Raw genomic sequence first — 57,671 nt, forward strand, 5'->3', positions numbered from 1 at the left:
CCGATACAATACGGAGAGGCGCAGCGATGCGCTCGGCGGCCGCACGCCGGCCGAGTTCCGCGCCGCGCTGGGAAGGGCCGCGTAACGGTCCAAGAAATCGTCCGCAGTCCCATGTCTAGAACGAGATGCGCTTTCCCAATGGATGCTGATGCGGAAATTGCGTCCCGGAATTCACCTTCAGGGTGGGATGCAATTTCCGGTTGAGCCTCGATTGGGAAACGACGTCCCATTCGCATAAAGACGGGCGGCTCGGATGTTGGTCCGAACCGCCCGTTTGGCATGTTATGTCGAGGCATTTAGCCCGTTACGTAATACCAGACCACGCTGTCGCCATTGGAGAGAACGTAGTTGCTGCAAGCCGTGTTGGGCGTTACGCCGTTGACGGAATACATCCAACCGCTTGTACCACCGTGCTCCTTCTCGGCCAGGCCGCCGATAGCGGCGACATACGTGCCGTACGATGAGGCGTGCGCATTTACAGAGAGGCCCAGTGCGCACAGGGCATCGTAGGGGGTAGCGCCCTCGTTGAAGGTGAACGTACCGCCAGAAGACACCGGGTTACCCACGGCACTCGACGTCACAGAGACCGTCACAGTAATGTAGCCAGGCTGCTGCGGGTCGCCCTGATTACCCGCAGAAGCGTTGCCGCTGTTGGATGCAGACCCACCGCCGGTCGCCGAGCCGCCGCCCGAAGAGGAGCCGTTTGAAGAACTCGATCCACCAGCGGATTCGGAGCCCTGTCCGGCAGACGCGTTGTTGGACTTCTTGCCGCCCTTGCCTTCGGACTTCTTCTCTTTCGAATCCTTGTCTGACTTCTCGTCCGAAGACTCGGAAGCGTCCTTGGAATCCGATTCATTCGAGTCCTTGGACTCGGAGTCCACAGCGTCAGAAGACGAGGAGCCCGCTGTCTCCGTCTTGCGAGAGGCGATAGAGCCAGAGTCGGCAACGCTCCTCCCCGCCACGGCCCGAGCGATCCAATCGATGGACCAGGCACCGCTGGCGGAAGGGTGAACAAAGCCCAGCGAGACGACAATCAGCGCGATGCAGACGGCCGTCAGAGAGCCAAGCAGCGCCTTGCGCCGAGAGGCGGACGCCGCCGAGGCGGCGCCCTTTTGCTTTCCATCGTCGAGCTGGATGAACGACGAGTCGGGTTGCTTGGAGTCGGCATCCTGAGGTTTATTGGACACAGCTCTCACCTACCGGCGCTTGGTAAACACGAACACGCCAATGACCGCAAGCCCGATCACGCCGGCCGCTACGCCGACAATGGCGAGCGGGTTGAAGCCAGACTGCTGTGCCGGAGCCTCAGCGGACTTCTTAGCGGTAGTCGCGGCAGCCGAGCCCGTATCGGACTTGGAGCTGGACTTGCTGGACTTCTTGTCAGACTTCTTGCTGTCCTTCTTGTCGGACTTGTCGGAATCCTTCTTGGAATCCTTGCCGTCCTTGGTCTCGGTCGTGGTCGACGATACCGGCTTCTGCCCAGGCAAAACAGCGCCGCCGCTCTGCTGGCCGTTTGTGCCGTTACCGGAGCCAGAACCAGCACCGGCATTACCCGAGCCGCCATTGCCGCTATTGGAGCCAGAGTCACCGTTGCCGCCAGGGGTAACGGCATTCTTGGTCCACTTGGCGTAGAGCGTCATATCGGCCGTCACCGCAGCGCTAAAGTCATACGCCTTTGTGCAAGCCTCATCGGTATACCAGCCACCAAAGGTGTAGCCCTCACGCGTCGGATCGGCCGGTTTGGTGACGGTCGAGCCAGAAGCAGGCGTCTGATCGCCAGTCGCAGAGCCGCCCCGAGCATCAAACTTAACGCGATGGGCCTGGGACTTCACACAGAACAAGTGACCTGAGTCGTTCGTGTAGTAAAGGTTGCCGAACTCGTCGCAGACAACCGACGCCATGCAGTAGTTTGCATAACCAGAACCGGGAACAAACACTTCGGTCGCCTCGGCATCGCCCAGCTTGTACATATACACGCCGCCGCCCGAAGTGTAGTTAGGCCAGTTTCCCTTGGCGCCATTTAGGGTGAAGTACACATATGTTTCACCATCGCGCGTGGAGACGAGCGGCGTGCTCTTCGATTCAAAGCCGAGCTCTTCGCCATCGGCTTTCGTAATCTGCCTCACGCTCATATCAGAAAGATCGATGATCGACAGCAGGCCCTTAGCCTTCCAATTGTTCGCAGTCGCACCGCAAATAAAGGCATATTTGCCGCTAAACACGGGCGTTGAAGTCGAGTATGGGGCAAACTGCACCTTCCCGGCCTCGGTAATAGAGCCATCCGAACCAATAGTCAGCTTGTGCAACGTACCATCGTCGCGCGTGACCGCATATACAAAGCCGTCATGAAGGACAAGCGCCGAACGGATATTGCCACCAGATAGCTTAATCGAACCAACAAGCTTTGACAGATCGGCAGAATACACGCGCACCTGGCCGAAGTCGCTGCCGACAACGTAGTAGCCGTTGACCATCAGACCACCAGACCAGTAGAAGCCGCCATCGGTGACAGAAGCACTGCCGGCAACTGCACCCGTATGAATATTGATGCGCCTGACCGTACCGTTTTGCACGTCATTGCCGGACCAATAATCAAGGGTATTGATATAGACATAATCGCCGTCAACGGTCAGCGAAGACAGGTTCTGGTTCGTAAACGCATCGGAATACCAAAGCGTCTCAAACGTTTTCGCCGAAACAGCCTGCAGATAGCCACCGGAAAGCGGAATCAGGATGATACCCTGAGCAATAACGGGACGGCAGGTACTATCCATGGAAGAGCCAAGTTCAAGCGATCGCACGACGGAACCCGTCTCGGGATCAACCTCGTTGAGGACCGCATTCCACGTCTTTCCATTCCACACCGAAGCGCCCGTGACAAGGTACACCTTTCCATTCGCGACAATGGGGTCAGACGCAGAGGCGCTTGCGCCTGCCTTCTGCTGCTCTTCGGTTAAAAGGTTGAGCGCCCAGGAAGGCGTATCGGTCTTTGTCGTAGGCGTAAGGGCATCCGTTGCGGATCCCGAGCCACCGTTCGCAAAGCCATTCCATGCCGTATCGACATCGGGATGCTCAGCCCCAGGATTGGTGGCAGGCGCCGACGAAGGCTTCTGTATGCCATCACCCTTAACGTAACGGAACTCGACGCAATCGCCGTTCTTAAGGCAATAGCTCGAGGCGCCGAAGTTCGCAAACCCATTGTTTACGTAAAACGACCAGAAGCTGTAAGGCGCGGCGCTCGTTGTGCCCAGCACGCGGCCATCGGGCATCGTCGCACTCGTAAGACCCAAGGCGCTTGCCTCAAGGTTCGTACAACCGGCAGCCGTCATAAGCTGCTCGAGTACCGACTCGGCCGTCGTGTCATCGTCGGCGGGAAGCGTAAGCTCGGTCAAGGGCACCACCGATTGCTCGGTGTAGTTGCCGTCGGCATCACTTGCGGAGACGCCCGTGACCTTGGCCGTCACCGTAATGGTCTTGCCCTCGTTCGGGTTGTCGAGCCCCGTCGTTCCCTTGACGTTTACCGTCGCAGAAACATCCAAGCCGGCAAGCACCGCGTAGTCCGAATTGTCGGGATAGCGCTCGGCATAACGGGCAAAACGCTCACTCTTCAGACGGCCGCTAATCGTGACTTTCGTGTTGTATTCGGGCTGAGTGAGGATAAGGTTCTCATGTGCGATAACCCTCGGTTTGCTTGACTTGAGCAAACGATAGGTGTTCTCCGTGCCGCCGGGGAGGTCGCTGAACACGAAGCCGTAATGTCCCGCAGTCTCTTCGGTGGAATAGCACCAGTTAACGCCGAGTCCTTGGCCATACACCTTAAGCGGTGCATGCAGGCTTCTCGTTACATTGGAGGCATCCTGGCCGTCAAGAATACCCTGAGAGAATGTTGACTTTGCAAGGCTCAGGTGGAACAACTCGGCATTGAGCTCGTCCTGGTCCTGCGGGGCAATTGCAAAGTCGAGGGTCTTGCTGGCCGTAACTTCGGCGTTAGACTTATCGGTCACCGTAAGGGTAATCTTGGTCTTCGCTGCCTCGGTGCCAGGCAGCGGCTGATAGACCGTGCCCTTGTAACCATTAAACGTAATGTCATCGGTGCTGGCGGAGTACTCGACCTTGTAGTACTTGCCGTCCACGCCGAGCGTGCTCGTGCGCGGCATCTGCAGGTCGGCGGTCAGGCCGCCCTTATCGGCAACCGTGTCGGTGCCGGAATACTTGATATTGTCGTAGATAAAGGCCCCATCGACCTTCGCCTGCAGTGCCTTCTTGTCGGCGGCAACCTTCTCGGGATCGCCTTTGACGATCACCGTGAAGTCGTGCGATCCGGCAAGCTTGATGTCGCCATTCGTAACCGTAACCTTGGCGGTCAGCGTCACGTCTCGGTCGCTCGATGCGCGCGAGACCTTACCCGTCTTATCTTCCCAGCTAACACCAGAAACAGACAGGCGCTCGGTGTCGGAGCTTGTCCATTCAACAGAGAATTTCTTTGCGGAACCCGCCTTGTGCGGAAGCGTGACATTTTGGGTCACGCCATCGGCGGACTCACCCACCGCATAGCCAATCTGCAGGGATTCGGCAGCACTGTCAAGAAGGTCTTGCAGCTTAGCCTCGTCCCAAGCAACCTGTACCGACTTGTTGGGCTGGTAAGGCTCAGTCTTGCCATCGCGCGACAGCTCAAACACCACATCGGCGCTACGCAGACCGTCGATGTTGTAACCGGTGTAGTCGTTGGGGTCGATGTAGAAGAACGTCACATCGCCGTTGGTCTTATCCTGGGCGTCGGAGATGCCGACCGTGGCCTTAGCATCCTCGGCCTTAAAGAGCACGCCACCCTCGGAGACCTTAACGTCAACGTCGGTAAATCCCAGATCGGCAAGCTGCGCCTTCAGCGCGTCGTTAACGTTGCCGCCCTTAGCGCTGTAATCAACGGAGATCTGCTTATTGGAATCGTTGAGCTTTTGAACTGCGGCCTCAAGAGAGCCTGCGGCGATCACGGGGTTGGCAGAGACGAGCTTGACCGTCGAGCTGCCGCTCGTGGCGACAGCCTTCAGATACTTGCCCGCGGCAGAAGCCGAGACAGTCGCCTCGGCGCCCGACATATCAGACAGCAGCGTCCAGTCGGCCTCCGGAGCCTTCGCATCGTCCGCCGCATACCAGGCAACAGTCGCCTGACCGGTGACGTCGATACCGTTGGTGGCCGAACCGTCGGTGCGCTTAGCCTGCGCCGTCGCCTTAACGCTATCTCCCGAGACGAGATGGGTCGAATCGCTATTGATCTGCGGCGTAGTGGTCACGCGCAGCAGGTTATACTTCCCCGCCGCGGTAACGCTGTCCGACGAAACCCATTCAACCGTGTTGTCGAGAGCGTTCGCCGTGACCTTGATCCTCTTGCCGACAAGTGCATCCGTAAGAGTCAGGCTGCCGTCGGTCGTATCGATGCCGTCGGTGAGCTCTGTCCAATCGGCATCGCCCTCGCCCTTGGCATACCACGCCATGGTGAGATCGGCATCGTCGGGCACGTCCTTCGTCGAGCCCGACCAGCTGCCCGGAACCTGCACGCTCGGCGTGATCTTTGAACCCACGCTCAGCGTAACGTTCTTATCGGCAAGCTCAATGCCCGCCAGCTTGTACTGACCCTTAAGCGTCACGGGGCCGAGCGGGGCAACGGACTGCGTGCCGCCGTAGGAGCTCTTCTTCTGCGTGCTGGAGACGGTATTTTCGCTCGTAACCTTCACGCGCAGGTACTTGCCAGCATAGGCGGCGTCAACGGTATAGGTCGCCTCGGTAGCACCGGGGATATCGGTATAGGCGGAGTCGTAGCTCGAGCTGCTGTTTGCATACTGCCACTGGTAGGTCACATTATCGGTGCGGTCGATATAATGATAGTTGGAGCCGTCCTTTTTGCGCACCTTAGTCTTGAGCGTATCACCCACACGTACGCCGTTGGTGGCGGGAGAGCCCTCGAACTGCACGTCGTAAAGCTCAACTTGGCCAGCGACGGAGACAGGACCCGCCGCATAGTACGGCTTCTGCTCGCCATAGCCGCCGTTGGCCTTGGCCACGACGTACCAACCCTTAAGGGCGGCGGTCACCGTCAGGGTGTTACCGGTCTCACCCTCGATAGGCGTGTTACACGAGCTGGCGGTATTCGACTTGCCCTTGTACCACTGCCACGTGACATGCGAGTCGGAGGTAACGTCGGTGGAGCCCGCCTTGGCGGTCGCCGTAATCGTGGAACCGACCTCGACTTTGCCCGAAGTCGGGCTCATAGTCACGCTCGTGACATTAATTGAACCAGCAGCAGCGACGAGAGCGCCCGTCGAGTTGGTCAAGCTCGAAGAGCCGATCTTCGAGGACACCTTGCACTTGAGGTACTTACCACCCAAAGCGTCGGTAAGCTCGAGGGTCTCACCCGTGGCGCCCGCAATGTCGGTATACGTGCCACTCTTAGTGTCAGAGCTCTGCCACTGGAAGTTGAGCTTGCTCGCGTCGACGAACGCGCCGTACGCGCCGCCCTTCTCCTTGGCGCGGGCCTTAGCGGTATCCCCCACCGCAAAGACGCTCGTGTTGTCCTTGGTGTTAACGATGGACACGGCCGAAATCTCAACCGCACCGGCCTGCTTGACCTTGCTGGAAGTGGTCTTGTTCACCGTGTTGACGCCAGCGTTGGCCTCAACCCTGATGTACTTGCCCTCAAGGTCGTCGGTTACCGTGAGGGAAGCGCCCGTCTCGCCCTCGATCTTGGTAAAGCCCGAGTACTGCGAGGTAGAAGCGGACCACGTGTAGGCAACCTTGGCGTCGGCGGGGGCTTGCTGATAATAGCTTATGTACGGAGTCGCCGTCAGGGTATCGCCTATGCTCGGCGTGTCGCTATTCAGCTTGACGCTGTTAAGCTCCATCTGACCGGCGCCCAGCACGGGACCGGGGATGTTGTTGGCATTGATACCCGAGCCGTACGAAACCGAGGGGCCGAAGTAATCCTTGCCATCAACCGTTACCTTGCAGATGAAGTATTTGCCTTCCATCGCGGCGGTGACGGTGAGCGACTGCTCGTGGCCTACGACCTCGGTGTAGTCGGCGACATTGCTGCTGGCCCTGGTCGTGCCGGCGAGCCAGGTGTAAGTCCAGGTGCCGGGATTGGCAACGGACTCAGTCGAAGTGCCGTACCAGTCGTCCTCGACCTCATCGTACATATTTGCCCAGAGCGTATCGCCCGCGCTGAGCGCGCCCGACTTCGTGGAATACGAGTTGCCCTCATCCTTGGAATCCTGGATGAAGACCTTGGCCTCGCTGGAAAGCGTCGTGGCGGACGCAGCGGCAACGGCGTTCTTCTGATCCGAAGCAGCAGGCACCGCGGGAGAGCTCTCGGACTCAGTCGCGTTGTCTGCAGCGGTGTCATCGCCATTCGCGGCACTCGCAGTTGCACCCTGATCAGCGTCGGCGCCATCGGCAGCAGCGTTCGCCGCCGCGCTGTTCGCGCCGCCTTCGGCCGCCGCGCCCTCGCCGCCCGTCGCAGCCTGAGCCACAGACTCGGCAATGCCCTCGGCGCCCTCGGCCCAAAGTTGCGCCGGTGTGGTACCAAAAGCCATGGCAAAAGCCAGGAACGCCACCAGACCGCGCTTGGCCATGCCGCGGGCAATCGCTCCATGACGACGCCACGAGGCGCGCTGGCACTCGTCCTCAAACATATCCATTTGTCTCCTACTGTCTGCACTTGGAGCATTGCCCAGCGGCTGCCCCACGTCATCGCGCACATTGCGCTCGAGTACCCCCATCGGGGTCCCCCCTTCCCTCCAGAGCCCAACGCGTACCGGCGGCATGCGCCGCGGCCGCGTACAAGATGGGAGGCGATCCGACTTAACCTTACCGGCCCGGGCACGCCGTCCGATCTGCGACGCGACCATCCCGGGCCAAGAGGAATTACGGTTACTGGTACAGCCGGGGACTTGCACCCCGATTCTCCCAAACGCGCAGGAAAACCGCGCATTCGTGCGTCTCCGCACCACCATCTAGGCCATCGATTATTACTGTCAATATGGTAGCACGCAAAAGGGCCCCGCACGCAGGCGAAGCCCAAGGTAAAAGCTATTGTTTGCGATAGGAGAATGCGGTGACGGTCGCAGCCTCTACCGCTTGCCGCCGTGACTGTTGCGCCAGATCTCGCGGCCCAGCATCAGCGCCAGCACCAGCGCACTCACGTAGCCCATAAAGCCAATGACCGGGATACCGAACACAACCGGCTCGATGCGCGCGTAGTACACCACCGACGAGCCGATAAACAGGCCGGCGATCACAATTGCCATCGACATGCGGTCGACAATTCCACCCAGCTGTCGCAGCGCCTTATCGCTGCTCATGATCTGCGTGTTCACCTTAAGCTGGCCGCGCGTGAGCATGCGCGACGCCAAGCCCAGATACTCGGCCGCCTCGAGCGAGCCTTTTGCCGCGCGATAGCTGCTCGCGGCAAGATCGTGCCCCATTTCGCGGACGCGCGCATAGGTGCTCTTCTCGTTTTTGATGTGCGTCTGGATGATCTGGATCATGTTGACGTCGGGCATATACTCGGTCAGCAGACCCTCGAGTGTCACCATGCCACGGGCGAACATCGTCACCACGCTCGGCAGCTCAACGTCGTTTTTGCGCGCCAGATTTAACAGCGAGGTCAAAAACTCGCCGATATCCAGGTCCTTAAGATCGAGCCCTGCAAAGTCGGCGACGATAAAGTCCAAGTCGGACAAAAAGGCCGAATGGTCGAGCTCGGCAGAATCGCCGCGCGTCACGGCAAAGCGCATAAGCGAATCCTTGAGCTTGGGAACGTCACCTTCGGCCACGGCGAAAATCATGTCCTTGACGATACCGCGGTCGTGACTCGACATGCGCCCGACCATGCCCAGGTCGATAAAGTAGACGATCCCGTCTTTGAGGATGATGTTTCCCGCATGCGGGTCTGCATGGAAAAAGCCATCATCGAGCACCTGCGTCGAGTAGTCCTCGACGATCGCGGCGCCAATCTTTTCAAAGTCATAACCCTCGGCCTCAAGGCGTTTGGGGTCGGCAATGGAGATGCCGTCAATGTAGTCCATGACTACGACGTGTTCGGTGCAAAGGTCCAAGTAGGATTTGGGACACGAGACGCCATGCACGCTTTTGTGGAAGTCATAGAAATCGTTGAGGTTTTTGGCCTCGGCCAAAAAGTTGGTCTCCTCGCGAAACGAGGTCCACAACTCTTCGACCACACCATGCAGGTCCACAAACTGGTCGGTGTTGACGAACTTGGAAACGATGCGTACCACCGAGCGAATAATGTCGATGTCCTGAGCCATCACCTGCTGCGCACCGGGGCGCTGCACCTTAACGGCCACGTCCTCGCCGGTCACCAGACGGGCGCGGTGCACCTGCGCGAGCGACGCGCTACCGAGCGGATTGGGGTCGATCGCGTCGAACATCTGCCCCAGGCGCTGGCCATATTCCTCTTCCAAACAGCGGAGCACTACCTCATACGGCACCGGCTCTACGTCGGAGCGCAGACGGCGCAGCTCGTCGCAAAACCGCTGCGGCAAAATCTCGGAGCGGTTGGCCAGAATCTGCCCCATCTTAACGAACATGGGGCCGAGCTCTTCGAGCAGACGACGCAGGCGCACCGGCGTGAGGTTGTCCCATACGCGGTACTTTTTGATCAGGCGAACGATCTGCCCAATGCGCTCACGACGACCTGCCGGCGTGAGCTGGTATTCCTCGTCCGGCGCCATCGCGTCGGGCTCCTCAGGGACCATATCGACAGCGCGCGGCTTCTTGCGAGCGCCCGAGACGGCGGCCTCGACCTCGTCGACAACCGCCGCCTCGTCACCCAAGGGATCTTGATTGTTGTAATCGGTGGTGGAATCTGCCATCTGCGCTGCTACTCGGCCTCTTCGGCGTCCTCTGCATCGTCGGGCTCAACGGACTCGACGGGCACCGAGGTCACGTTGTCCTCGACCGAATCGACGATGTCGCGCACATGGGCCAAAAAGGCCGTGCGCTCGGGGGCGGTCATGACGCGCACGCGGGCGAGGATGAGCTCGTCGAGCACGCGCTGGGCCGCGGTCTCGCCCTGCATGCCCAGGCGCTCGGTCAGGTCGGAGATGGTACCGCCGGCCTGCTCGAACATGTCGGACACGCTGCGGGCGATATCGGGGGTGCCGGCGTCCTTGCGCACCTGCTCGCCCTTGGCATTGAGGTCGTCGAGGACCTTCTTGCCGCCCTCGACGGCAACGGCGGCGGCGCCGAAGCCCACGTTGATGGCACCGTTAACAAGCTGATCGAATTTCATAACCATGGTTGGCTCCAATCGTGAACAACTTCATTGGCCTACTTGTACCCAAGATTGGGCAAACGACACAAAATCGTTTGTCACCGGGATAGAAATCGAGCGAGGCAAAGCCTTTGACGGCGTTTGCCCCGCTCGCTCGTTGCAAGGTTATCTTTACCTAATGTTATCGTTCATCGCGAAAGAATTCTTCATGGCACAGCTCGTGGTGTAGAGCACCTTGCCCAACAGGGCATCGGTCTCCACGCGCACGAGCTCGGCAAAGGCCTCGTTGGCGCGGGCGAGCTCGGCAGACACCTCGGCCTCGGGCAGTACGGCGACAACGGCGTCAACGTCGTGAATCTGCTTGTGGCCCATGCCGCCGACCTTCTCCTGATAATCCTCGACCGCGCGACCGCACTCATGGAAGCGGACATCGGCCAAGGCGCCAATCAGGCGATTTGCCCAATAGAAATTCTCGGACGTCACGCGAGCCTGCGTGTCGGCATAGTACTCGGGCATGGTCTCGACGTTGGCGTACAGCGGCACGAGCGCGTTAAACGAGTTGGAGCCAAACGCCATCCACTGCACGGCGCGATACGCCGGCTGTGCATAGGGGCGCAGCTGCAGCACGGCAAGCTGGCTGTTGCGGTTGATGCCGATGGGACGATAGGCGCCGCGCGTGGCGGGCGTACCCTTGCTGCCGTAGCAGTCGTACTCCGTGCCCTGGTAGTGGCTCGAAAGCACGTACTTGATGTCCTCGAGGGTCACCTTGCGCTCGGGCACGCGACTCCAGGGAATGTCGTCGCTCTCGGGCGTGTAGTCGGCGTCGGGACCGTCCCACACATCGCTGGGGTTGAGGCAGCGCTGCATGTACCAGGCGCGCGGCGTGTTGTAGACGTGATCGCTGTCGCTGTGCGAGCCAAAGGCCTCGCGCGGGTTAAAGACCGTCGCCGGACCGTCGCCCTCGACACCCAACGTCAGGTCCAGATGCCACTCAGCCATCCAGGTGCGTAGGTCGGCCGAGCACATGTGGTCGACCTGCGCACCCTCGGCGTCGTCCAGGTCAAAGCTATCGATACCCAGCTGGTTGGGCATGGTCACATAGGCGTCGTCGGGTACGCGCTTGGCGATCCAGTGGTGGCCGCCGACGGTCTCGAGCCACCAGATCTCGTCAACGTCACTAAAGGCGATGCCGTTGTTCTCGTAGGTGCCGTAGCGCTCGAGCAGGTCGCCCAGAATGCGCACACCGTCGCGGGCGGATTTGGCGTATGGCAGCACCAGGGTCACCATATCCTCCTCGCCCAGACCGCCGGGCTGCGCCGGCGCATAGCCGTCCTCGCCCTCGTTACCCTTGGCGGGCACGAAATCCACGAGCGGATCGGCGCCGCGGACGCGCTCGTTGGTGGTGAGCGTCTCGGTTGCGGACATGCCAACATTGAGCTCGTTGAAACCGGCCTCGGCCCAAATGCCATGACCCGGGACAACGTCGGGGACGCTTGTGTAACGCATGGGATTGTCGGGCAGCTCAACGGTCAGGTGGCTCAGGACACTCGTGTAGACACGCGGCTGCTCGTCGGGATGCACTACGCGCATGCGCTTGGGCTCAAACACCCCATTGGACGAGTCCTCGTTGCGGGCAACCAGCGTCGACCCGTCGTAGCTCGCGTTCTTACCGACCAAAATCGTTGTGCACGGCATGCGCATCCTCCTTGAGCGAAGAAATCAAACGGCAACAGTGTATCGCTTCGGTGCAAAAAGGGCGAAACCACAGCCTCGGCAGCCCCCGTGGTCAAAAGCCTATTTCGATGTGCGCTCGGCCGCTTCGATCACGTGTTTGGCGAGAATCGCGGTAGTCACAGCCCCCACGCCGCCCGGCACGGGTGTGATGGCGTTAACGATTGGCTCCGCAGCATCAAAATCGACGTCGCCGACCAGCTTGCCGGCGGCCTCGTCCCAGTTAATGCCCACATCGATGATCGTCTGGCCCTCGCGAACCGCATCCGCGCCAATCGTGTGCGCGCGCCCAACGGCCGCAACCACAACATCAGCCGCACGACACTCGGCAGCAAGGTCGCGCGTATGCGTATGGCACGTCGTCACCGTGGCATTGCGAGCCGTAAGCATGGCGGCAACGGGACGGCCAATCACCAGAGACCGACCGACGACCGCGACTTTGGCTCCATCCAGCTCAACACCGTAATGGTCCAGCAACGCCAACACGGCCTCAGCCGTGCAAGGAGCAAAGCCCTCGCCTCGCCCCGAAAGCGTGGTAAGTAGCGAGGCCGGCGTCATGGAGTCGACATCCTTGGCGGGATCGAGTGCCGCGGCAACCGCATCCTCGTCAAGCCCAGCGGGCAGCGGGCGAAACACTAGGCAGCCATGAACGGCGGGGTCGGCATTGATGTCCTTAATAGCCGCCAGCAGCTCATCCTGCGAAGCATCGGCAGGAAGCAAAACGCGGCGAGCCTCGATGCCAACCTTCTCGCAGCGCTTGAGGGCGCCGCGCTCGTACGATAGATCGTCCTCGCGCTCGCCCACACGAACGATGGCCAGCGTCGGCACAACGCCGCGTTCGCGCAAAGCAACGCAGCGAGCGGCAAGTTCCTCGGTCAAAGTACGGGCAACGGGAGCGCCTTTCAGCAGCTCTGCCATGGCTATCCCCTCTTCCTGGCTGCGTCGGCGGCACGGCGCGCCAGCGCATCGGCACGCGGCAGCCACGTATCGAGCAGCTCATCGCACGCCGCCTCGAGCTCCTCGGCGCGCGCCCGGTCTTTCATAGACGTGGTATTGGCAAAGAGCGTCAGACTCGCGCCCTGCATGGCGGCGCGGCAGAACACGGCGCCACAAGCCACGTCGGACAGCAGCTGGCGCGACCCCTTATCCGCCATGTCCTCGAGCAGCGCCAGCGCGCGCCCGCAGGCATCCATAATGCGATACGGTGGCATAGCCGCCACGTGCAGCGCATCCTGAATCGCAGCCGGTCGAGCCGGATCCTCGCGCGAAATACCGTACGCCGCAGACACCTGCCCGTAGGCCCGAACATCCTCGGCGACCAGGTCCACAAGTTCCTGTGCCAACTCATCCGCCTGGGCAAACGCGTGCGTCAAATCGTCCGCTCGATCGGCAAGCGCGGGATTGGTCGACCCATAACGAGCGACCATTCCGCACAGCGAGGCGCCCAGCGCGCCCACAAAGGCGCTCGCGCTGCCACCGCCGGGAACCGGCTCGCGCGCGGCAAGCGCCTCGGCAAACCCTCGGCAGGTCTTATCCATCATCTCTTGGCTCATGTGCATGCACCCTCAATGCTTGCCAAGCTAATCGGACAGTCGGCGCCGCCCGAACGCATCGTGTATTTCGTGGTGCCTAGTCTAGCCCATAAGAGCATTCGCGTCAGTGCGCCCAGTTATCGCACTTTTCTATGGCGGGCGATAGGCGCAACATCGCTGCGCTTATCGCCAAGCAATCAATCGCGACCCCTATCAAGGTCAGTCTTGCGCCCAGCCCATTGAGCCATAGACACGCCAAGTGCCATCGCGCAAACCACACCGGCAAAACGAATGCGTCTTTGTTGCACAATCCGATGCAACAAAGACGCAGGTATGCGGAATAAATATGCAAGAAGTGCGAGAAAGATTGGCGTACCGATAAAGGCGCGAAATAGTGGTTTAGTAAAATGTCAGAAGTTCTATAATATTAACGCTGATTTTAGTTCTATTAGAGTCGAAGGAGTCTCAGCATGAAGTCGTTTTTGAAAACGGCCTCTCGTGCGGTCGCAGCGCTGTTTGCCGTTGCGCTCGTCACGATGGGCGTAGCATCGCCTGCTTTCGCAGACGGTGCCCCCGGCACGATTACTACCGGATCGATCACCATTGAACACGACGATAAACCCACCGGTGTGATCTACAATGATCTTAAGACCGCTACCGCCGCAGCGCAGAGCGGCGACACCATCTTGCTCGGCGAGGGCAACTACACCCTGTACGGAGTGGACTCCAAGGGCACAACCCAGGGCAAGGACCTCACGTTTGAGGGCCTGGGCACCGACAAGACCGCTTGGAACATCGGCGCGCTTGTGCCCAATCCTGCGAATTTCGGCACCGAGTATAACTGCGACTACTCCTTAAAGGGTGCTGGTACCGTTACGTTTAAGAACATGACGCTGCGCTCCGGCAGTGCCGACTACCTTGGTTTCAGCTATGCGAACAAGACCGTTGTCGATGGTTGCGTCATCAACGGCAAGACGTTCTACTGGGGCTATCAGGCCGCTGAGTTCAAAAACACCACGTTCAACGCTCCGAAGGAGAAGGTCGACTACGCCATCTGGACATACAGCTCGCCGTTCATGACGTTCGATGGCTGCACCTTCAATTGTGCCGGCAAGGCTATCAACGTCTACACCGATTTTGGCGCAGGAAAGAACGACATCACCGTCAACGTGAACAACTGCACGTTCAATTCGACCTCGCCCGACAAAACCGCTCTTAAGATCAACGATAAGAACATGGGCGATTACAAGTACAAGGTCAACATCACGGGCAAAACCACTGTCGAGGGCCTTGCGACTGACCCGGTCACGTGCTCTAAGGTGTTTGGCTTTGGCGGCGAGCAGTACGGCGAAAAGAGTCAGAATTCCGGCCGAACCGATGTAACCATCGACGGCAAGCTCGTTTGGTCCGGCGGCAAGATGCTCACCCACGACTACACCGACGGCGAGCACGAGCAGTTCTACGATGTCACCTACACCAAGTGGGCCTCTGACAATGCCGGTACTTGGACTCGCACGGGAACCCCTAAGTGCAAGTACTGCGGCTTCACCAAGCCTGAGTTCGAGGAGAAGGCCTACGATCTCTCCTACGACCTGAACGGTTCCGAGGACAAGCAGACCGGCGATTTCGCTAAAGTCGAGTACATTGCCAAGACTAAGGTCACGGCCGATAAGCCGGCACGCAAGGGCTATTCCTTCGCAGGCTGGAACACGGCCGCGGACGGCTCCGGCACGAGCTACGAAGCTGGCGCCGATATTGTGCTCGAAGCCCCGGTAACGCTCTACGCCCAGTGGAAGAAGGACGAGCCCGCGCCCAAGCCTTCCGACAACAAGCCTGCCGGCAAGCCTGCAAATAAGACCAAGGCAAACAAGCAGGATCTGCCCAACACGGGTGACGCCTCAGCCAACATCGTCGCTGCTATGGGCATCATGGCAATCGCCTGCTTTGTCGCCAGCGCTGTCGTGTCTAAGATTCGCAAGTAATTTCAACTTCGAAACACGCCGCAGCAACTTGTTGCAACGCAAAGGGGTCCGCACCGCAAAAGGTGCGGACCCCTTTTTGCACAAAAAGCTGTGGCGAGGCACCCACGATGACCACCCGGATGCGTCCATCGTCAAGAATCGCAGCCCCCGGCTACACTCCGCCCCACCGCGCCAAACATGGGACCAGTAGAAGGATGGCAGCACCGGCCCTCCCCTCTTTTGCGCCCGGACATATGCCACTTAACGGCGCAAATCCGGCCCTCAGAATGGGACACATGGCCCACCCTCACGAGTCACTCGCGCGTACAGTAAAGACAGGTAATCCATGGGCGATTACAGATCGAGGAGGACACGACCATGAAAAAGAAGGCCTTTGCGATTCTCACCCTCTGCATCAGTCTCTTTGCTGCAGTTGCCCTGGTGGGTTGCGGCGGAAGCGGTGGCGCTACCGGCAGTGGCGGTGGCGGCGGAGCAGAAAAACCAGCCGTGGATATGAGGACCGACTTCATCTGGTTTAAGGTCGAGGTCCCCGAGGGCGTCGAGATCACCGACGTCGCTGGCGACACCGCCGATAGGGCCCAGTTTAAGTTCACCGAGAGCGAGCACGCCAGCGATCGCTTCATCCCTGTCTTCGACTCTGACAAGAACGCCGACGAGCTGTTCGACTACGAGGCAAAGTGGAAGGCCAACTCCGGATGGACCGAGAGCGACCCCGTTAAGTACAACGGCAAGACCTGGCGCAGCGCCTACTTTACGCACTCGGGCGGTGTGACGACCGAGTACTTCACCGACGTTGACGGTGGTAGCGTGTATGTGCGCATCGACAACGTAGAAGAGCACAAGGACGCCGTCGAGACCATGATGAAGTCCCTGGAGTTTGCCGATGACATCGCCAAGGCCAAGACCGAGGCCATGGACGTCAAGCTCGACGATATCGAGATCAAGCGCTAAAGCTCCAACGGCATGCAGCAGCGCCGTTTTAGCTCAGCCGGGATGCAAGGTGTGACTCCTTGCATCCCGGTTTTTTGTGTTCGAAAGCGCCCGGTCACATCACCATATTGAGCACGTTGACGAATTCCTGTGCCTTCGCGTGGCCGCTGAGGCTGAAGGTGCAGGCGGTCAACAGCCTGTTGCGCAGGAAAACGCCGCGGCCTTTGATTTTGTTAACGCCCGTAATGTCCTTGAGGTAGACGATCTTGGTATGGGTACCGAGGAAGTTGTTCTTCACGACCGCCTCGATACGATTGGGATAGATGCTTATTCCCTTGAAAACGCCGGCACCCTTATCGTGAAACAGCACGTGTTGTTATCCACGCGCGCCACCCCTATGGAGTTCGATAAAAACATCTCTATGGCCACATTTTAACCACCGCAAACCCTTTTCGCGGTCGCGCGCAGAGCACCAAAATCGTGTCCGCATGAGGCCTTAAACTAGAGGCAATAAAGGTGTTCGATGCGGTTGGTGGGCTCTTAGGATGTTCCTCAAATCGCCAGCATCAGAGGAGGTCTTACATGGTTTACATATGGGAATTCGAGTTCTTTGATTCGGACGGCGTTGTCGACGCTGTGCCATGTGGCTCGCTGGGCGGAGGTGGAACGTTCGGATCCGACCTAAACGACGCTGTCGAAAGCGCCGCTGATTTTCTCGCATGCATGGTCGATGACCACCTAATGGGCGGCGTCGACCTGCCTGCGCCGGACTTTGGCCACGAGCCGCAGCACGGTGGCAAGATTATCGCCGTGGCCGTCAGTCGCGAACTCGGCGACATCCCCGCCGTCACCGCAGCGGATGCCGCGCGTATGCTCGGTGTTAGCTCAGCACGGGTATCGCAACTGATAAATGCTGGGCTGTTGGATTCTTGGAAGGATGGCACCAAGCGCATGGTGTCCAAAGCTTCCATCGAGGCACGACTCGCCGACACCCCAAAGGCAGGACGCCCAAAAGAAATGCCTGTTGCCGTGTAAAGAGACGTCTATGCATACCATTTTGACATATTGACCATTGTGTTCTCTCGATTCGCGAAGCGCTGCGTCGCGAATCGAGCTGGACATATTGCCGCTGATTGCCGCGCATCTCCAATCCGAAGTGTAAGAGGAGTTTTCCATGACAGACAGACCGAAACCAACACTGCGCGACTGCATCTATGGGCTTGCCGTCGGCGACGCGCTGGGCGTTCCCTACGAGTTCAGGCCCCGCGGCACGTTCAAATGCGCCGACATGATTGGCTATGGCACGCATGGGCAACCCGCCGGCACCTGGAGCGACGACACATCTATGACGCTTGCTACCTGTGACTCGATTAGGGAGCTCGGGCATATCGACACCGCGGACATGCGCGACAAGTTCGTAGGCTGGATTGCCCGTGGCGAGTATACGATTGACGGTGTTTTCGATTACGGCGGCACGACCGCTCGAGCCCTGCGCACCGGCAAAGGAGGCTCCGGCGAGCGCGACAACGGCAACGGATCGCTCATGCGCATCGCGCCCCTGGCGTTCACCGATGCGACAGGTGAAGAGATCCGTGAGGTCTCTGCAATAACGCACGCTCACAGAACGTCAACTGAGTCATGCATCATATTTGTTGAGCTGATGAGAGACGTGCTGAGCGGCGCACTCCCCTCGTGGGCGCTGCAGCTGAAAAGCGCACCCGAGCACGAAATCAGATCCGGCGGCTTTGTGCGCGACACGCTTAAGGCAACTACCTGGTGCTTCGTCAACACCAGCAGCTACGAAGACCGCGTGCTTGCCGCCGTCAACCTGGGCGACGACACCGACACCACCGCAGCCGTCGCAGGCGCCCTCGCCGGCACGGCCTACGGCATGGACGCAATTCCACAGGAGTGGGTCGACACCCTACGAGGGAAGGATCTGATTGAGAGCTGTCTGTTTTAGACCGCGCATCGCAGAATGGGTAGTGATAAATGGCTACGCTAATTATTCAAGGAAGAGAATATGACGTCACCCAGGAGCAAGCCGATGAATACAACGCGCTGTTCGACGAGATGTGCGAAAGGCTCGACGCCCTTCCGACTCCAAAACTGGGAACGCTCAACTTCAAATTGAGCCTCGATTTCAAGAGCATCACGGACGAGTACATGCCGAGGCTGCGCGAGATAATCGAGGACGCAAATCAGCCATGAGTCGCGGCAACAAAATCCTCTGACTAGAGGACGCCGCTTCGACGAAGCTCTTCCGCACTACATTGCCGCAATACGATCATTTCTCAACAGCGAAGCTTGATTACCGAACGGTCATCATCCTAAAAAAGGCCTCGATAAAAAGGAAACAGGATGATGCGTCGCCGTTATCGCTGCCGCGCACGAACACAAAAGGAGCCATGGCATCATATGGGAAAAGCTATAGATTATGACTCCTTTGGAGTCGATGACCGACCGGATAGACTCTCTAACGTTCCGGATGAGGCTCTCGAGGCCCTGCTCGAGGAAGAGCGAGAAAACCCGCCGAAAACGTGGAAGGAGGCATGGAAGCGCAGTATCGACTGGGAACTCGAGCACGGCGTCAGGACCGTCAATGGCTAAGAATATTGGCACCACTCCAAAACGATGAGATGATTGAAGGGGGCTGCGATGGCTATCGAAACGCACAAATGGGAACAGGTCGACGAGCTCGCGAGCCAGTTCGAGGAACGCTTCGGCTATGAACCGACATGGTTCGGCAGTGTCGACGAAGTCTACGCGAAACTCGAGGAGTCTCTTAAAACGGGGACCCCGACACTCATGAAACAGGACCCTGAAGTCTGGCTTTAGTCCATAGTTCCAACCGCACCCGCCACATATCGCCGGTTGATTACCAACCAAATCAACGCTGCTCCAAAACGGGTGGAAACGAAGAATCAACCCGAACGAGCTTGGTTGATACCACTCCATAACAATGATATTCCGAACCAGTTGAGAAGGAGCTGATATGTATATCTACCTCAGCAAGGAGGGCAGCGAGAAGCTGGACCGCCTCATGCGTGAGTACGAGCAGACCTTCCATGAGAGATGCCACGCCTACTGCATGCGCGACCCTATCGCCGAGATAGAGAAGTGTCTGAAAACCGGCAAGCCATCCAAGCTCAAGCCTGAGCCCGGAGCGGTCTACTAGAGCAGTTTCAGAGCCCCTCTATTTTTGATGCCGCCACAACGGGCAGACAATTTTAGAAGACATCGGCAAGCATGATATTGCTCAACGTTAACGTTCCAATCGAAGACTTTTAATGAAGTGCCCAGCACTTCCCCGCAACACAAAAACGGGGCGGCCCGCACCCCTGCGAGCCGCCCCGTAGCCCTAACCTTCAAGTTACAGCAACAACCGGTACTACTCCCCTACTTCCCAAATAGCGCACCCAGAAAACCGCGGCGTTTGGGCTTTTCCTCTCGGTAGGAGCCCTCGGCCACCGCTGCCACCTGACGCGGTTGCCCGCCGCCTCCACGGCGCACGATCTGGTACAGAAACGGCGATTTAACGTATTTGACCTCGATGGGTGTGGCGTGCACGGTACTTTCGTTCGATAGATGCAGGCTCGGGTTGAGCGGTGCCACCACATGCGTCTCGCGCTTGTCGCTAAACACCACCGCGGCCGCGCGGCCCGTCTGGCCGTTTACGGCAATGCGCACCTGCTCGCCTTCGCGGCTGTCCGTCGCCGGACGATCGACAAAGTAGACCGGCACCATCACCAGACCATCCTTGTGCTTGCGGGCCTTGCGCGCCCACGTGCGGATACTCTTTTTATTGAGCCCCAGCACCGCCTCGGCATCGTTGCCGGCAACGTCGAGCGCCAGCTTATCAATGACCACCTGGTCCTTGGTAGATGCATCGACGGAAACGACGCGGAAGTCGCCTTCCTGCATGGCGGGATCGAACGGCCCCACCTTGGCAAAGTCCCACGGCTCCAAAATGCCCATAAGACGAACGTCCAGGTAGTTTGCCCGCGGATATGCCCAGTCGAGCACCTCGTAGTACACCAAGGTCTCCTTGCTCAGCCCCTTGCCCGGGAAGGACGCCATCATGCGCAAATCCGCGAGCGCCATGGGAAAGTAGAAGAGCATCATATCGTTTTGGATCGCGTCTTCTACATCGTGACCGGCAAAGGCTTCCGCATACTGGTGCACCAGCTGCAGCGCGTTGGCACGTGCCTGCTGCGGCGAGATTTCGCATGGAATACCCTGCTCGGGTACATACTCCGCGCCAACGCCCATGGTCAGGCGCTTGCTAAAGGTACCGGGCTTGAGTAGGTCTGCAACGCCGATCTTATTGCCGCAGGACGGGCACTCAAACACGCGCTGGGTCGACTCGCCTTCAAAGGATGCGCCACAGAAGGGGCACGGGATGCTCACGTGCGTGGCCTCCTGGAACTCCTGCGCCGTGCCGCGGTCCTCCCACAGTAGATGCTCCAGAACCGACTGGTTGCGCCAGTGCGTATTAAAGAAATACCAGTCGGGGTCCACCGGGCGCTCGAGCTGCGACACATGGGTGAGCTTAAGCAGCCCATCGACAACCGTCAGCGGCGCATGGCGAATGCCCAGGGCGCTCTTGGGCTCCCCCGCATCGGCCTGCCACGGAACGACCGTGCCGCAATAGGCGCACTCAAAGCTGCGTTTAGCCTGGTGCGAGTACATGGGGCCGCCGCAGTTTTGGCATTTAATGGCAAACATCTCGTCCATGGATACGTCCTCCTTTACGCAGGGGCTGTCGACATTAAGTATGTCGAGCAGGCAGGCACATGCCCATACCCATGTGGCCCAAAATGGAGCACCCGGTCGGACAAAAAGCCCCGCTCGTTAGCTCCCGCAGACCATTACTGCATTTTCTGAGCATCGGCGCACGGCGCGCCCATGCGAGCTACACTATCCCCTTAAACGAGGATGCGAGGAGGTACGCCATGCTATTTGTAAATCGGCTGGTACATACACTTGTTCCTGGCAGCGAGGGCGAGCCGGTCGATGCATCTTGTCGCACCAACGCGGGCTTTGCCGCAAGCCTCATTTGCATTGGCCTCAACATTACCTTGTGCCTGGCCAAGGGCATCGCGGGTCTGCTCGCCGGCTCTGTCTCGCTTGTCGCCGACGCCTTTAACAACCTCTCCGACGCCTCGAGCAACATTGTGAGCTTGCTCGGGTTCCGCCTTGCCAGCCGCCCGGCAGACGAAGGCCACCCCTATGGCCACGGCCGTTACGAATACCTCGCCGGCTTGTTTGTCGCCGTCCTCGTTTGTGCCGTCGGCATCAACCTGGTGCTCGAATCGATCTCCAAGATCATCAAGCCCTCCCCCACCGCCTACACGCTGGTCTCCCTAGCAGCCCTCGTCTTATCCATGCTCGTCAAATTATGGATGGCCGCATTCAACCGCGCGCTGGGCGACCGCATCGACTCGGAGACGCTCATCGCCACAGCGCAGGACTCCAAAAACGACGTTATCACCTCGGGCTCGGTCTTGGCGGCGGCGCTTATTTCGCAGACGACCGGCTTTGACCTCGATGGCTGGGCAGGCCTGGGTGTGGGCATCTTCATTTGCATCAGCGGCATGGGCCTGGTGCGCGACGCCATCAGCCCGCTGTTGGGACAAGCGCCCGACCCCAAGCTCGTCCAGGAAATCCGCGACAGGATCATGTCGTACCCCCAGGTCTTGGGCACACACGACCTCATGGTGCACGACTACGGCCCCGGCCGTCAGTTTGCCAGCGCACACGTAGAAATGCCCGGCGAGGGCGATGCCTTTGAGCACCACGAGATCCTGGACGCCATCGAACACGACATCAAACGCCAGATGGGCATCGACATCACGCTGCACTGCGACCCCATCGCCACCACCGGCGACGACCTGCGCGGCTGGGTCAAGCGTGGCGTCATGCAAATCGATCCCGCGCTCTCCATCCACGACCTGCACGAACACGACGGGTTCGTTTCGTTTGACCTGGTGCGTCCCGACGGCTTTCGCATCTCCGACGACGAGCTGTTGGAGCGCGTAACGCATATCGTGCACGAGCGCAGGCCCGATGCATCATGCGTTGTCACGTTTGACTCGGGCTTTAGCTCGCCCGACCGTCCGGCCGAACAGCTGTAATCGACAGCAAAACGGGACGCAGGACCGCCGACCAACGCGCATATGCGCCCGGTCACGCGATCCTACGTCCCGTTTTTGTTTGCACCGCTAAGGCTCTAGCCGCTCGGCCGCTAGTTTCCCTGCGCGCCCGAAATGCCATTTTGCAGGGCATCCCAGGCGTTCGTTGCCATATCACCCAGATTCTGAGCAGTATCACCGAGGTTCTGGGCTGTGTCGCCCAGCTCTTGCGCCTTATCCCCAAGCTCCTGTGCCTTGTTGCTCAGGTCCTCCAGCGTGTTAGAGCTCGAGCTGTCCGTGGTGCCCTGGTCGCCGGACGCATTGCCCGACGAGCCGTCCTTGCGCGTAAGCTGGACCTCAAGGTTGCCGTCAGCGTTGTAGTAGGCAGATGTGACGACCCAGTTGGCATCGACGACGGGCGTCGAGCCGTCGTCGGTCAGAATCACGGCATTCGAAAGATCGGCCCCGCGCGACTTGAGAATCTTTTTGGCGTTAGACCAATATTGCCCCGGGATATCGCTCAGGTCGACGGTGCCGGACTGGGCAGTCTCGGTCTGCTCGGCCGTGGTATCAGTCGTGGCGCCCCGCTTGTTGAGCATGCCCGACACGATGGCAAACACAACCGACAAGGCAAAGAAGATCGCCAGCACGATGAGGATCTTCTTAATCACGCTCGACGAACGCGAAGGCTTCTTCTCCTCGTCCTCGCCATACTGGGGGATGGACTTGGGATACTCACGATACGGCTCGCGCGCGTATCGGTCGTGCGACTCGTAGCGCGGCTGTGCCGTGCGCGGCATATATGTCGTCTGCTGAGGTTGTGGAATGGGATTTTGCAACAGGTCATCATAAGGGTCTACCGCCGCGTTGCCGTAGGGGTTCTGCGATGAGACACCATGCGGGTCCTGCGCCGCGTTTCCGTAATTCACAACGCGCGTGGGATCGGCCGGCACCTGCGTCGTATCGGGGGCAGCGTAGCCGGGATTCGGCACGATACGGGTCGTGTCGGCGCTACCGCCGGCCTGTGCGGAGCCATATCCGCCCATCACGGTCGTCTTATCCTGGTCCATGCAACGATTCCTTTCCGTCGCCCGTAAGCATCAAGTTATCCATGCATTCTACCCGCGTACAAGCCTATGACAGGCTAAGCCCGTCGGTATCTACAAGACGTGTGCGGGCCTAAGGATCAAAAAAGCCCCGCCGGGCTTTAGGAGCACGGCGGGGCGGGCTAGCGGCTATGAGCAACAGGCTTAGAACAGACCGGTGATGTTGCCGTCGTTGTCGACGTCGATGTTCTCGGCCGCGGGAACCTTGGGTAGGCCCGGCATGGTCAGAACGCTGCCGGTCAGCGCGACCACAAAGTGGGCACCGGCGGAAACCTTGAGCTCGCGCACGGTGATGCGGAAGCCCTCGGGCGCGCCCAGAGCCTTGGCGTTATCGCTGAAGCTGTACTGGGTCTTGGCGACGCACACCGGCAGGTTACCAAAGCCGTTCTCGCGCAGCTCGGCGAGCTGGCGCTTGGCAGCCGGCGTAAAGTCGACGCCATCGGCGCGGTAGACCTTGGTGGCAACGGCCTCCAGGGCGTCGGCCACATCGGCACCGTCCTCGTAGGCAAACTTGAGCTCGCTCGGCTGCTCAATCAGGCGCATGACCTCATCGGCCAGGTCGAGCGCACCCTCGCCGCCCTTAGCCCAAACCTCGGACAGCTTAACGTTGACGCCGAGCTTCTGGCACTCGGACTCGATGAGCGCAAGTTCGGCCTCGGTGTCCGTCGGGAAGCGGTTGATGGCGACCACGCAGGGAAGACCATAGACGTTCTGGATGTTGTCGACGTGGCGCAGCAGGTTGGGCATGCCGGCCTTAAGGGCCTCGAGGTTCTCGTCGTTGAGGTCGGCCTTGGCGACACCGCCGTTGTACTTAAGCGCGCGGGCGGTGGCGACGACCACGACAGCACTGGGGCGAACGCCCGTCATGCGGCACTTGATGTCCAGGAACTTCTCGGCACCAAGGTCGGCGCCAAAGCCGGCCTCGGTAATCGCGACGTCACCAAAACGCATGGCCATGCGGGTGGCCATGATGGAGTTGCAGCCGTGGGCGATATTGGCGAAGGGACCGCCGTGGACAAACGCGGGCGTGCCCTCGAGCGTCTGCACCAGGTTGGGCTTGAGCGCGTCCTTAAGCAGCGCAGCCATGGCGCCCTGAGCCTTGAGGTCGCGGGCGCGGACGGGCTCGCCGGCATAGCTGTAGCCGACGACGATCTCGCCCAAGCGCTCTTTGAGGTCGTTGATGCTCGTGGACAGGCACAGGATTGCCATGACCTCGGAGGCAACGGTGATATCGAAGCCGTCCTCGCGCGGCACACCCTGGGCCTTGCCGCCAATGCCATCGATAACATGGCGCAGTTGACGGTCGTTCATGTCGACGACGCGCTTCCAGGTGATGCGCTTAACATCGATGCCGAGCTGGTTGCCCTGCTGAATATGGTTGTCGAGCATGGCGGCCAGCAGGTTGTTGGCGGCACCGATAGCGTGGAAGTCTCCGGTAAAGTGCAGGTTGATGTCCTCCATGGGGATGACCTGGGCCCAGCCGCCGCCGGCGGCACCGCCCTTGACGCCAAAGACGGGGCCGAGCGAAGGCTCGCGCAGGGCAACGGCGCTCTTGACGCCGCGACGACGCAGACCGTCGGCCAGACCGATGGTCGTGGTGGTCTTGCCCTCGCCTGCAGGCGTGGGATTGATAGCGGTCACGAGGACAAGCTTGGCCTGGTGATCGGTCGGCTCGTTGAGCAGTGAATAGTCGACCTTTGCCTTGTCGAAGCCGTACGGAATCAGGTGCTTAACGTCGACGCCGGCGTTCTTGGCCACCTCGGTAATAGGCAGCGGCGTGACGGAACGTGCGATTTCGATGTCAGTAGGCATGGGCGGTCCTTTCGTTACCGGATGAGAAAAAGACCAATTCAGCATAGCACGGGCGCGCAATAGTAAAACGCCCATAACCGATGAACGGCGATATGTTTATCCAATGCCCAGCGATAGCCTACAGATGCGCTAAAACAAGCCCATTCCTACAGGGTCGGCTCGATACCCAAATGCTCGAATGTGCGCAGGGTTGCCTGACGGCCCTGCGGCGTACGAATCATCAACCCGCACTGCAACAGGTAGGGTTCGTAGACATCTTCGAGCGTACCCGGGTCCTCGCCCACCGCGCTGGCAAGGGTCGTCAGGCCCACGGCACGGCCGGAGAACGTCTTGGCGAGCGTCTCCAAGATGCGAATGTCCATCCAGTCCAGACCAAGCTCATCGATCTCAAAGAACTCGAGCGCCTGACGGCAGATATCAAGCTCAATAGGACCGTTGCCGCGCACCTGGGCGTAATCGCGCACGCGCTTGAGCAAGCGGTTGGCAAGACGCGGCGTACCGCGCGAGCGCGAGCCGATCTCGAGCGCGCTCAGATGGTCTATTGTCACGCCCAAAATGGTTGCCGAGCGCGTCACAATCTGGGCAAGCTCCTCGACCGTGTAGTAGTCCAGGCGATACGAAATACCAAAACGGTCGCGCAGCGGGCCGGTCAGCATACCCGAGCGGGTCGTTGCCGCCACCAGCGTAAACTTGGGGATATCCAGGCGAATCGAGCGCGCCGCCGGACCTTTGCCAATCACGATATCGAGCGCAAAGTCCTCCATCGCGGGATACAGGACTTCCTCGACCGAACGGTTGAGGCGGTGGATCTCGTCGATAAACAGCACGTCACCCGGCTGTAAGTTGGTAAGGATGGCCGCCAGGTCGCCGGTGCGCGCGATGGCCGGGCCACTCGTCGTCTTAATCTGAGCGCCCAGCTCGTTGGCGATAACGGTAGCCAGCGTGGTCTTGCCCAGACCCGGAGGGCCCGAGAAGATCACGTGGTCGAGCGTCTCGCCACGGCTCTGCGCCGCCTCGATCAGCACGCGAAGGCTCTGCTTGATATGCTCCTGACCGCAGTAGTCGTCCAGACGCTGGGGGCGCAGGGTACGGTCGACATCGAGGTCCTCGGGCGTCAGCTCCGAGCCCACCATGCGCTCGCCATGCGCCATGGATGCCGCCGGCGAGCTGCCGGGCGTCGCCCACAGGTCCTGAGAGTCATCGGCTTCCCACATCACGCATCCATTCCGAGTCGCTTAAGCGCCGCGCCGAGCAGATCCTCGACACGCATATCCTGCCCATCATACCCGCTCAGAGCAACATCGGCCTCCTGCGGGCTAAAGCCCATGGAAAGGAGTGCCGCGCGGGCATCATCGATGGCCGAGGGAGCGGCAGTGGGCACGGGCATCGCAACCTGTCCGGGAATCACGTCGACCGGCACAAAGCCCTTATCCTTGGCAAAGGTACTCTTGAGCTCCAGGATGAGGCGCTGAGCTGTCTTTTTACCCACACCGGGTACCTTGGCCATGCCCTTGTCGTCCTCGGCCATCACCAGCGAATACAGCTGCCCCACGGTATAGGTGGAAAGCACGGCGAGCGCCAAGCGCGGGCCAACGCCCGAGACGGACACGAGCCGGTCGAACATCGTGCGCTCGTCCTTGGAGGCAAATCCAAAGAGCGTCATGGCGTCCTCGCGCACCTGCATACGCGTGTAGAGGCGAACCTCGCCGCCGGGCGTCGGCAACGTGGCCGCAGTGCTGCCCGAGATGCCGAGCTCAAAGCCCACGCCCGACACATCGACGACAGCAGAGCTCATCGTGGCCTCGACAAGCGTTCCGTGGAGCTGGGAGATCATCAGTATCCGGTTCCTCTCTGTTGATAGAACTCGCCGCCGGTAAGCGCTCGGGTGCGGCTGAGGTTAACGTGGCAGATGGCGCAGGCCAGGGCATCGGCGGCATGGTCGGGGTGCGGGTCGTGATCGAGCTGCGTAAGCGTACGCACCATGTAGGCGACCTGTCGCTTATCTGCGGCGCCGGTGCCCACAACAGCCTGCTTAATCTGCATGGGCGTGTATTCGCCAATCTCGAGCGCGCACTCCGAAAGCGCCACAAGCGCAGCGCCGCGGGCATGCGCCGTGGGGATGGCCGAACGAACGTTAGCGCCAAAGTAGATGCTCTCGATAGCAGCGGTATCGGGACGATAGCGTTCGACAACGCCCTTGAGGTCGCGGGCGATATGCGACAGGCGCACCGCGAGCGGACTTCCAGCACTGGTCTCGATGCAGCCATAGGCACGACAGCGAACCTCGCCACGTCGCTCCTCGATAATCCCCCACCCCGTATGGGCCAAACCAGGGTCGATACCCAAGATAACCAAGCCAACCTCCCCTCGTCACAAGCGCAGCGCAAGGCAAGGCCCCACGCACTATTCACGAACGTCTGTTCTAGAATAACACAACAGCGACCGTATCTGGCAAGCAAGGTCGAACCATAGGTTGAGCATAAGTCAGCGAGCGAGTCCCTGCCGTGGCAAGGTGTCGCGAAAGAGGAGCGCCGCGTACTTCTGTACGCAAGCGACGGTTTGAGCGGCAGATGGCCCGGCAGGGGCTCGCGTAGCGTCGACTCGTTACGCGGTTTGGCAAAACCGCGTAACCTTTGCCCCATCCCCAGTTTAGTTCTGCGAGAAAAAAGGAAACTGACGGGGATCCACCGGCGGATGTGGCATCGGCGTGCCCTGGGGCCCGCCCTGCGGTCCGCCCTGGCCGCCCATCATCCTTTCGATGGCGTCCTGGACCTCGCCCTCGAACTTTTTCATTCCCTCGTGCAAACGACGCTGACCGTCCTCAGAGCGCAGCTCCTCCATCTGCTCGGGCGAAATACCCAACAGCTCACCCAACAGACCCATCATCTCACCGCGCATGCGATCGCCCGTATCGCTATCGGCAAAGCGGCGCACTTCGGCGCGCGCCAGTGAATCAACCGTCATGCGCTCCTTGCCGTTGAGCCCCAAATCGGACCACGCAAGCATGTACGGCCAAGCGCGCTCGGCAAACGAACGGGCCGAAACGATCGGCGCCGTCGGCAACATGCGACGGGCAGCCTCACCCTGTCGAACGAGCATCAGCAGCAGCGAGCAGGCCTCAGGCTTGCCAGCGGCCATCGGGATGTCGTCGAAAGATCGATTGCGATCCACGTGCGCCTCGAGCGCGCCATCGACCTCACCCGGCTCAAGCCCGCCGAGCAGCTGTGCCGCGCGGTCGAGCATATCGACCGGACCGTCGAGCGTCGAGAGCGCCTGCGCCAGCACTCGCTCCATACAATCTTCCACCGCGTTGAGCGTCACGAGCTCTTGGGGCACCACGGCAGACGTGCGGTTGCGCACGCGCGCCACAAACTCAAGCGTCGACAGGTACACATCGCCAAAGGGCGCAAAGTCGCCCTGGTAGCCACCGGACAGTGCGGGCGCCGCCAGCGCGTACTCGGTCTTGGAGAGCGGGCTCAACGCCATGGCGCCCAGCTCGAGCGCCGTATCCTCGAGCATCAGCCCCAGCGCACGCGAGCGCAGACGCTCGGCATCGCCCGCCGACACGTCGCGATCGAGCACACGCGCCGCATCCGGTGCGTCGCGCTCGACGGTGCGAATGTGCAGGCGCTCGGCAATCGCGCGGACGGCGGCACAGCGGGCAGCCTCGGCCTCTTCCTGAGCCGGCGTAAAGATACGGTTGCGCCCCAGCACAAGGCCAATCACATTACGCGGGCCCAGAGCGTCAACGGCAAGTGCCGCCAGCAGGGACGACGGCAAGTCACCCTCGAGTGCCACCACAGCACGCGACGCGCCGCGAGCGCGGGCATTGTCGCGCACGGCGAGCACCAGCGCCTGCCACAGCCACGCCTCGGAACGAAACTCGGGCAGTTCGTGATCTTCCAGGGCATCGAGCATCACGCCGCGCTGAATCTCCTGAACCAGCAGGCTCTCCTCAAAACACGGCGCCTGGGCCACCACGCGACCGCAGTCGTCGAGCACAAACGAACCGCCGGTATACACCGACTCGTCGTACGCACCGACCGGCGCCATGCAGGCAAACCACACGCTGCGCTTAGATGCGATCTTGCGGTAGGCACCGCTGCGAACGGCGGCGATGGCGGCAGTCTCGCGGTCGGTCATGTCAAACGCGCTGAATTGGAAATACGCAATGAGGTCAACACCGGTCGGCAACATCTCGAGTTCGCGGTCCAAGTCAAAAATCACGGCGATGCGCACGCCGTCCACGTCGAACACCGGCGGCGCCCAACGCGTATCGTTGTTCTCGCCACGCTGCAGGGCAATGCTCGATCGAGCCGGCACCACATGACCGTCCTTGAGCATCATGTAGTCAAGCAGCGGCTGGCCCTCAAACGAAACCGCCGCGGGCACGATGCAGATCATATCGAGCTCTTGGATACGCTCGGCAACACCGGTCAGGCCTGTCAGCATGTCGTGCTCAAAGTCGGCAGTACCCATCAGGCCGCCGGGCAGAGCACCCATAAAGAGCGGAGCCGGGACGCACAGCACGCGCGCCCCGCGCTCGTGGGCCAGACGAGCCTGGTCCTCGATGCGACCGCAAATGCCCTCAATATCACCCAGGCGCATATCGATCTGTGCAAGTGCGAGCTTCATGGCCCAGCCCTTTCCGTCGTAAACCATCGAAACCGTAGTAAAAGCGCCGGCCGCATAATGCAGCCGGCGCTTGCATGTGCATATGCTAGCTATGATACCCCGAGCGGGGGCGCGCTCCTAGAACGTCGCGGACCACAGCCCATGCAGGTTGCAGTAGGCATAGACGGTACCGGTCTTGGAGCCGCCAGCGAAAAACGTCGCGGGCTTCATGCCGGGCTCAAGGTAATGGACCTCCAGGCGGCCCTCGGCCTCAAGCGCGATCCACTCGATGTAGTGCTCGGGCAGCATGGGGTGCTCCGTCGAGCCCACGCGCGCACGAATGACGTGGCCGTCGCGCTCGGTCTCGACAACAGGCACGTGCTTCTCGTGCGCCGCATCCTCGGTGTTTGCCGTCAGCTCCGTGCAGCCGGCAGGGGTCGCAACGTCGTCGCCAAGAGCGGCAACGAGCTTGCCGTCGGAGTCTTTAAAGAATTTCGCCATGATGTTCTCCTTTGCTGATGTGCCAATGTTCTCGTTAGTTCTTATGCCCAAAGAGCGCCGAACCATCCATGGCATTTCAAATGAACACATAACGGGTGGGATAAACGGTCGGGCTAAGACGAACCGGCGACCTGGCCCAGCCCGGCAGCCCCATCCCGCGCGCAGCTAGCGACCGTCGCCACCGAGCAGCGCCAGAACGTCCTCGCGCGTGAACAGCGCCGACGAAATGCCATCACCGCCGAGCACACTGTTGACCAGGTCGCGCTTGGACTCCTGCATCTGCATGATACGTTCCTCGATCGTGTCCTTGGCGATGAGCTTGTACACGGTCACGGTGTGCTGCTGGCCAATGCGGTGGGCGCGGTCGGTCGCCTGGTCTTGCGCCGCCACGTTCCACCACGGGTCGTAGTGGATGACCACGTCGGCAGCCGTCAAATTAAGGCCCACGCCGCCCGCCTTGAGCGAAATCAAGAACACCGGCACCTCGCCCGCTTGGAACTGCGTAACCATCTTGGCGCGGCTCTCTTTAGACGATGCGCCCGTAAGCTTAAGGAAGGTGATATCCTCCTTGGCCAGGCGCTTGCCGATGATATCGAGCATGCCCGTAAACTGGCTGAACAGCAAGATGCGATGACCGCCGTCGAGCGCGCCGTGGACGAGCTCCATACACGTATCGAGCTTGGCGCTTCCCGCCTTGTAGTCCGCGTAATGCAGATGAGGATCACAGCAGATCTGGCGCAGCTTGGTGAGCTCGGCAAGTACCTTGAGCTTATCTTTTTTGAACTCCCCGGCCTCGCGGTGCTGCACTTGCTGGGCAATGCGGTCCTGGTTGGCCAGGTAGAGCTTGCGCTGCTCGCCGGTGAGCTGCGCCATCACCGTATCCTCGATCTTCTCGGGCAGGTCGGCCACCACGTCTTCCTTGACGCGGCGCAGCACAAACGGCGACACGAGCGCCTGCAGGCGAGCGGCGCTGTCACCCTCGGCGTGCTCGACCGGGCTTTCGAAGCGCTTGGCAAACGACTCGCGCGTGCCGAGCAGGCCCGGCATCAAAAAGTCGAAGATGCTCCAGAGCTCGGACAGGCGGTTTTCGATGGGCGTGCCCGTCAAGGCAAAGCGCACACCGGCCGGCAGACGCTTGGCGGCACGTGCCACCTGCGTGAGTGGGTTTTTAATGTACTGGGCTTCATCCAGCACCACGCGGGCAAAGTCCTGCTCGACGTACTCGTCGATATCGCGGCGCATGAGGTCATACGACGTTACGACCACGTTGTGCTCGGCCACGCCGGCAATTTGCACGCGACGCTGGGCCTTGGTGCCCAAAATGGCGCACACATCAATCGACGGGGCAAAGCGCTCCAGCTCGGCAGTCCAGTTGTACACGAGCGACGCAGGGCACACCACAAGCGTGGGCTTAGCGTCCCCCGCCTCCACGCGCGCCAGGATATGCGCGATCATCTGGAGCGTTTTGCCCAGGCCCATGTCGTCGGCCAAGATGCCGCCAAGGCCCAGATGCTCGAGCGAACCGAGCCACTGGTAGCCGTCGACCTGGTAGCCACGCAGCGTGGCCTTGAGCGAGGCCGGCACCGTAAAGTCCATCTTGCCGAGCGTGTCCAGGCGCTCGACGGTGCGACGGAATGCAGCGTCGCGATCGGCTTCGAGCGCGGACGTGCGCGCAAGCATGCTGTCGACGAACAGGGTACTCGACGCGGGAAGCGACACGCCGTCGAGCAGGTCGACAGCATCGACCCCCAGATCCTCGGCAAGGCCAAACGCGGCGCGCGCTCCCTCGTCCAGGCGAATGATGTCGCCCGACGTGAGACGAGCAAACGTCTGGTGACGCTTGTAGGAATCGAGGTAGATGGCAAGGTCTGCCGCCGAAAGGCCGCTCGCGCCCAGTTCGACGTCGAGCAGGTTGCTCTTGACGGTGGCGCGCACCGAAAGCTTGGGCGCAGGGCGGACCGAGATCTGGCGCAGGCGGTCGCTGAGCATGACCTCGCCCAGCTCGGACAGGGCAGACAGGCCCTCAGTCAGCAAGTGGAACAGGCTCTCGTCATCGCGTTCCTCAAACGCCAGGCCACCCTCGTAAAAGTCGAAATACAGAGCCGCCGTATCCATAACGCGAAACTCTGCCACCTCGTCGCGCGGCGGCACGCCCGGGCGCTGCTCTTCGAAGGGACTGCCCGGAGCGCCCATGCTAAAGAGATCTGCCGACCAGTCGCCGTAGGTAACCGTAATTTTGCAGGTCACGAGGCCATCGTCGACGCCGATCGCCATGGCAAAGCTTGGCTCGGGCGCCACGGTATCGAGCACAGCGGGCGCGGTAAGGTCGGTGTAGTCGCGCAAGATAGGCAGCGCCATGCGGCAAAACTCACCCACCTGGTCGGCGGCGATATGGACCGGTGTGCGGCAGGGCAACAAGTGCGATAGGAACGGCGCGGCATGTTGGGCAAACGCCGTGTCGGTACGGCGCGCGCGGCGCGTATCGACCAGATAGGCGACGTCGCCCGAGGCAAAGCAGTACGTATCGGCCGGAAGGCGCAAGTCGTAGCTGCCCCCGGCTGCCGGCACAATCTTGGCAGCAATCAGCGGCGGGCGCTTAGCCGGGACTTCGCCCTCCCCTTCCGGCAACGACTCGACCGTCACCTCGTAGGCGCGGTGCGTCGTCGTCCCCCGCGACCAAGCAGGCTCAAAGGACATGGTCCTGCCACGCAGCAGGTCCAGCACGGACACGATGGAATACTCGGATATCGGCAACTGACGCTCGGCGACAAAACCGCTGCGGGCAAAGTCGTACGATGCCGAGCGCGAGCTCGTAATATCGCCTAGGTAGGCGACCGTCATTGCAACAAAGTCGAGCAGCTTTGCCGATACATCATCGAAAGCCTCGGGCACATGAAGGAACGTAAGCTTCTTGCCATAGGAGAACGTACCGCCGCGCGCATAGGCATCGGCCATGCCGTCGATATCCTTAACCACGTAGGACACCGAGCCGCAGCGGATGCGAAACTCAAGCGCCCAGCTAAAGCGATCGGCAAACAGCGGATTGTAGTACGGCACTAGCGAGGGCTCCAGCACTGCTTTGGGCGCATCGGGGTCAATGGTGCCGGCGAGCTTGCGGCGCATGGCCACGAGTTTATCCATGCGCGCGTCCGAAAGATCGGAAAGCGCTGCCACAAGGCTCGGGCTCGTGGGCGCGGGCGCCGGGAAGGGAAAGTTGGGGTTGACCGCAGATGCGCTGGGCGCGGGGCGTGTGGGCTGATTGGACTGTGCGGGCGACACCGTAAACGTGCGGACCGGCGTGCGCAAACCCTCGACGGGCTCGGCGCCGCTGGCATCCAGATACGCCAACGCCGTGGCGATGGCGTGCTTGCACATGCCGGAATAGCGGAAGGCGGCGGGGCAATCGCAGTCGTAGTCGACAACCTCGTGCTCGTCCATATCGAGCGCCACGTGCGTCTTATACAGGTCGCCGCGCGAACCACGCACCGTACCCTCGATATTCACATTTTTGGAGAAGCGCGAGCCGGAGTCCTCAAACGACAGCACGGCGCCGTTGAGCATGAGCGAACGCCCCTTCATAAAGGTACTGCTGAGCGCCGCCTCCTTACGAAGCGTCTGCACAAACGTCCCCTGCGCCATCGCTTCCTCCAATCTCACCCGGGGTAGCTAATTTGGGACGGGGCTATTTTAGCTACCCCCATATGTCGGTTGAGATGTGTTCCGACCCCGACTCATTCGCCGTCAGCCAAAGGGTGGCTAAAAAAGCCCCGTCCCAAATTAGCTACCCCGCCAACGGCGTCCTTAGATCACCGTCACTCTGCCTTGGTTACCCACGATGGCCTTGGCCTCGGCCAACAGCGGAATCGAGCGTGCGTTGACCTTAGCAGGTACCTCGGCACGCAGCACGCGCCCGTCCGCCTGCTCGATAAAGATCTCTACGCGGTCGCCGCCCGGGTTGGCGGTGAGCACCGTGGCAAGACGCGCCATGTTGCCCTGGCTAAAGCGGCTGTTGGGCACCATGACCTCAAACACCTTGGGCTTGTTGTTCTCCTCGTTGAGCTCAAGCGGCACAATCTCCTGCGCGATGATCTGGTCGCCGCGGTCCGAGCGCTCGAGCTTGCCCTTAATGCGCACAAACGCATCGGACAGCTGCGCGCCGGTCTCGGGATCGACCTCGCCGTACAGATACCCCTCTGCCTCCTTGAAGGTCTTGGGGAACACCACGACGGTGGCCTCGCCTTCCATGTCCTCGAGCTGCACGATGCCCATGGGGTCGCCGCTTTTGGTCACGCGCTTGGACACGCTCGAGACCATACCGGCCCACCACAGCGCCTTGCCCTCGGGAATTTCCTGGTTGATGGTGCCGCCCGTGGGGTTTTGCACCTCGTAGCCGGTGTCGATCTGCGAGAACGAGAAGTCGCGCGCTTTGCTGAGCGCATACTCAAACGGGCGCAGCGGGTGGTCCGAGACATAGATGCCCAGAACCTCCTTCTCCTGGCTCAGCTTAAGGTGGCGGTCCCATTCCTGGCCATCCGGATCGGGTACGCTCACCTCAAAGCCCGAGCCCTCAACGTCGCCAAACATGTCGAAGAACGACGTCTGGCCGCTCGCGCGATCCTTCTGGCGCTTTGCCGCGGCATCGATGATGTTCTCGGGGTTGTTCTTGTCCACAAAGTGCATCATCTGACGACGCGGATACCCCGTGGAGTCGAAGGCACCTGCCTTGATGAGCGATTCGATCACGCGACGGTTGGCCTGGCTCGAGTCCACGCGCTCGACAAAATCATGCAGCGTCTTAAACGGACCGCCCGCCTCGCGCTCGGCGATAATCGCCTGCGCCACGCCGGTGCCCACGCCGCGGATGCCGGCCAGACCAAAGCGCACACCTTCCTTGGTAGCCGTGAACTCGGTACCGGACTCGTTGACATCTGGCGAAAGCACGGGGATGCCGTCGTGACGGCATGCCGAGACGTAGTGCACGATCTTGTCGGTCTTGCCCGTATAGGACGTCAGGACGGCCGCCATGTACTCATGCGGATAGTGCGCCTTGAGCCACGCCGTCTGCATAACCAAGATGGCGTAGCCGGCGGAGTGCGACTTGTTGAAGGCGTAGGATGCGAACTCGAGAACATCGTCCCAAATCTTCTGGGCGACCTCGCGCGTGTAGTTGTTCTTGATGGCGCCGTTCATCCAGTGGTCGTAGGTGGTCTCGTCCGAGCCATCCTCCCAGTGGAGCACCGTCGACGTAAGCAGCTTGATCTTCTTCTTAGCCACGGGTTTACGGATACGCGAGTCCGATTCGCCCTTGGAGAAGCCGCACATCTCGACGGAGATGAGCATAACCTGCTCCTGGTAGACCATGGTGCCGTAGGTTTCGCCCAGGATGTCGTCCAGACGGTCGTCGTAGGAGACGGCCGGCTCCTTGCCGTTCATACGGTTGATGTAGGACGAAACCATGCCGGCGCCCAGCGGGCCCGGGCGGTACAGGGCGATCAATGCCACGACGTGCTTGTACTCGGTGGGCTTCATGTTCTTGATTGTGGCCGTCATGCCGGCGGACTCGACCTGGAAGACGCCGGCGGTGTGGCCGGAGCCCATGAGCTTAAAGATCTCGGGATCGTCAAAGGGAATCTCTTCCTCTTTGATGTCGATGCCGAAGTTCTTTTTGATGTTTGCCTTGGCCTTGGAGATAACCGTCAGCGTACGCAGGCCCAAGAAGTCCATCTTGAGCAGGCCCATGTCGGCAACGGTATGGCCCTCGTACTGGGTAATCTCGACGCCGCCCTTGGTGTCGAGCTTGGTGGGCACGTGCTCGTTGACGGGGTCGCGGCAGATCAGAACGGCGCACGCATGCACGCCCTCGCCACGGGTGAGGCCCTCGATCGAGAGCGCCGTGTCGATGATGCGGCGGGCGTCGTCGTCCTTTTTATAGGCCTCGGCAAAGTCGGGGTTAAACAGATCCTCTTTGCCGGGTTGTTTTTCGAGCACCTGCTTGAGCTTGACCTTGGGGTCGCTCGAGACCATCTTGGACAGGCGCTGGCCCATGTAGACCGGGTAGTCCAGGACGCGCGCGGCGTCGTTGATGGCCTGCTTGGCCTTAATGGTCGAGTAGGTGATGACGTGGGTGACCTTCTCGGGACCGTAGAGCTGGCGAACGTGCTCCACGACCTCGAGACGCCGCTCATCGTCGAAGTCCATATCGATATCGGGCATCTCGGTACGCTGCGGGGACAGGAACCTCTCGAACATCAGACCGTTCTCGAGCGGGTCGAACGCGGTGATGTTCATGGCGTAGGCGACGATAGCGCCGGCGGCCGAGCCACGGCCGGGGCCGACGCCGATGCCGTTGTCCTTGGCCCATTGCACGTACTCGGCGACGATCAAAAAGTAGGCGGCAAAGCCCTTGTCGCAAATGACCTTGTATTCGTACTCAAAGCGCTCTTTGATGTTGACGCCACCGATCTCGCGCGTGGCCCAGTCGTCACCGTAGTGCTGGCGCAGGCCTTTCTCGCACTCGCGGCGGAACTGGCTCTCGTGCGTCTCGCCGGGATCGAGCAGCGGAAAGCGCGGCAGGATGATGGAGTCCCAGTCCAGCTCAACGTAGCACTTGTCGGCGATCTCGAGCGTGTTGTCGCAGGCCTCGGGGCAATACGGGAACATCGCCCGCATCTCCTCCTCGGTCTTCATGTAAAACTCCGAGCCGGTCATGCGCATGCGGTTGGGGTCGTCGACCTTGGCGTTCATGCCGATGCACATGATGACGTCCTGCACGGGCGCGTCCTCGCGGCGCAGGTAATGGAAGTCGTTGGTGGCGATGACCTTGACGCCCACCTGTTTGGCGATATCAATGAGCGTGCGGTCCATCTGCTCGTCGGTCAGGCCGTTATCGGTGGTGATGCCGTGTTCCTGGATCTCGATGTAGAAGTCGCCGGGGTCAAAAGTATCACGGAAGGTCTCGGCCCACTTGATGGCGCCTTCCATGTCACCGCGGTCGATGTATTTGGGGATGATGCCCGCGATGCAGGCGCTGGTGCAGATCATGCCCTTGGCGTGGCGGCGCAGGTTGTCGAGCGTCACGCGCGGCTTGTAGTAAAAGCCCTGCACGGCGGCCTCGGAGACCGTTTGCATCAGGTTGACGTAGCCCTCCTGGTCCTTGGCCAGAAGGATCATGTGGTAGAGCTCGGGTTTGTGGTCGCGGGCGAGCGTCTCGTCCGGCGTAAAGTAGACCTCGCAGCCAAAGATGGGCTTGATGACCAGAGGCGGCTTGAGCTCGTCGATATTGCCCTTCTCGTCCCACATGGCCATGTCCTTCACATACTGGGCATGCTCGCGCGGGTTTGCCTCGGGATCGGGCTCCACCAGCTCGTCACGGCGGTCCTTTTCCAAGAAGGCCTTGTCGTGGCTCCAAGTTTTGTACTCGGGCGTATTGTGGTTGACGGCGTCGCAGGCCAGGGCCAGATCGGGCACGCCATACATGTAGCCGTGGTCGGTAATGGCCACGGCGGGCATGCCCAGCTCTACGGCACGGTTGACCATATCCTGGATACGGGTTGCGCCGTCGAGCATGGAGAAAACAGTGTGGTTGTGCAGATGGACGAATGCCATGTGATGAGCTCCGATGCGGGTTCGTGTTCTGACTGAACGATTTTACCCCACGGCACGGACAGCGCCCGAACCTAGCCAAACCCACACGGGTAGCTAATTTGGGACGGGGCTTTTTTAGCTACCCTTTGACTGACGGCGAACGAGTCGGGGTCGGAATACATCTCAACCGATGTATGGGGGTAGCTAAAAGAGCCCCGTCCCAAATTAGCTACCCCTGAGCTGCAGTGGAATCGAAAAGGATTCCACCGCAAGTTATCTGAGGGTTAGAGGTTGTAGGTGACCACCTGGGGCTCGGCGAGCTCGACTGAGACAGCTGGGGCCGTCTGCTCCACGCGGACGAACTTGACGGTCACCGTCTTAAAGCCCGCTTTATGCAGAACATCCGAATAGACGCGCGCCTGCAGGGCGTGCTTCTCGAGCAGCTGGTCGGGTGTCTCATCCGGCGTGCCACCCGTCTTGTAATCGATGACCAGTGCGCGTGACGGATCGGCCGGGTCGGTCGCCAGCGCATCGATGGCGCCCTCGGCATATGCACCGTAGCGGGCAATGTCCTTGTCCTCGCAGCCCAGCGAGAAGAACGGCACTTCGGCACGGACGCACGGCCAGGCAAGAAGCTCGGCACGGACCGACGACCTGAGCCAGCGATTCAGGGCAACGTCAAAACGCTCGCGCTGCTCCGGCGTCAGGCACCACAGGCGCGTCAGCGCATCGGCACGCTCAGCGGGCAGCGCATCGGCACCCATCTCGATGAGCCACTGGCAGGCGGCATGGAACGCCGAGCCCAGCGCCATGGGGTTGCCGGCGGGCTCGGCAGCAACCACGTCTGCATCGGCCATCTCCGAGCCATCCGACTCGGCATCGTCGCCCGCCTCATCCATGGGAACACGCGCCTCGGCGGCACGGTCTTCCGTCTCGGCATGGAGCGCCGCGGCGATCGACGAATAGCTGTACGAATCACGCGCCGGGAACGGACACGTGCCCATGCGCACGCCCGCCGCCTGGGGATATACGAGTTCAAACGAATCGGGCTTGGGGTCGGCAGGACCGGGCACGGTTGAGTGCGCAGCATTATCGGCGACATCGGTATCGCCACGAACGAGCCTGCCCTCGGCATCCAGCGAAGCGTTGGCCTCAAACGCCTGCTCGCCAAAGGTAAAGTCCGAAAGCGAAATGAGCTCGTAGTCGCCCGGCTGGGAGTTGTCGAATACCAGGCGGTCGGCATCGAGCTGCGGCATGTCCAGAGCGTCGGTCGGCAGAATGCGGCGCAACACGTCGTAGGTCAGATCGGTCTCGACATCGAAGGTCGGCACCGTCACCTTGCCACGGCTCACGCCCGCATCCATCGCCAAGATCACCAGCTCGCGCGCACGGGTCATGGCAACATAGAGCAAACGGGCCCGCTCCTCGAGCGAAAGCTGCAGGTCGTCGTTGCGCAGGCGGGCAAATGCCTCGGCGGGAGAACCCGTCGCACAGACGTCCTCCATGAGCTCCGGCGGTAGCCACAGCGACGTGCCCTTGCCCTTAAACGCATGCTCAAACTGCTTTTTGACGTCATCGCCCTTTACGAACGTGCCGTCCGCGAGTTTAACGCCGTCGAAGCGTGCCGGCAGCGCCACGACCCGCGCTCCGCCCTCGACGCGACCCATCTGTGCCGCACCCGAGGACTTACGCACGCCAAAGCACTCGGAGACCGCCACGACCGGATATTCCAGACCCTTGGAGGCATGAACCGTCATGATGCGCACCGCGCCGTCGCCCTCCTCGTTGAGGGCGCCCGGGGCCTCCTTGCCCGCCAGGAAGCGATCGAAGGCAAGCGCAATGGAGCGCGGCGAGTTACCGAACTCGGCCTCCGCCTCGGCCACGGCATCGAGCGCCTTGAGCACGTTGGCGGCGATGGCCTTGCCCTCGGGGCCGCGCTGCGCCAGGCGCACGAACCAGCCGGAGGCATTGACCGCGTCGCGCGCGATGGCGGCGAACGAATCACGCCCCACGCGACGCAGTGCGTAGCGCAGCACCTCGCGGGCACGCGTCACGAGCGGCAAGCCCTGCAAGCCCGGCACATCGGAATCGCTCATGATGCCCGCATCGATGTTGCGGCGCGACGTCTCGCCCGTCTGATCGTCGAGTTTGGTCGCCAGCGCCAGGAACTCCTGGGCGCCGAGTGCAAACATCGGCGAGGCCAGCAGTGGCATAAGGCCCTGCGCCGTATCGGCCGGATTGGCGAGGGCACAAACCAGGGCGCGCACCGTCTGCACCTCGGCAGCTTGGGCAAAGACTGAGCCGCCCGCGATGACGCAGTCGAGCCCCTGGTCACGGAAGGCCTGTGCGTAGACGTCTGCGTTGGTCATGCGGCCCAGCAGCAGCACCATGCCGCCCTGGGGCTGGCCGGCATCGGCAAGCGCGCGGAATCGCTCCGCGATCGCGCGGGCCTTGGCCTGTGTGCGCTCCTGCGTACTGCCGCCGGCAACAAAGAGGGCCTGGCGGCGCGAGGCATCCGCCACCAGCGTGTCCTTGCGGCCGTCGCTCGCCTCAAGATCCAAAAAGCCCTGCATCAGGCCGCCGTCATCGCCGTCGAAGACGCGGGCCACATAGCGCAGCACCTCGTCGTGGCTGCGGAAGTTGCGCACGAGCTTGACGAGCTCGCCGGCGGGGGTATCGGACGTGGCAACCATGTCCGACGCCGCCGCCGATCCCACCTTGCGCTCCTGGCGACGGAACACCTCGACCTCGGCGCCGCGGAAGCGATAGATCGACTGCTGCGCATCGCCCACGGTACACAGTGCGCGCTCCCCCGCACCCGTCAGGTAGCGGATTAGATCGACCTGCATCTGATCGGTATCCTGGAACTCGTCGATCATGACCATCTTAAAGCGGCCCTCGTACGCAGCACGAATGGCAGGGTAATCGCGCAGGGCCTCGTAGGCCATGCGCAGCAGGTCGTTATTATCGAGGGCGGACTGGGCAGCCTTCAGTGCGCGATACTCGGCCTCTACAGAGCGGGCCAAGCCCACCAGTGCATCGAGCGCGGGGCCACCGCAGGCAAGCACGATATTGATAAATGCATCGGCGGCCTCGGCCTTGAGCAGCTCGACCTGCTCCTTGGGGAATGCCTTGCTCGCGCGCGGCATGGCGCACGACATCATGAGTCGCGCCGCATCGGCCATGGTCTTGCCGCTCGCCTCGAACGCGTCGATGGCATCGAGCGCCGTCTGCGCCTTCTCGGTCGCGGCCTTGCTTGCGCCCAGCGCCGATCGATAGGCATCGGCGAGCGCCGAGGTATCGGCCTGGCCGCGCGCCACGCGCACGTCGTCCATGCCGCCCGGCAGCTGGCTCGAGAGCTCCAGCAGGTCGCGTACCAGGCCCTTGATGGTCGTGCCGGCGCCAAAGGGGCCGCCCTCGCCCGCCATGGGATACCAGGCGTAGAGGGCCTTGAGCGATGCCGCGAGCTCGGGGGCGGCATCGGGTGCCGTCGCGCGGGCCAGCACATGCTCAACAGCCTGATCCATGAGCTCGTCGGTATCGGTGAGCACCGTGAACTCGGGGTCGATGCCCAACTCCAGCGCGTGTGCGCGCAGGATACGCGAGCACATGCCGTGAATGGTCGAGATCCACGCGTCGTCGACGGTCAGCGCTTCCTCGTCCATGCCCTCGTCGATAAGCGCACGGCGCACGCGATCGCGAATCTCGGCCGCGGCATCCTTGGTAAAGGTAATGGCGAGCACCTGGTCCAGATGCTCGACGAACGGACCGGATTCGGGCGAGAGCGCGTAGACGATGCGGCGCGTGAGGGTAAAGGTCTTGCCCGAACCGGCGCCCGCCGAGACAAACAGCGGACGGTCGAGCGTCTTGACGATCTGCAGCTGTTGCGGCATCAAGGTCGAAAGATCCATGGTCTACACGTCCCTCCTTACAAACGTTCCTTCGTGGTTATACGAGCAGCGGGCATGCGCGGCCTGCGTCGACGCCGGGTCGACAGCAGTGACGTTGCCCGCCTCGAGTTCGCGCAAGCGCTCGGCGATGCCGGCCTCCACGCGATCGAGCAGGGCGTCGAAGTCCATGCTGCCACCCTCGCCGGGGAAACCTTTCTTAAGGCCCGGGATGCGACCGTCGCCACGCTCCTCCTCGAGCAGCTCGGCGCTCGCGGCACCGCGCAACGCGGGCTTGCCGCCCTTGGTCGAAAAATAGAGCGCCGCACGGGTATCCAAATCCAGCGCCCGGCGCATGGCCTGGGCGTAGATGAGCGTTTGGGTATGTGGCGGCAACCAGCGCGGATCGTCGATGGGCGCCGTGCCCGATTCCTCGTCGCGCACCGTAGGATCGGCGAGCTTAAACTCCTCAACGCCCGTGCGATGTTTGTAGTCAATCACCACAGCGCGATTCTCGGCATCCACATCCACGCGGTCAATGCGCCCGCCGAGCGGCCAACCGGCATACTCGACCTGGAGCTCGTTGAACGCAAACTCCAGGTAGCGCGGAGCGAAGGGGGCAAGCGCCTCGGACTCGTAAGCAAGCACGCCCTCCAGCTGCGGCAAGATCTCGGCCACCTGACGCTCCTCCACCGGCGAGAGCGGCACCAGCGGGCCCTCGTTGCCACGTTTGCCGGCGTGCTCGGCCAAGGTCTCGGCAAAGACCTCGTGCAGCAGCTCCTGCGCACGCGGCAGGTTTTCGGGCGTCACACGCTCCATGCCCTCTTGGGGCAAACGGGCATGCAGATGTTCCAGCACGTCGTGGACAAAGTTGCCCTTCTCCATGTTGCCAAAACCCGCGTCGATAGACTGGGGCTTAACGCGATACGAGACGAACCAGCACAGCGGGCAGGTGGAATAGGCCTCGATCTGCGAGGCAGACGTCAGACGCGGTACAAGCGGCGCGTCCTCGCCCTCGCCGTCCCGACGGCGCAAGACCAGATATGGCACGGCCGCCTCGCTCAAATGCTGAGGAGCCTCGCATGCCACGCGCTCGCGCTTGAGGCCCTTGCCGGCTGCAGGGTCAAAATCACCTACGATATCGCCCTCGCCCACGCATGTCACCTGAGCGGCACCGGTGGCCTCGGCATGCGCCCGCAACTCGGTCCACACGGCAGCCGGATAGCACTCGCGCGCCTGGCGATCGTGCGTCACGCGCGCAAGCGCAACCGGGCCACGTGCCGCCCGCATCGCGTGGCCAAAGCGCACGCGCAACAAGGCCGCAGGCTCAAGCGTCACGCCCTCGCGACCAAGGCTCGCAGCCAACGTGGCCAGCGGTCCTTCCTCGTGTGAGAGCGGATAGCTGTCCAGATCGACATCGGCAAACAGCACGGCATCGTAGCTGCCGGGGCGCAGAGCCGCCGCATCGGCAAGCGAGGCAAAGCGAACCTGGGCACGTGGCGCACCGTCAACCTCGTAGGTCTCGTAATCGTAGGCGGTGCTACGCTTGTCCACCTTGGTGCGAATGCCATCGAGCACGGGCACGGTCGCGGCCTGCGACACGTCGAGCGCGCGGGCGTCATTCATAAGGATGTCGATGGCGTGGCGCAGCAGGGCCGTCTCCGCTTGGCGACGAGCTTGGCCATCCAGGCTGCCCAGCGAGCGATCGGGCAACGCCTCGGCAACGGCAAGCATGGCCTTGACCGCCGTCACGGGCTTGTCGCGCCACAGTGCCTGGAACACGTCCGAGACCACACACGGTACGTTCTTAAACCAGTTTTCGTCGCTCGCCGCCTTGCGTGCGCCCCTCACCTGGCCTTGCACGCTCTGCAGCAGGCTCTTAGCGCCCGCGGTAGTCTTGCTACGCGAGAGACGCATATTCTTATCGAAGATACGGGCATTGGCTGCATCAGCGCCCGAAAGCGGGCTGTAGATCCAGTCGGTAAGCTCCGGCGCGGGCCACCACTCGGTCTTTGACGCCACACCCTCATCGGCCGCCTTCATGCGCTCGATCAAGCTGGCAAGCGCCGCAAACTGCCTGCCCGCAATGGATTGGGAAAACGCCGTGAATTCAGTTGTCTCGGCAGCGATATGACGAGCCGCCAGACGAGAGGCGAGCTCACCGAACAGCTGGGGTGCCCGGGCAGAAACAACGAGCACGCGTACGGGGTCGGCGGAGAGGCCGGCGGTATCGTCGGCCCCGAAACCCTGGCACGCTTTTACCAGATCATCAATTGCGTCCGCATAAGCATGAGCACGGGCGTGGGGGCCAGCGACCTCAATAAAGGCAGGCTGAGCGGTAGCTCCACAAGCGGCATCAGACGCGACGGCGTCCTCCCCCAGCGGCGCGACCTCAAACAGCACACCGCTGGCATCAAATGCCGCGGCAAGTTCCTCGCGCATCGCCGCCTGCTCGCGAGCAAGCAGCACGACGACCTCTCCCCCACTGTTCGCCACAGCAGACAGCAGCTCGAGCAGACCGTGCGTAAACGACGTGACGCCGCGTACACAGACGGCACGGGCGCACGCCGGCAGATTATCGGCCAGGGCGCTGGCCATAATGTCAGCCGCCTCGCAGGGCTCGACCATATCTCGACGGTCCAAACCGCCCGCGTAGGCACGCAAAAGCTCGAACACACGAGCCTCGGCATCGCTTTTTGGCTCAGGCCGGCAATTGTTGCCACGGCATCGCTCGGCAGCTGTCCCCGCCACACCTGGCAGCACATCGCGGGCCATGCGCGCAAGCATGCGCACCGCGCCCTGGCTGCGCGAAAGCGGCTGCAGGTCGACATCATCGAGACGCGTGACCATGTCCGAAAACAGCATCTGGCGCTGCAGGTTGTCGACGAAACCGCGCCCGTCGCCCAAAAGCTCCCAAAGCGAGCGAAGCCACGACGCGGGCGTCTTGTAATCGATGCCCAGCGAAACGCCGGCTTCCGCCGCATCATGACGGCACAGGTCGAGCTCGGCAAACGTTGGCGCCAGCAGCACGGCACGCCCGTGGCGGGCAATAAGGTCGGCAAGCAGCGCCGATTCGGCATCGCTCAAATCCGTGCCGGCATTAGTGGTATAGATTCGAACAGGCATGGCCCTCCACTCAAACTGTTCGCAATAATCAATGCATCCATCCTACCCGCCCAAGCGGACACATTGCCACCGCAGCTTCATCTTTTGGCGCTTTGGAGACAAGTCGCTTTGCACCACATTGGTGCCAAGGGGGCAGACTCGTCCGTCGGTGCAAGGGGGACAGGTTCGCTTGCGCCACATTGGTGCAAGCGAACCTGGCCCCTTTGCACCAATTATTCGACATATAAAAACCGCCCCCGGAGGAGCGGTTTTTCACAATTCGTTTTGCCGCGGCCTATTCGCCATCCTCCAGCTTAATGAGGATCTTGCGGTAGCCACCGTACTCGCCGTTGAGCGCCTTGGATACACGGCTCACCGTGGTGGACGAAGCGCCGGTACGGACCTGAACCTCGACATAGGGCTCGCCCTCGTCCAGGTAGCGCGCGACCTGCAGACGCTGCGATAGATCGCAAATCTCGCGCGGTGTGCAGATATCGGTCAAAAACGCTTGGATATCTTTCTCGTCGTCCAAAAGACTAAATGCGTGGACTAGCTGCTTGACATCAGGCTTGTCAAACATGTTCTCGATATTCATCGATCACCGCCAAACCCGCCAAAAGGCATCGAAGTTGATACTGGCACCGGGCATCGTTCGCCCATTCTATGCAATAGGGCAACGCATGTGGCTTTTGCCCGTAGCAGTTTAGCACACCACCAAACTAAAGTGACAAGACTCTCTGTCAGCGGCGCGTTTTTTAGGACGAACGCCGTTTTGAAACCGAATGCGCACGCAAGCTCCACGAATATCTGAGACAATGGGCGCCCAACGCAGAGGCGCACGCCAAGGCAACCGTCCGATTCGCCGCGGCAAACGAGCTTACGCGCCACCAACACGTCACGCGCACCGGAAAGGAACCCACCATGCGCTTCTTGCTCAACTGGCTTTTGACCTCAATCGCTATCGCGATCGCCACGTTCCTCGTCCCCGGCATTCAGCCCTTCGGCATGGCCGACGCCTGGGTCTGCTTTGCCTTTGTGGGACTGTTCCTCAACGTCGTCGACTCGCTCGTTAAGCCGCTCCTGACGGTCATCTCGCTGCCGCTCACCATTATCACGCTGGGTATTTTTCAGCTTGTAGTCAACAGCTTTATGCTCGAGCTTGCCAGCTACCTATCGGTAAATCTGCTGGGCGCGGGCATCTCCATTGCCAGCTTTGGGTCGGCCTTTATGGGTAGCATTTTGGTGTCCATCACTCGAAGCATCTTCGACAGCATCGCCAGGAACTAAAGCAACCGGATACGGACCGCCACAACACGCCAAAACGAAGGCCGTCCATCGCAACGATGGACGGCCTTCGCCTTTGTCAGGCCTCAGAGGACAAGAAAATCTACCATTTCTACCCCGTCCCCAAATGGCTGGTGGGGCTAGATGACGTAGTCGTAGCCCCCGTTGGGGGCGACGAGTGCATCGAGCGTCACACCGTCGAGGTAGTCGTTGATGAGCTTGTCCAGGTTCTTCCACACGTCGAGCGTGGGGCACTCATCAGATCGCGAGCAGCCCTTGCAGTCGCCATCCAGGCAGGCGACCGGCGCCAGGCTGCCCTCGGTCAGGCGCAAGATCTCTCCCACCGTGTACTGCTCGGGCGGGCGCGTGAGCACGTAGCCGCCGCCCTTGCCACGCATGCCCGAGAGCATGTTGGCGCGCACGAGCGTAGCCAAGATGTTCTCGAGATATTTCTCGGAAATCCCCTGTCGCGCCGCAATCTCTTTGAGCGGGATGCGACCGGCCGCCTGGTGCTCGGCCAGGTCGACCATAACGCGCAGGGCGTACCTGCCCTTAGTAGAAACCAACATATATAGTGCTGCCTTTCGGTCTTTTAATCCGTTGAAATTCTAGCCGAAAAATTGGCTTTGAAAATACCCATTCCAGTCAAGGTGGTTAATCGGCTCGTAATAATCTCCTATTTCCTATTGCATTACTAGGCTTTAGTGTCTACTATGCTTGCCAACAGGTAAATGAGCAACCTATAAGGTTTATGGGTTTATCTACTAGGCCACCGTAAAACCACACGGTATCCAGTCATTTGAACACTTTGGAGGTTCACCATGAGCAAGGTTTATACGTCCATCGATCAGCTTATCGGCCACACCCCGCTTTTGGAGCTCACTCACTTTGAGGCCGATGAGGACCTTAAGGCCCGCGTGCTCGTCAAATTGGAATACTTCAACCCCGCCGGATCCGTCAAAGACCGCGTCGCCAAGAACATGATTGACGAGGCCGAGAAGGCCGGCAAGCTCGTGCGCGGCGGCGACTATACCATCATCGAGCCCACGAGCGGCAACACCGGCGTCGGCATCGCCTCGGTGGCGGCGGCTCGCGGCTACAAGGTGATCATCACCATGCCCGAGACCATGTCCGTCGAGCGCCGCAAGCTTATGCAGGCATACGGCGCACAGCTCGTGCTCACCGACGGCTCCAAGGGCATGAAGGGCGCCATCGCCAGGGCCGAGGAGCTGCAGAAGGAGACCCCCAACAGCATCATCGCCGGCCAGTTCGTGAACCCCGCCAACCCCGCCATCCATAAGGCCACGACCGGCCCCGAGATCTGGAACGACACCGACGGCAAGGTCGACATCTTCGTCGCCGGCGTTGGCACCGGCGGCACCGTGACCGGTGTGGGCGAGTTCCTCAAGGAGCAGAACCCCGAGATTCAGGTTGTCGCCGTCGAGCCCGCCACCTCCCCGGTACTCTCCAAGGGCCAGGCCGGTCCGCACAAGATCCAGGGCATCGGTGCCGGCTTTGTGCCCGACGTCCTCGACACCCAGGTCTATGACGAGATCATCCCCGTCGAGAACGACGACGCCTTTGCCACCGGCCGCGCCGTGGGCCACAAGGAGGGCGTGCTCGTGGGCATTTCGTCCGGTGCCGCCGTGTGGGCCGCGCTGCAGCTGGCCAAGCGCCCCGAGAACGAGGGCAAGACCATCGTCGCACTGCTCGCCGATACCGGTGAGCGCTACCTGTCCACGGCACTGTTCCAGGACTAGAGCCTTTTTTCCCATAGGTTGAGCTCAGGGACGAACCTGCCTCCTCTCTCCCGGCGGTCTGAGCCCATCCCGTCAGGGTGTCCCACGAGACGTCCGAACTTGCTACAATGTCTGCGGCGCGGAACCAGCCTCCCGCGCCGCTTTTCTTTTTTGGCCACATGCCACCAAGGAGAACCTCCCCATGCACAACAAGCGCGTGCTCGTCGCCATGAGCGGCGGCGTCGATTCCAGCGTGACTGCCTATCTGCTCAAGTGCCAAGGCTACGAATGCGTCGGTGCCACTATGCGCCTCACCTGCCCTGCGCCCGATCCCGTCACGGGCATGAGCAAGGTCGACCGCGACATCGCCGATGCAAAGGCCGTCGCCGATCGCCTGGGGATACCTCACCATGTGCTCGACCTGCAGCAGGCCTTCGACCGCAACGTTATCGAGCGCTTCGTGACCGCCTACCAGGAGGGGCTGACGCCCAACCCGTGCATCATCTGCAACCGCCATATTAAGTTTGGCGCGCTGCTCGACGCGGCGCTCGATATGGGCTGCGACTACATTGCCACGGGTCACTACGCCAAAACGAGCCAAGCGCCCGATGGCACCTGGCAGCTGCACCGCGGCGAAGACTCCAAGAAGGACCAGAGTTACTTTTTGTATTCGCTCACGCAAGAGCGCCTGGCACGCACAATCTTTCCGCTGGCAGGGTTGGACAAAGAGCGCGACGTGCGCCGCATTGCCGCCGAGCAGGGCTTCATCAACGCCAAGAAGGCCGAGAGCGAGGATATCTGTTTTATCGCGGACGGCGACTACGCGGGCTATATCGAGCGCCGCTGTGGGCATGCCGCCGAGCCGGGCGATATTGTATGGCGCGACGGCAGCGTGGTCGGACGCCACAACGGCGCACTGCGCTATACCGTCGGCCAGCGCAAGGGCTTGGGCGTCGCGATGGCGCGCCCCGTGTATGTAACGGGCGTCGATGCCGCCAACAACATTGTGCATCTGGGCGAGGCTGAGGACCTGACGGCGACAGCACTCACGGCCAACGACTGGATCTGGAGCGCCCCTGCCGACCGCATGGAGGCAGAGCTCACGTCCGGCGACATTCGCGTGGGCACCAAGTACCGCTACCGTCAAAAGGACCAGGCAGCGACCCTTACACGTGGCGCCGACGGACAGATGCTTCTGACCTTTGACGAGCCGCAGCGCGCCGTCGCCCCCGGACAGGCCGTCGTTATCTATCGCGGCGACGTCGTCCTGGGCGGCGGCACGGTAACTGCCGCCATCAGGTAGCTGCAGGATTATCGCCGCACGTGTCGAAGCACTTCAACAGCAGCATTCACCTCGATAACGCGACGCTCGAGGCCGCGGCAAATGGACTCGAGCCGGCCCTCCGCTGTGGCCCATTCGCTCTGCGAAAGAATCTCGATCGCCTCATCAACAAATCCGTTGAGCCGCGATGAATCGAACCAATCGAGTGAGTCCGCAAGCGCCAGCTGGACGGAAGGGTCGGGCCCAAACGGCTTAGCAGAAAACCCAAACTCCCCAGCTGCGAGCACGGCAGTTGGTACGTTGTACCACAGGCAGTTGCCGCTATCGAACAGCGGAGCAGGCCTTATCTCCAGGGTGTCGACATTGCGGATGATGCCGAAGTTTCGCCAATGGCGATCGCTGTTGGCCAAAAGGGCATCGCAGACAATCATCTGCGACATAGACCTTCTCACGGCAGCCTCGTCTGCTCCATGCTTACCAAGGAAGCGGCAGTACCGGTCGTATGTCGAGTTTCCCCGCTGGTTACCAAGTGCGCCCTTAACGTAAACAGCCGGAACGTATTCCTCGCGGCCGTCAAGAAAGTCGTCGCACAGACACACAGGGCCATCGAACATCCGCTCAACCGTATAAGGAACAAACTCGCCCTCCGACAACAAGCGACGATGTAGAGCCGTTGCAACCGCCTCGTTAAAGGGACGCTGATCGTCCATGCCGCAACCTTTAGCCAAGACGCGAATGCCGTTTCGGATCATCCACGATTTAGGGAGCTCGCCCTCGGACGTGTTATCCGGATTTTTAAGACCGATGCCCTCCAGCCAACCCGAACGTCCCTCGGGCGCCGATCGCTCAAAATCATTCTCGAAGTAATTGAGGTTTCGCCATTTGAGCCCGTCGCATTCTGCCGGCCGCAGCCAATAGCAATCCGAAAGCGAGAGGCCCAGGCACTGAACCGGGACCTCGATGCCACTGGCAATTCCCAGTTCACGATAGCGCGAGACGAGTCCGGGGCGAACATCGGGCACCGACCGATGGCTCCACCACACGTTGAGCTCCCGTTTATTCACCGTAGGAGAAGAGCTCGAGCACGTGCCAAACGGCATTCGTTGTGCATCGAGGACCTCCGCGATTTCGAAGGGAAATTCGCGCGACGGATCAAATGAGACATGCGCGGCCTCATGGTCGGCCGACATCAGCGTAAACTTGCGCCCCACATCGGCCGCAGGACGGCGTCCACGTTTGCGGACCTTTTGATAAGCGACCGCGGAATTGTACTCGACCATCTTCCGTCCGCCCACAATATCGCACGCGAGCGTTCCCGATGCGGCAAGTTGAGATATGCGGGCTTTCGTAACGCCCAGCAGGCGGGCAGCATCACCCATAGACAAGTACTCAGACGTATCCATACACCGCATCACCTCGTTAAGTAATTTAAACGTTTAGTTAATAGATTACATATATCATAATACTAAACGACCCAAAGCGAAAAAAAGCCCGAGAAATCGGGCCTTAGCGATTGGTCAGCCGAGTCGCAAGCTGCTCCCCTAGCGCTGAACGTAGGCGCGAACCAGCTCGTAGGTGTTGCGAACGCCGTCCATGTGGCTGCGCTCGTAGTTGTGGCTCGCGTACACGCCGGGGCCGATCAGGCCGTGACGGATGTCGTAGCCGGCAGAAAGCGTGGCCTCAACGTCCGAGCCGTAATGCGGGTACACGTCGATGGCGTAATCGAGCTCGAGCTCGCGCGCGATATTGGACAGCGTGGTCACCAGATCGTAGTTGTAGGGGCCGCCCGAATCCTTGGCGCAAATCGACACCATGCGCTCGGTGCAGCCCAGATCGTCGCCCACGCAGCCCATGTCCACGCTGATCATCTCGCGCGTGTCGGCCGGCACAAAGGCACCGCCGTGGCCGACCTCCTCGTACACCGTAAAGAGCAGTGAAACCTTGCGCGAAAGCGTCACCTCGCCAGCGGCGACGGCACGCGCCAAGCCCAGCAAAATGGAGGCCGACAGCTTGTCATCCAGGAAGCGGCTCTTAATGTAGCCGCTCTCCGTCACCGTGGTACGCGGGTCCATAGCGATGATGTCGCCCGTCTGAATGCCCAGCTCAAGCACGTCATCCTTGCTGTCGACATTCTCATCGAGCAGGATTTCCATGTTCTTCTCGATGGTCTTGACCGGCTCGTCGGCCACGTGCGCCGAAGGCTCGGTATTGAGGACCACACCCGTGTACACATTGCCATCGCGCGTGTAGACGGTGCAGTTCTCGCCATCGGCCGTAGACCACTGATGCCCGCCGAGCGTCGTGGGACGCAGGCGACCATTGTCCTTAATGGAGCGCACCATGGCGCCCAGGGTATCGACATGGCTCGCCAACACAAGCGGCTCGCCCTCGCCGCCAAGCTCAACCAGCACGTTGCCCTTATTGGAACGCTCGGGGCCAAAGCCCATATCGCGCAACGTTTCCATTAGATAATCAGTCGCCGCACGGGTATAGCCCGTAGGCGAAGCAATCGAGGTAAGCGCCTTCAACTGGTCAGTAATATAGGAGAGCGTAGAATCCATCTTGGACACCAAAGTCACCCTTTCATATCGATTTAAACCCACAGCAACAATACCACCGCGAACCATCTTTTTACCTAGCGAGACAACCCATTGGGCTTCTCAGAGCGGCGCCCACCACGATAACGAGCCGGCGGGCCCCTGCCCGTTAGCCCCACAATCTTTCCGCAGGACAGAAGGAGGCCCCGCCGCACGTAGTGCGCAGCGGGGCCTCCGACATGTCCGAGGACGATTGTGGGGCTAACGGGCAGGGGCCCGCCGAACCATGTTAGGCAGCCGGGCAGATCTTCTTGAAGAGCTCGATGACGTCGTCGAGCGTCGCCTCGCGCGGGTTGCCCGGGAAGCAGGCATCGGCCATGGCGTCCTTGGCCAGGACCTCGATCTCGTCAGCCTTCATGGCCTCGCAGACGTGCGGGATGTTCACGTCAGCGGAGAGCTGCTTAACGGCGGCGATAGCGGCGTCGGCAGCCTCATCGGTGCTCATGCCCGTGGTGTCAACGCCCATGGCGACGGCTACCTTGGCCAGGCGCTCGGCGCAAACCGGCTTGTTGAACTCCATGGCAATCGGCAGCAGCATGGCGCAAGCGACGCCGTGCGGGGTGTCGTAGTGAGCGGACAGGGTGTGAGCCATGGCGTGATCGATGCCCAGGCCAACGTTAGAGAAGCCCATGCCGGCAACATACTGACCAAGAGCCATGCCCTCGCGGCCGGAGCCGGGCTGGCCGGACTTGGCCTCGGCAACGGAGTCGCGCAGGTTCTCGCTGATCAGCTTGATGGCCTCAAAGTGGAACATGTCGGAGAGCTCCCAAGCGCCCTTGGTGGTGTAGCCCTCGATGGCGTGGGTCAGAGCGTCCATGCCGGTGGAAGCGGTCAGGCCGGCGGGCATGGAAGCCATCATGTCGGGGTCGACGACGGCGACCTCGGGGGCGTCGTTGGTGTCGACGCACACGAACTTGCGAACCTTCTCGGGGTCGGTGATGACGTAGTTGATGGTCACCTCAGCAGCGGTACCGGCGGTCGTCGGCACGGCGATGGTGAACACGGCGTGGTTCTTAGTGGGAGCAACGCCCTCGAGGCTGCGGACATCGGCGAACTCGGGGTTGTTGATGATGATGCCGATGGCCTTGGCAGTGTCCATAGAGGAGCCGCCACCGACGGTCACGATAGCATCAGCCTCGGCGGCCTTGAAGGCCTCGACGCCGTCCTTGACGTTCTGGATAGTGGGGTTGGGCTTGATCTCGGAGTAGAGGCTCCAAGCGATGCCGGCGGCATCGAGCTCGTCGGTCACCTTAGCGGTAACGCCAAACTTGACCAGATCGGGGTCGGAGCAGACGAAAATCTTCTTGTAGCCGCGACGCTGGAGCTCGCCGGGGATCTCCTTGATGGCGCCGGAACCATGATAAGAGATGGTGTTGAGAACGAAACGATTAGCCATTGATAGCCTCCCATCGTGTGCGGGGCACCCATTACGCCCCACGCTATGGCTCCCATCCTAACGCTTTTGAAGCGAAAAACGCGTGAGAACGTCAGATTATTTAAAGCGTTTCAACAACTGGTATCGTCACCGCCTGACCACTAAACAAAAAAGGGGCGGCCGAGATGACCGCCCCCTCCCCATTATTGATCAGTGTGGCAAGGGGTCAGCCCCTTGCCACACCCTGCCGCTATTTTTGGCAGGCCTCTTTCCAATCTTCGCAGGCCCGCTTCCAGCGAAAACGCAGGTCGCGCTCGCGGTCGATAAACATGATGGCAAACGCCACGAACAGCAGCACGCTCGCCACCGCAATAGCGTGCAGCCCCATGCGCTCAATACACCAGTTTCCCAGCACAGCGCCAAACACAAAGGTAAAGATCACGCCAAAGTACAGCAGGCCGTTTTCCAAAAAGCCGCGCTTGTGGGTGATGATGTAGTCGTCCACGTTTTGCAGCGCATTGCGCAGGTTACCGATGCACATGGTCGTGGCAATGCCGTGACCGTGGATCTTGCGAAAGCTCTCGACCTGCATACCGCAGGCAAACGAGATGAGGCAGTTGGCGAGCAAGTTGTAGCCGCCACCGGGGATAAAGCTCACGCCCAGCAAGATGACGGCTTCAAAAAACACCGTCACCTGGCGCCAGTGAATCACGCTTCCAAACCGTTCGTGTACCAGGTCGGCAAGCATAATGCCCACGGCAAACGACACCACAGGGAAGAAATAGCGCCCCGCGAGCGCCCAATTGCCCTCCGAGATGCTCACGCCCACCAGCAAGATGTTGCCCGTCTGCGCGTTGGCGAAAACATGGTCGCGCCCAATGTACGAATAAACGTCCATAAAGCCACCGGCGAGCGCCAAGATGATGCCCAGCTCAATAGACTCCGATATCTGTTTGGCACGCTGCATCGTCGTGCGCCCTCCTTGTTGACGACCCTCTCGTGCGTTGGCGGAAACATAGCCGCCGTTCATACTGTAACCCATTGACAACATGGCGCGCCCGCGAGACGGACTCCCCAACGCGCAGATACACCGTCTGGAAACAAACTGCGGGCGCGGCATCGACACCCGACACCTCGTGTACTCCACCAGTCTTTTTAGCCCCGTCCCAAAAAGACTGGTTACAATTACGTGCAGTATACAAACACCGGGAGGAATCGTGGCAAAAAAGCCCCAGGACGCTCAGCACAACCAGCACGGCAAGCATGCCCAACGCGGCCAGCAGCAAAAGCGTGGAAGCAAAGCCCAGGGCTCGCGCCCCGCGCATGTCCCGGCAGCGCCTGTCCGCCCCTGGCGCCCGGGCCGCGATAAGTTCCTCCCCGTCAGCCGCGCCGACATGGATGCGCGCGGCTGGGACCAGTGCGACTTTGTCTACATCTGCGGCGACGCCTACGTGGACCATCCCAGCTTTGGCATGGCCATCATCAGCCGCGTCCTCGACGCGCACGGCTACAAGGTGGGCATCATCTGCCAACCCGACTGGACCGACCCCGCCAGCATCACCGTGCTCGGCGAGCCGCGCTTGGGCTTTCTCGTCAGCGCCGGCAACATGGACTCCATGGTCAACCACTATTCGGTGACCAAGCACCGCCGCCACACCGACGCCTATACCCCCGGTGGCGAGGAGGGACACCGCCCCAACCGTGCCGTCACGGTCTACGGCAACCTCATCCGCCAGACATTCAAGGACGCCCCCATCATCATCGGCGGCATCGAGGCAAGCCTGCGTCGCTTGGCCCACTACGACTACTGGCAGGACAAGCTCAAGCGCTCGGTACTGCTCGACTCGGGCGCCGACATCCTCATCTACGGCATGGGCGAGCACGCGATTGTCGAGATCGCCGACGCGCTCGACGCGGGACTGCCCGTCGATCAGATTACCTATATCAATGGCACCGTCTACCGCACGGGTTCGCTCGACGAGGTCTACGACTATGACCTGCTGCCCAGTTGGGACGACCTTACCGCCGACAAGCTCAACTACGCGCGCAGCTTTAACGTGCAGCAGCAGAATATGGACCCCATCACCGGACATCGCCTGGTAGAGCCCTACCCCAACAGCGTCTATGTGGTGCAGAACCCGCCGTCGGCGACGCTCACCACCGACGAGATGGACGAGGTGGCCGAGCTCCCCTACGCACGCGATTGGCATCCCGATTACGACGCAGCGGGCGGCGTGCCGGCCTTTGCCGAGATCAAGTTTTCGATCAGCTCCAACCGCGGCTGTTTTGGCGAATGCTCGTTTTGCGCGCTCACCTTCCACCAGGGCCGCGTGCTGCAGATGCGCAGCCACGACTCGATCATGCGCGAGGCCGAGCTGCTCACGCGCGATCCCGAGTTTAAGGGCTATATCAACGACGTGGGCGGGCCGACGGCCAACTTTAGCCGTCCCGCCTGCGACAAGCAGCTCAAGCACGGCGTATGCAAGAACAAGCGATGCCTGTGGCCGAGCGTGTGCAAGAACATGGTGGTCGACGAGAGCGGCTACACCCAGCTGCTGCGCGACCTGCGCCAGCTGCCGGGCGTCAAGAAGGTCTTTGTCCGCAGCGGCATCCGCTTCGACTACACCATGGCCGATGCCTCGGACGAGTTTTTGCGCGAGCTGCTGGAGCACCATGTCTCGGGCCAGCTACGCGTAGCACCCGAGCACGTGAGCGACGCGGTGCTTTCCGTGATGGGCAAACCGAGCCGAGCCGTCTACGACGCATTCTGCCGTAAATTTGAACGCTTGAACCGCGAGTACGGACTCAAGCAGTACGTGGTGCCGTATCTGATCTCGAGCCACCCCGGATCGACGATGAAGGAAGCCGTGGACCTTGCCGAAGCCGTGCGAGACATGGGCTACATGCCCGAGCAGGTGCAGGACTTCTACCCCACGCCGTCCACCATGTCGACGTGCATGTACTACACCGGCGTGGACCCGCGCACCATGGAGCCGATCTATGTGGCGCGCGACCCGCACGAGAAGGCCATGCAGCGCGCGCTCATCCAGTATCGCAAGCCCGAGAACTACAAGCTCGTGCGCGAGGCGCTAGAGAAAGCCGGCCGTCGCGACCTGATCGGCTACACCAAGCATTGCCTGATCCGTCCCGTGCCGCCACGCCCGGGCGAGACATCTGCCGGCGGCGGACATGGCACCGGCAAGAAGGGCGGCAAGGGCCACGGTGGCGCTGGCGGCGCTGGAGCCAAGGGGCCCAAGGGCGGCAAGGGCCACGGCGGCATGTCGCGCGCGCAGAACACCGCCGGACGCAACCGCGCAGCTCAGGGGCGTCAGGGTGCCAACGGAGGCGGTCGCCGCAACTAAGGCAGCAATGCGCTCGCTGCGTCCATCCCACACGCGTGGCGCAACGAGCGCATTGCCTCAACGAGGATGACGCCGGCGATAGCGACCGTGACCACCACGTCGACCGGCGTGTTCACAAACCACAGCATGCCCATGAGATACGACCCGGCATTAAAGGCAAAGTGCAGCAGGATCGTGTAGCGGAGCTTTCCGGTCGTTACGAGCACCCAACCAAAGATGAGGCCGGCGGCACCCGCGTAGCAACCCTGCACCCAATTCATGTGCATAAAACCGAAGATTGCCGCCTGCAGCATAATCGCCGCGGCGACACCCCACGTGCTTGGGGCCGCCCAGGGCACTATGGCGCCGTCTTGCGCACTCGCACGACGCCGGCGCTTCCAGAGCGGACGGCACTGGGGATTAAACGCACGCAGCGAAAACTCAAAGATGACACCGCGCACCAGGAGCTCTTCGCAAAACGGCGCGCCGAGCACCGTGGTCAGGACGGCAAGAGGACTGGTATCGCCCATGCCCGTTTCCTCGACAAGCTCGCTGTAGTCGGCTGCGGCATCGGGCAACAGCGACAGCACGGCGTCGGTCACGTAGCTAACGACCACCTGCAGGGCCAGACCGATCACGATAACGCAGGCGATGCGTTTCCACGCCCCACGCGCTCCCCCGCCGAGCGGATGCTCGCTTTGCGAACGCGTCATAAACGAGCGCGGCCACAGATAACGCCACCACAGCAGCGCCATCAAAAACGACGCCGTCTGAGCGGCGGCCTGAAGCAATTGAATGTCGAGGTCATCGATCGAAAAACCCATGAACACCGATGCGACGCCAAGGG

At 61.2% G+C, this 57,671-nt stretch carries 40 protein-coding genes (1 of these 40 running past the window's edge); 13 read left to right on the top strand and 27 right to left on the bottom strand.

Annotated features, from left to right (window positions below; translation table 11 throughout):
* Window positions 1–296 precede the first annotated feature (296 nt).
* The 7 genes from ACTQXO_RS04610 to ACTQXO_RS04640 all read right to left on the bottom strand — a co-directional run bounded on the left by ACTQXO_RS04610 (window position 297) and on the right by ACTQXO_RS04640 (window position 13,572).
* Window positions 297–1,187, bottom strand: coding sequence for a DUF4430 domain-containing protein (locus ACTQXO_RS04610; protein WP_441545499.1), 891 nt, complete (start codon window positions 1,185–1,187; stop codon window positions 297–299).
* A 9-nt stretch (window positions 1,188–1,196) separates the two neighbouring features.
* Window positions 1,197–7,772, bottom strand: coding sequence for an InlB B-repeat-containing protein (locus ACTQXO_RS04615; RefSeq protein ID WP_441545500.1), 6,576 nt, complete (start codon window positions 7,770–7,772; stop codon window positions 1,197–1,199).
* Between the two features lie 351 nt (window positions 7,773–8,123).
* The gene (locus ACTQXO_RS04620; RefSeq protein ID WP_441041927.1) at window positions 8,124–9,887 is read right to left on the bottom strand and encodes an ABC1 kinase family protein; all 1,764 of its coding nucleotides are present in this window, start codon (window positions 9,885–9,887) and stop codon (window positions 8,124–8,126) included.
* 8 nt (window positions 9,888–9,895) lie between these two features.
* Window positions 9,896–10,312, bottom strand: a complete 417-nt coding sequence (locus tag ACTQXO_RS04625) for a hypothetical protein (RefSeq protein ID WP_154515830.1) — start codon at window positions 10,310–10,312, stop codon at window positions 9,896–9,898.
* A gap of 147 nt (window positions 10,313–10,459) precedes the next feature.
* Window positions 10,460–11,983 (bottom strand): C69 family dipeptidase, encoded by a 1,524-nt coding sequence (locus ACTQXO_RS04630; protein WP_441041926.1) that lies wholly within the window; start codon window positions 11,981–11,983, stop codon window positions 10,460–10,462.
* A gap of 99 nt (window positions 11,984–12,082) precedes the next feature.
* Window positions 12,083–12,937, bottom strand: a complete 855-nt coding sequence (locus ACTQXO_RS04635) for a bifunctional 5,10-methylenetetrahydrofolate dehydrogenase/5,10-methenyltetrahydrofolate cyclohydrolase (protein ID WP_441041924.1) — start codon at window positions 12,935–12,937, stop codon at window positions 12,083–12,085.
* Between the two features lie 2 nt (window positions 12,938–12,939).
* The gene (locus ACTQXO_RS04640) at window positions 12,940–13,572 is read right to left on the bottom strand and encodes a cyclodeaminase/cyclohydrolase family protein (protein ID WP_441041922.1); all 633 of its coding nucleotides are present in this window, start codon (window positions 13,570–13,572) and stop codon (window positions 12,940–12,942) included.
* Window positions 13,573–14,021: 449 nt separating this feature from the next.
* Here ACTQXO_RS04640 and ACTQXO_RS04645 point away from each other — a divergent pair, with 449 nt between their 5' ends.
* Together ACTQXO_RS04645 and ACTQXO_RS04650 are read left to right on the top strand one after the other, a co-directional pair.
* A complete protein-coding gene (locus tag ACTQXO_RS04645) occupies window positions 14,022–15,533 on the top strand; it encodes an InlB B-repeat-containing protein (protein ID WP_441545501.1) in 1,512 nt (503 codons plus the stop codon).
* 357 nt (window positions 15,534–15,890) lie between these two features.
* Window positions 15,891–16,484, top strand: coding sequence for a hypothetical protein (locus ACTQXO_RS04650; RefSeq protein WP_441042047.1), 594 nt, complete (start codon window positions 15,891–15,893; stop codon window positions 16,482–16,484).
* A 94-nt stretch (window positions 16,485–16,578) separates the two neighbouring features.
* Here the strand turns inward: ACTQXO_RS04650 and ACTQXO_RS04655 are convergent, their stop codons facing one another.
* A complete protein-coding gene (locus ACTQXO_RS04655) occupies window positions 16,579–16,833 on the bottom strand; it encodes a hypothetical protein (RefSeq protein WP_441042049.1) in 255 nt (84 codons plus the stop codon).
* Window positions 16,834–17,045: 212 nt separating this feature from the next.
* Between ACTQXO_RS04655 and ACTQXO_RS04660 the strand changes: the two genes are divergently transcribed.
* From ACTQXO_RS04660 to ACTQXO_RS04685, 6 genes are all read left to right on the top strand, one after another.
* The gene (locus ACTQXO_RS04660) at window positions 17,046–17,498 is read left to right on the top strand and encodes a helix-turn-helix domain-containing protein (protein ID WP_441042050.1); all 453 of its coding nucleotides are present in this window, start codon (window positions 17,046–17,048) and stop codon (window positions 17,496–17,498) included.
* A 139-nt stretch (window positions 17,499–17,637) separates the two neighbouring features.
* Window positions 17,638–18,426 (top strand): ADP-ribosylglycohydrolase family protein, encoded by a 789-nt coding sequence (locus tag ACTQXO_RS04665; protein WP_441042052.1) that lies wholly within the window; start codon window positions 17,638–17,640, stop codon window positions 18,424–18,426.
* A 29-nt stretch (window positions 18,427–18,455) separates the two neighbouring features.
* Complete coding sequence (locus tag ACTQXO_RS04670; RefSeq protein ID WP_441042054.1) at window positions 18,456–18,674, top strand: hypothetical protein; 219 nt, start codon at window positions 18,456–18,458, stop codon at window positions 18,672–18,674.
* 207 nt (window positions 18,675–18,881) lie between these two features.
* Window positions 18,882–19,073, top strand: a complete 192-nt coding sequence (locus ACTQXO_RS04675; RefSeq protein WP_427793306.1) for a hypothetical protein — start codon at window positions 18,882–18,884, stop codon at window positions 19,071–19,073.
* Between the two features lie 48 nt (window positions 19,074–19,121).
* Window positions 19,122–19,301 carry a hypothetical protein gene (locus ACTQXO_RS04680; RefSeq protein ID WP_441042056.1) on the top strand — a complete coding sequence of 60 codons (180 nt, stop codon included), beginning with the start codon at window positions 19,122–19,124 and terminating at the stop codon, window positions 19,299–19,301.
* 157 nt (window positions 19,302–19,458) lie between these two features.
* Complete coding sequence (locus ACTQXO_RS04685; RefSeq protein WP_441042057.1) at window positions 19,459–19,641, top strand: hypothetical protein; 183 nt, start codon at window positions 19,459–19,461, stop codon at window positions 19,639–19,641.
* Between the two features lie 221 nt (window positions 19,642–19,862).
* Here the strand turns inward: ACTQXO_RS04685 and ACTQXO_RS04690 are convergent, their stop codons facing one another.
* The gene (locus ACTQXO_RS04690) at window positions 19,863–21,200 is read right to left on the bottom strand and encodes a hypothetical protein (RefSeq protein WP_441042059.1); all 1,338 of its coding nucleotides are present in this window, start codon (window positions 21,198–21,200) and stop codon (window positions 19,863–19,865) included.
* 218 nt (window positions 21,201–21,418) lie between these two features.
* On the opposite strand from ACTQXO_RS04690, the gene ACTQXO_RS04695 reads away from it, so the two are divergent.
* Window positions 21,419–22,600 carry a cation diffusion facilitator family transporter gene (locus ACTQXO_RS04695; RefSeq protein WP_441042061.1) on the top strand — a complete coding sequence of 394 codons (1,182 nt, stop codon included), beginning with the start codon at window positions 21,419–21,421 and terminating at the stop codon, window positions 22,598–22,600.
* Window positions 22,601–22,710: 110 nt separating this feature from the next.
* Here the strand turns inward: ACTQXO_RS04695 and ACTQXO_RS04700 are convergent, their stop codons facing one another.
* The 12 genes from ACTQXO_RS04700 to ACTQXO_RS04755 all read right to left on the bottom strand — a co-directional run bounded on the left by ACTQXO_RS04700 (window position 22,711) and on the right by ACTQXO_RS04755 (window position 45,801).
* A complete protein-coding gene (locus ACTQXO_RS04700) occupies window positions 22,711–23,667 on the bottom strand; it encodes a hypothetical protein (RefSeq protein WP_441042063.1) in 957 nt (318 codons plus the stop codon).
* 180 nt (window positions 23,668–23,847) lie between these two features.
* Entirely contained in the window at window positions 23,848–25,515 is a 1,668-nt protein-coding gene (locus ACTQXO_RS04705) for a formate--tetrahydrofolate ligase (RefSeq protein WP_427794639.1), read from the bottom strand.
* Between the two features lie 146 nt (window positions 25,516–25,661).
* On the bottom strand, window positions 25,662–26,729 hold the full coding sequence (ruvB, locus tag ACTQXO_RS04710; protein WP_441042065.1) for a Holliday junction branch migration DNA helicase RuvB: 1,068 nt from the start codon (window positions 26,727–26,729) through the stop codon (window positions 25,662–25,664).
* Window positions 26,729–27,349 carry a Holliday junction branch migration protein RuvA gene (gene ruvA, locus ACTQXO_RS04715; RefSeq protein ID WP_427747730.1) on the bottom strand — a complete coding sequence of 207 codons (621 nt, stop codon included), beginning with the start codon at window positions 27,347–27,349 and terminating at the stop codon, window positions 26,729–26,731. The genes ruvB and ruvA overlap by 1 nt, the downstream gene beginning before the upstream one ends.
* Window positions 27,349–27,870: a crossover junction endodeoxyribonuclease RuvC gene (gene ruvC, locus ACTQXO_RS04720; protein WP_035137351.1), complete on the bottom strand. Its 522-nt coding sequence runs from the start codon at window positions 27,868–27,870 to the stop codon at window positions 27,349–27,351. The genes ruvA and ruvC overlap by 1 nt, the downstream gene beginning before the upstream one ends.
* Window positions 27,871–28,164: 294 nt before the next feature.
* A complete protein-coding gene (locus ACTQXO_RS04725) occupies window positions 28,165–30,150 on the bottom strand; it encodes a hypothetical protein (protein WP_441042067.1) in 1,986 nt (661 codons plus the stop codon).
* A 117-nt stretch (window positions 30,151–30,267) separates the two neighbouring features.
* On the bottom strand, window positions 30,268–30,630 hold the full coding sequence (locus ACTQXO_RS04730; protein ID WP_427747728.1) for a desulfoferrodoxin family protein: 363 nt from the start codon (window positions 30,628–30,630) through the stop codon (window positions 30,268–30,270).
* A 165-nt stretch (window positions 30,631–30,795) separates the two neighbouring features.
* The gene (locus tag ACTQXO_RS04735; RefSeq protein WP_441042069.1) at window positions 30,796–34,269 is read right to left on the bottom strand and encodes a DEAD/DEAH box helicase; all 3,474 of its coding nucleotides are present in this window, start codon (window positions 34,267–34,269) and stop codon (window positions 30,796–30,798) included.
* A gap of 162 nt (window positions 34,270–34,431) precedes the next feature.
* Entirely contained in the window at window positions 34,432–38,235 is a 3,804-nt protein-coding gene (gene dnaE / locus ACTQXO_RS04740; protein WP_441545502.1) for a DNA polymerase III subunit alpha, read from the bottom strand.
* A gap of 263 nt (window positions 38,236–38,498) precedes the next feature.
* Window positions 38,499–42,125 carry a UvrD-helicase domain-containing protein gene (locus ACTQXO_RS04745; RefSeq protein ID WP_441545503.1) on the bottom strand — a complete coding sequence of 1,209 codons (3,627 nt, stop codon included), beginning with the start codon at window positions 42,123–42,125 and terminating at the stop codon, window positions 38,499–38,501.
* A gap of 3 nt (window positions 42,126–42,128) precedes the next feature.
* Entirely contained in the window at window positions 42,129–45,227 is a 3,099-nt protein-coding gene (locus tag ACTQXO_RS04750) for a PD-(D/E)XK nuclease family protein (RefSeq protein WP_441545504.1), read from the bottom strand.
* A 274-nt stretch (window positions 45,228–45,501) separates the two neighbouring features.
* Window positions 45,502–45,801 (bottom strand): YerC/YecD family TrpR-related protein, encoded by a 300-nt coding sequence (locus ACTQXO_RS04755; RefSeq protein WP_154515917.1) that lies wholly within the window; start codon window positions 45,799–45,801, stop codon window positions 45,502–45,504.
* Window positions 45,802–46,127: 326 nt separating this feature from the next.
* On the opposite strand from ACTQXO_RS04755, the gene ACTQXO_RS04760 reads away from it, so the two are divergent.
* A complete protein-coding gene (locus tag ACTQXO_RS04760) occupies window positions 46,128–46,493 on the top strand; it encodes a phage holin family protein (RefSeq protein ID WP_427717799.1) in 366 nt (121 codons plus the stop codon).
* 137 nt (window positions 46,494–46,630) lie between these two features.
* Here ACTQXO_RS04760 and ACTQXO_RS04765 read toward each other — a convergent pair whose 3' ends face one another.
* Complete coding sequence (locus ACTQXO_RS04765; RefSeq protein WP_154515923.1) at window positions 46,631–47,059, bottom strand: RrF2 family transcriptional regulator; 429 nt, start codon at window positions 47,057–47,059, stop codon at window positions 46,631–46,633.
* A 252-nt stretch (window positions 47,060–47,311) separates the two neighbouring features.
* Between ACTQXO_RS04765 and cysK the strand changes: the two genes are divergently transcribed.
* Window positions 47,312–48,250, top strand: coding sequence for a cysteine synthase A (gene cysK, locus ACTQXO_RS04770; RefSeq protein WP_441545505.1), 939 nt, complete (start codon window positions 47,312–47,314; stop codon window positions 48,248–48,250).
* 58 nt (window positions 48,251–48,308) lie between these two features.
* The gene (gene mnmA / locus ACTQXO_RS04775) at window positions 48,309–49,532 is read left to right on the top strand and encodes a tRNA 2-thiouridine(34) synthase MnmA (RefSeq protein ID WP_441545509.1); all 1,224 of its coding nucleotides are present in this window, start codon (window positions 48,309–48,311) and stop codon (window positions 49,530–49,532) included.
* A gap of 8 nt (window positions 49,533–49,540) precedes the next feature.
* On the opposite strand, the gene ACTQXO_RS04780 is transcribed toward mnmA, so the two are convergent.
* The 4 genes from ACTQXO_RS04780 to ACTQXO_RS04795 all read right to left on the bottom strand — a co-directional run bounded on the left by ACTQXO_RS04780 (window position 49,541) and on the right by ACTQXO_RS04795 (window position 54,450).
* On the bottom strand, window positions 49,541–50,914 hold the full coding sequence (locus ACTQXO_RS04780) for a hypothetical protein (RefSeq protein ID WP_441545506.1): 1,374 nt from the start codon (window positions 50,912–50,914) through the stop codon (window positions 49,541–49,543).
* A gap of 138 nt (window positions 50,915–51,052) precedes the next feature.
* Window positions 51,053–52,072: a M42 family metallopeptidase gene (locus ACTQXO_RS04785; RefSeq protein ID WP_441545510.1), complete on the bottom strand. Its 1,020-nt coding sequence runs from the start codon at window positions 52,070–52,072 to the stop codon at window positions 51,053–51,055.
* A 265-nt stretch (window positions 52,073–52,337) separates the two neighbouring features.
* Window positions 52,338–53,504 (bottom strand): lactaldehyde reductase, encoded by a 1,167-nt coding sequence (gene fucO / locus ACTQXO_RS04790; RefSeq protein ID WP_154515935.1) that lies wholly within the window; start codon window positions 53,502–53,504, stop codon window positions 52,338–52,340.
* A 229-nt stretch (window positions 53,505–53,733) separates the two neighbouring features.
* Window positions 53,734–54,450 (bottom strand): YoaK family protein, encoded by a 717-nt coding sequence (locus ACTQXO_RS04795; protein ID WP_154515938.1) that lies wholly within the window; start codon window positions 54,448–54,450, stop codon window positions 53,734–53,736.
* A 250-nt stretch (window positions 54,451–54,700) separates the two neighbouring features.
* On the opposite strand from ACTQXO_RS04795, the gene ACTQXO_RS04800 reads away from it, so the two are divergent.
* Window positions 54,701–56,845: a YgiQ family radical SAM protein gene (locus ACTQXO_RS04800; RefSeq protein WP_441032249.1), complete on the top strand. Its 2,145-nt coding sequence runs from the start codon at window positions 54,701–54,703 to the stop codon at window positions 56,843–56,845.
* Here ACTQXO_RS04800 and ACTQXO_RS04805 read toward each other — a convergent pair.
* Window positions 56,842–57,671: the 3' portion of a lysostaphin resistance A-like protein gene (locus ACTQXO_RS04805; protein WP_441032247.1), read on the bottom strand. The gene runs 82 nt beyond the window's last position; only the last 830 of its 912 coding nucleotides appear in the window; its start codon lies beyond the right edge, outside the window; the stop codon is at window positions 56,842–56,844. The genes ACTQXO_RS04800 and ACTQXO_RS04805 overlap by 4 nt on opposite strands.

Source organism: Collinsella sp. LCP19S3_D5 (assembly GCF_052121415.1).
Lineage (GTDB): Bacteria > Actinomycetota > Coriobacteriia > Coriobacteriales > Coriobacteriaceae > Collinsella.

Excerpts from the sequence above, each read along its gene's own strand:
- ACTQXO_RS04675 (WP_427793306.1), top strand. The coding sequence starts at position 18,882 with ATGGGAAAAGCTATAGATTATGACTCCTTTGGAGTCGATGACCGACCG.
- cysK (WP_441545505.1), top strand. The coding sequence starts at position 47,312 with ATGAGCAAGGTTTATACGTCCATCGATCAGCTTATCGGCCACACCCCG.
- fucO (WP_154515935.1), bottom strand. The coding sequence starts at position 53,504 with ATGGCTAATCGTTTCGTTCTCAACACCATCTCTTATCATGGTTCCGGC.
- ACTQXO_RS04745 (WP_441545503.1), bottom strand. The coding sequence starts at position 42,125 with ATGGATCTTTCGACCTTGATGCCGCAACAGCTGCAGATCGTCAAGACG.
- ACTQXO_RS04785 (WP_441545510.1), bottom strand. The coding sequence starts at position 52,072 with ATGGATTCTACGCTCTCCTATATTACTGACCAGTTGAAGGCGCTTACC.
- ACTQXO_RS04680 (WP_441042056.1), top strand. The coding sequence starts at position 19,122 with ATGGCTATCGAAACGCACAAATGGGAACAGGTCGACGAGCTCGCGAGC.
- ACTQXO_RS04750 (WP_441545504.1), bottom strand. The coding sequence starts at position 45,227 with ATGCCTGTTCGAATCTATACCACTAATGCCGGCACGGATTTGAGCGAT.
- ACTQXO_RS04685 (WP_441042057.1), top strand. The coding sequence starts at position 19,459 with ATGTATATCTACCTCAGCAAGGAGGGCAGCGAGAAGCTGGACCGCCTC.
- ACTQXO_RS04780 (WP_441545506.1), bottom strand. The coding sequence starts at position 50,914 with ATGGATACGTCTGAGTACTTGTCTATGGGTGATGCTGCCCGCCTGCTG.
- ACTQXO_RS04650 (WP_441042047.1), top strand. The coding sequence starts at position 15,891 with ATGAAAAAGAAGGCCTTTGCGATTCTCACCCTCTGCATCAGTCTCTTT.
- ACTQXO_RS04665 (WP_441042052.1), top strand. The coding sequence starts at position 17,638 with ATGACAGACAGACCGAAACCAACACTGCGCGACTGCATCTATGGGCTT.
- ACTQXO_RS04690 (WP_441042059.1), bottom strand. The coding sequence starts at position 21,200 with ATGGACGAGATGTTTGCCATTAAATGCCAAAACTGCGGCGGCCCCATG.
- ACTQXO_RS04760 (WP_427717799.1), top strand. The coding sequence starts at position 46,128 with ATGCGCTTCTTGCTCAACTGGCTTTTGACCTCAATCGCTATCGCGATC.
- ruvA (WP_427747730.1), bottom strand. The coding sequence starts at position 27,349 with ATGATCTCCCAGCTCCACGGAACGCTTGTCGAGGCCACGATGAGCTCT.
- ACTQXO_RS04625 (WP_154515830.1), bottom strand. The coding sequence starts at position 10,312 with ATGGTTATGAAATTCGATCAGCTTGTTAACGGTGCCATCAACGTGGGC.
- ACTQXO_RS04635 (WP_441041924.1), bottom strand. The coding sequence starts at position 12,937 with ATGGCAGAGCTGCTGAAAGGCGCTCCCGTTGCCCGTACTTTGACCGAG.
- ACTQXO_RS04705 (WP_427794639.1), bottom strand. The coding sequence starts at position 25,515 with ATGCCTACTGACATCGAAATCGCACGTTCCGTCACGCCGCTGCCTATT.
- ACTQXO_RS04730 (WP_427747728.1), bottom strand. The coding sequence starts at position 30,630 with ATGGCGAAATTCTTTAAAGACTCCGACGGCAAGCTCGTTGCCGCTCTT.
- ACTQXO_RS04725 (WP_441042067.1), bottom strand. The coding sequence starts at position 30,150 with ATGAAGCTCGCACTTGCACAGATCGATATGCGCCTGGGTGATATTGAG.
- ACTQXO_RS04645 (WP_441545501.1), top strand. The coding sequence starts at position 14,022 with ATGAAGTCGTTTTTGAAAACGGCCTCTCGTGCGGTCGCAGCGCTGTTT.
- ACTQXO_RS04765 (WP_154515923.1), bottom strand. The coding sequence starts at position 47,059 with ATGTTGGTTTCTACTAAGGGCAGGTACGCCCTGCGCGTTATGGTCGAC.
- ACTQXO_RS04795 (WP_154515938.1), bottom strand. The coding sequence starts at position 54,450 with ATGCAGCGTGCCAAACAGATATCGGAGTCTATTGAGCTGGGCATCATC.
- ACTQXO_RS04660 (WP_441042050.1), top strand. The coding sequence starts at position 17,046 with ATGGTTTACATATGGGAATTCGAGTTCTTTGATTCGGACGGCGTTGTC.
- ACTQXO_RS04695 (WP_441042061.1), top strand. The coding sequence starts at position 21,419 with ATGCTATTTGTAAATCGGCTGGTACATACACTTGTTCCTGGCAGCGAG.
- ACTQXO_RS04735 (WP_441042069.1), bottom strand. The coding sequence starts at position 34,269 with ATGGCGCAGGGGACGTTTGTGCAGACGCTTCGTAAGGAGGCGGCGCTC.
- dnaE (WP_441545502.1), bottom strand. The coding sequence starts at position 38,235 with ATGGCATTCGTCCATCTGCACAACCACACTGTTTTCTCCATGCTCGAC.
- ACTQXO_RS04640 (WP_441041922.1), bottom strand. The coding sequence starts at position 13,572 with ATGAGCCAAGAGATGATGGATAAGACCTGCCGAGGGTTTGCCGAGGCG.
- ACTQXO_RS04700 (WP_441042063.1), bottom strand. The coding sequence starts at position 23,667 with ATGGACCAGGATAAGACGACCGTGATGGGCGGATATGGCTCCGCACAG.
- ACTQXO_RS04620 (WP_441041927.1), bottom strand. The coding sequence starts at position 9,887 with ATGGCAGATTCCACCACCGATTACAACAATCAAGATCCCTTGGGTGAC.
- ACTQXO_RS04630 (WP_441041926.1), bottom strand. The coding sequence starts at position 11,983 with ATGCCGTGCACAACGATTTTGGTCGGTAAGAACGCGAGCTACGACGGG.
- ACTQXO_RS04615 (WP_441545500.1), bottom strand. The coding sequence starts at position 7,772 with ATGGGGGTACTCGAGCGCAATGTGCGCGATGACGTGGGGCAGCCGCTG.
- ACTQXO_RS04755 (WP_154515917.1), bottom strand. The coding sequence starts at position 45,801 with ATGAATATCGAGAACATGTTTGACAAGCCTGATGTCAAGCAGCTAGTC.
- ACTQXO_RS04670 (WP_441042054.1), top strand. The coding sequence starts at position 18,456 with ATGGCTACGCTAATTATTCAAGGAAGAGAATATGACGTCACCCAGGAG.
- ruvB (WP_441042065.1), bottom strand. The coding sequence starts at position 26,729 with ATGTGGGAAGCCGATGACTCTCAGGACCTGTGGGCGACGCCCGGCAGC.